General features: G+C 70.2%; 54 protein-coding genes and 10 pseudogenes. 39 read left to right on the top strand and 25 right to left on the bottom strand.

Going from position 1 to position 51,821, the window contains the following annotated elements:
- On the top strand, positions 1 to 171 hold a 171-nt coding region (locus tag IEZ01_RS29640; RefSeq protein ID WP_189204770.1), incomplete at its 5' end, for a transglycosylase SLT domain-containing protein.
- Between the two features lie 74 nt (positions 172 to 245).
- Here the strand turns inward: IEZ01_RS29640 and IEZ01_RS29635 are convergent.
- Positions 246 to 698 carry a DUF6463 family protein gene (locus IEZ01_RS29635; RefSeq protein ID WP_189204760.1) on the bottom strand — a complete coding sequence of 151 codons (453 nt, stop codon included), beginning with the start codon at positions 696 to 698 and terminating at the stop codon, positions 246 to 248.
- A 90-nt stretch (positions 699 to 788) separates the two neighbouring features.
- Between IEZ01_RS29635 and IEZ01_RS29630 the strand changes: the two genes are divergently transcribed.
- The 3 genes from IEZ01_RS29630 (at position 789) to IEZ01_RS29620 (ending at position 3,459) form a co-directional block, all read left to right on the top strand.
- Entirely contained in the window at positions 789 to 1,349 is a 561-nt protein-coding gene (locus tag IEZ01_RS29630) for a TetR/AcrR family transcriptional regulator (RefSeq protein WP_040875080.1), read from the top strand.
- 51 nt (positions 1,350 to 1,400) lie between these two features.
- A complete protein-coding gene (locus tag IEZ01_RS29625) occupies positions 1,401 to 1,790 on the top strand; it encodes a VOC family protein (RefSeq protein WP_019883894.1) in 390 nt (129 codons plus the stop codon).
- A 97-nt stretch (positions 1,791 to 1,887) separates the two neighbouring features.
- The gene (locus IEZ01_RS29620; protein ID WP_189204758.1) at positions 1,888 to 3,459 is read left to right on the top strand and encodes an SDR family oxidoreductase; all 1,572 of its coding nucleotides are present in this window, start codon (positions 1,888 to 1,890) and stop codon (positions 3,457 to 3,459) included.
- Between the two features lie 45 nt (positions 3,460 to 3,504).
- Here IEZ01_RS29620 and IEZ01_RS29615 read toward each other — a convergent pair whose 3' ends face one another.
- Together IEZ01_RS29615 and IEZ01_RS35935 are read right to left on the bottom strand one after the other, a co-directional pair.
- Complete coding sequence (locus tag IEZ01_RS29615) at positions 3,505 to 3,891, bottom strand: VOC family protein (protein WP_189204757.1); 387 nt, start codon at positions 3,889 to 3,891, stop codon at positions 3,505 to 3,507.
- A pseudogene (locus IEZ01_RS35935) lies at positions 3,888 to 3,965 on the bottom strand (transcriptional regulator); the annotation flags it as partial. The gene IEZ01_RS29615 and the pseudogene IEZ01_RS35935, both read right to left, overlap by 4 nt.
- Before the next feature lie 109 nt (positions 3,966 to 4,074).
- Here IEZ01_RS35935 and IEZ01_RS29610 point away from each other — a divergent pair.
- The gene (locus tag IEZ01_RS29610) at positions 4,075 to 4,953 is read left to right on the top strand and encodes an MOSC domain-containing protein (protein WP_189204755.1); all 879 of its coding nucleotides are present in this window, start codon (positions 4,075 to 4,077) and stop codon (positions 4,951 to 4,953) included.
- 56 nt (positions 4,954 to 5,009) lie between these two features.
- On the opposite strand, the gene IEZ01_RS29605 is transcribed toward IEZ01_RS29610, so the two are convergent.
- The 3 genes from IEZ01_RS29605 to IEZ01_RS29595 form a co-directional block, all read right to left on the bottom strand.
- Complete coding sequence (locus tag IEZ01_RS29605) at positions 5,010 to 6,263, bottom strand: hypothetical protein (RefSeq protein ID WP_189204753.1); 1,254 nt, start codon at positions 6,261 to 6,263, stop codon at positions 5,010 to 5,012.
- Positions 6,264 to 6,353: 90 nt separating this feature from the next.
- Complete coding sequence (locus IEZ01_RS29600; RefSeq protein WP_229833281.1) at positions 6,354 to 7,361, bottom strand: ATP-grasp domain-containing protein; 1,008 nt, start codon at positions 7,359 to 7,361, stop codon at positions 6,354 to 6,356.
- A gap of 128 nt (positions 7,362 to 7,489) precedes the next feature.
- Positions 7,490 to 8,635, bottom strand: a complete 1,146-nt coding sequence (locus IEZ01_RS29595; protein WP_189204751.1) for a sulfite oxidase — start codon at positions 8,633 to 8,635, stop codon at positions 7,490 to 7,492.
- Positions 8,636 to 8,680: 45 nt separating this feature from the next.
- Here IEZ01_RS29595 and IEZ01_RS29590 point away from each other — a divergent pair, with 45 nt between their 5' ends.
- From IEZ01_RS29590 to IEZ01_RS29580, 3 genes are all read left to right on the top strand, one after another.
- A complete protein-coding gene (locus IEZ01_RS29590) occupies positions 8,681 to 8,941 on the top strand; it encodes a hypothetical protein (protein ID WP_229833280.1) in 261 nt (86 codons plus the stop codon).
- Positions 8,942 to 9,004: 63 nt separating this feature from the next.
- A complete protein-coding gene (locus tag IEZ01_RS29585; protein WP_189204749.1) occupies positions 9,005 to 9,454 on the top strand; it encodes a GNAT family N-acetyltransferase in 450 nt (149 codons plus the stop codon).
- A 171-nt stretch (positions 9,455 to 9,625) separates the two neighbouring features.
- The gene (locus IEZ01_RS29580; RefSeq protein ID WP_211231188.1) at positions 9,626 to 10,003 is read left to right on the top strand and encodes a VOC family protein; all 378 of its coding nucleotides are present in this window, start codon (positions 9,626 to 9,628) and stop codon (positions 10,001 to 10,003) included.
- A 137-nt stretch (positions 10,004 to 10,140) separates the two neighbouring features.
- Here the strand turns inward: IEZ01_RS29580 and IEZ01_RS29575 are convergent, their stop codons facing one another.
- Positions 10,141 to 11,331, bottom strand: a complete 1,191-nt coding sequence (locus tag IEZ01_RS29575) for a cytochrome P450 (RefSeq protein ID WP_019883882.1) — start codon at positions 11,329 to 11,331, stop codon at positions 10,141 to 10,143.
- A 183-nt stretch (positions 11,332 to 11,514) separates the two neighbouring features.
- Here IEZ01_RS29575 and IEZ01_RS29570 point away from each other — a divergent pair, with 183 nt between their 5' ends.
- From IEZ01_RS29570 to IEZ01_RS29545, 6 genes and pseudogenes are all read left to right on the top strand, one after another.
- Positions 11,515 to 12,189 (top strand): MarR family transcriptional regulator, encoded by a 675-nt coding sequence (locus IEZ01_RS29570; protein ID WP_189204747.1) that lies wholly within the window; start codon positions 11,515 to 11,517, stop codon positions 12,187 to 12,189.
- Between the two features lie 269 nt (positions 12,190 to 12,458).
- Positions 12,459 to 12,650 (top strand): hypothetical protein, encoded by a 192-nt coding sequence (locus IEZ01_RS29565; RefSeq protein ID WP_158685632.1) that lies wholly within the window; start codon positions 12,459 to 12,461, stop codon positions 12,648 to 12,650.
- Positions 12,647 to 13,237 carry a hypothetical protein gene (locus IEZ01_RS29560; protein ID WP_189204745.1) on the top strand — a complete coding sequence of 197 codons (591 nt, stop codon included), beginning with the start codon at positions 12,647 to 12,649 and terminating at the stop codon, positions 13,235 to 13,237. Before IEZ01_RS29565 ends, IEZ01_RS29560 begins: the two co-directional genes overlap by 4 nt.
- Before the next feature lie 33 nt (positions 13,238 to 13,270).
- A pseudogene (locus IEZ01_RS29555) lies at positions 13,271 to 13,444 on the top strand (TetR family transcriptional regulator); the annotation flags it as partial.
- The gene (locus IEZ01_RS29550; RefSeq protein WP_189204743.1) at positions 13,441 to 13,848 is read left to right on the top strand and encodes a DUF6069 family protein; all 408 of its coding nucleotides are present in this window, start codon (positions 13,441 to 13,443) and stop codon (positions 13,846 to 13,848) included. The pseudogene IEZ01_RS29555 and the gene IEZ01_RS29550, both read left to right, overlap by 4 nt.
- Before the next feature lie 200 nt (positions 13,849 to 14,048).
- On the top strand, positions 14,049 to 15,287 hold the full coding sequence (locus IEZ01_RS29545) for a serine hydrolase domain-containing protein (RefSeq protein WP_189204741.1): 1,239 nt from the start codon (positions 14,049 to 14,051) through the stop codon (positions 15,285 to 15,287).
- Between the two features lie 36 nt (positions 15,288 to 15,323).
- Here IEZ01_RS29545 and IEZ01_RS29540 read toward each other — a convergent pair whose 3' ends face one another.
- Positions 15,324 to 16,082, bottom strand: coding sequence for a hypothetical protein (locus tag IEZ01_RS29540; protein WP_019883875.1), 759 nt, complete (start codon positions 16,080 to 16,082; stop codon positions 15,324 to 15,326).
- A gap of 151 nt (positions 16,083 to 16,233) precedes the next feature.
- Here IEZ01_RS29540 and IEZ01_RS29535 point away from each other — a divergent pair, with 151 nt between their 5' ends.
- The 3 genes from IEZ01_RS29535 (at position 16,234) to IEZ01_RS29525 (ending at position 18,891) form a co-directional block, all read left to right on the top strand.
- Positions 16,234 to 17,004, top strand: coding sequence for a VanZ family protein (locus IEZ01_RS29535; RefSeq protein ID WP_189204739.1), 771 nt, complete (start codon positions 16,234 to 16,236; stop codon positions 17,002 to 17,004).
- A 68-nt stretch (positions 17,005 to 17,072) separates the two neighbouring features.
- Complete coding sequence (locus IEZ01_RS29530; protein ID WP_189204737.1) at positions 17,073 to 17,789, top strand: response regulator transcription factor; 717 nt, start codon at positions 17,073 to 17,075, stop codon at positions 17,787 to 17,789.
- On the top strand, positions 17,782 to 18,891 hold the full coding sequence (locus IEZ01_RS29525) for a sensor histidine kinase (RefSeq protein WP_189204735.1): 1,110 nt from the start codon (positions 17,782 to 17,784) through the stop codon (positions 18,889 to 18,891). Before IEZ01_RS29530 ends, IEZ01_RS29525 begins: the two co-directional genes overlap by 8 nt.
- Here the strand turns inward: IEZ01_RS29525 and IEZ01_RS29520 are convergent.
- Entirely contained in the window at positions 18,855 to 19,235 is a 381-nt protein-coding gene (locus IEZ01_RS29520; protein ID WP_019883871.1) for a VOC family protein, read from the bottom strand. The genes IEZ01_RS29525 and IEZ01_RS29520 overlap by 37 nt on opposite strands.
- Before the next feature lie 296 nt (positions 19,236 to 19,531).
- Between IEZ01_RS29520 and IEZ01_RS29515 the strand changes: the two genes are divergently transcribed.
- From IEZ01_RS29515 to IEZ01_RS29505, 3 genes are all read left to right on the top strand, one after another.
- Positions 19,532 to 20,572 (top strand): hypothetical protein, encoded by a 1,041-nt coding sequence (locus IEZ01_RS29515; protein ID WP_229833283.1) that lies wholly within the window; start codon positions 19,532 to 19,534, stop codon positions 20,570 to 20,572.
- 63 nt (positions 20,573 to 20,635) lie between these two features.
- Positions 20,636 to 21,112, top strand: coding sequence for a GNAT family N-acetyltransferase (locus IEZ01_RS29510; protein WP_189204731.1), 477 nt, complete (start codon positions 20,636 to 20,638; stop codon positions 21,110 to 21,112).
- Positions 21,113 to 21,207: 95 nt separating this feature from the next.
- Positions 21,208 to 21,891: an RDD family protein gene (locus IEZ01_RS29505; RefSeq protein ID WP_229833279.1), complete on the top strand. Its 684-nt coding sequence runs from the start codon at positions 21,208 to 21,210 to the stop codon at positions 21,889 to 21,891.
- Positions 21,892 to 21,957: 66 nt separating this feature from the next.
- Here the strand turns inward: IEZ01_RS29505 and IEZ01_RS29500 are convergent, their stop codons facing one another.
- A complete protein-coding gene (locus IEZ01_RS29500; RefSeq protein ID WP_189204729.1) occupies positions 21,958 to 22,272 on the bottom strand; it encodes a DUF6980 family protein in 315 nt (104 codons plus the stop codon).
- Between the two features lie 1,024 nt (positions 22,273 to 23,296).
- A complete protein-coding gene (locus IEZ01_RS29495) occupies positions 23,297 to 25,042 on the bottom strand; it encodes a hypothetical protein (protein ID WP_189204727.1) in 1,746 nt (581 codons plus the stop codon).
- 215 nt (positions 25,043 to 25,257) lie between these two features.
- On the opposite strand from IEZ01_RS29495, the gene IEZ01_RS29490 reads away from it, so the two are divergent.
- Complete coding sequence (locus tag IEZ01_RS29490) at positions 25,258 to 25,983, top strand: dienelactone hydrolase family protein (protein WP_189204725.1); 726 nt, start codon at positions 25,258 to 25,260, stop codon at positions 25,981 to 25,983.
- Positions 25,984 to 26,085: 102 nt separating this feature from the next.
- Here the strand turns inward: IEZ01_RS29490 and IEZ01_RS29485 are convergent, their stop codons facing one another.
- Positions 26,086 to 27,288, bottom strand: coding sequence for an erythromycin esterase family protein (locus IEZ01_RS29485; RefSeq protein ID WP_189204723.1), 1,203 nt, complete (start codon positions 27,286 to 27,288; stop codon positions 26,086 to 26,088).
- Positions 27,289 to 27,357: 69 nt separating this feature from the next.
- On the opposite strand from IEZ01_RS29485, the gene IEZ01_RS29480 reads away from it, so the two are divergent.
- From IEZ01_RS29480 to IEZ01_RS29465, 4 genes are all read left to right on the top strand, one after another.
- Positions 27,358 to 28,107: a TioE family transcriptional regulator gene (locus IEZ01_RS29480; RefSeq protein ID WP_019883860.1), complete on the top strand. Its 750-nt coding sequence runs from the start codon at positions 27,358 to 27,360 to the stop codon at positions 28,105 to 28,107.
- Between the two features lie 271 nt (positions 28,108 to 28,378).
- The gene (locus tag IEZ01_RS29475; RefSeq protein WP_028797169.1) at positions 28,379 to 29,041 is read left to right on the top strand and encodes a LysE family translocator; all 663 of its coding nucleotides are present in this window, start codon (positions 28,379 to 28,381) and stop codon (positions 29,039 to 29,041) included.
- Between the two features lie 94 nt (positions 29,042 to 29,135).
- The gene (locus IEZ01_RS29470) at positions 29,136 to 29,798 is read left to right on the top strand and encodes an HAD family hydrolase (RefSeq protein WP_189204721.1); all 663 of its coding nucleotides are present in this window, start codon (positions 29,136 to 29,138) and stop codon (positions 29,796 to 29,798) included.
- A gap of 246 nt (positions 29,799 to 30,044) precedes the next feature.
- Positions 30,045 to 31,328 carry an NAD(P)/FAD-dependent oxidoreductase gene (locus IEZ01_RS29465; RefSeq protein WP_189204719.1) on the top strand — a complete coding sequence of 428 codons (1,284 nt, stop codon included), beginning with the start codon at positions 30,045 to 30,047 and terminating at the stop codon, positions 31,326 to 31,328.
- A 121-nt stretch (positions 31,329 to 31,449) separates the two neighbouring features.
- Here IEZ01_RS29465 and IEZ01_RS35315 read toward each other — a convergent pair.
- Positions 31,450 to 31,712: pseudogene (locus IEZ01_RS35315) on the bottom strand (enolase C-terminal domain-like protein); the annotation flags it as partial.
- Positions 31,713 to 31,762: 50 nt separating this feature from the next.
- Positions 31,763 to 32,059: pseudogene (locus IEZ01_RS29460) on the bottom strand (M20 family peptidase); the annotation flags it as partial.
- A 135-nt stretch (positions 32,060 to 32,194) separates the two neighbouring features.
- Between IEZ01_RS29460 and IEZ01_RS29455 the strand changes: the two are divergent.
- Positions 32,195 to 32,854 (top strand): hypothetical protein, encoded by a 660-nt coding sequence (locus IEZ01_RS29455; RefSeq protein ID WP_189204717.1) that lies wholly within the window; start codon positions 32,195 to 32,197, stop codon positions 32,852 to 32,854.
- A 22-nt stretch (positions 32,855 to 32,876) separates the two neighbouring features.
- On the opposite strand, the pseudogene IEZ01_RS29450 reads toward IEZ01_RS29455, so the two are convergent.
- Positions 32,877 to 33,002, bottom strand: a pseudogene (locus IEZ01_RS29450) (IS5/IS1182 family transposase); the annotation flags it as partial.
- A 452-nt stretch (positions 33,003 to 33,454) separates the two neighbouring features.
- On the opposite strand from IEZ01_RS29450, the gene IEZ01_RS29445 reads away from it, so the two are divergent.
- Positions 33,455 to 34,717 carry an IS110 family RNA-guided transposase gene (locus IEZ01_RS29445; RefSeq protein ID WP_189204715.1) on the top strand — a complete coding sequence of 421 codons (1,263 nt, stop codon included), beginning with the start codon at positions 33,455 to 33,457 and terminating at the stop codon, positions 34,715 to 34,717.
- A 143-nt stretch (positions 34,718 to 34,860) separates the two neighbouring features.
- Here IEZ01_RS29445 and IEZ01_RS29440 read toward each other — a convergent pair.
- Positions 34,861 to 36,523, bottom strand: a pseudogene (locus tag IEZ01_RS29440) (TROVE domain-containing protein).
- 290 nt (positions 36,524 to 36,813) lie between these two features.
- Here IEZ01_RS29440 and IEZ01_RS29435 point away from each other — a divergent pair.
- The gene (locus IEZ01_RS29435; RefSeq protein WP_189204713.1) at positions 36,814 to 37,464 is read left to right on the top strand and encodes an HAD family hydrolase; all 651 of its coding nucleotides are present in this window, start codon (positions 36,814 to 36,816) and stop codon (positions 37,462 to 37,464) included.
- A gap of 30 nt (positions 37,465 to 37,494) precedes the next feature.
- Here the strand turns inward: IEZ01_RS29435 and IEZ01_RS36135 are convergent, their stop codons facing one another.
- From IEZ01_RS36135 to IEZ01_RS29425, 3 genes and pseudogenes are all read right to left on the bottom strand, one after another.
- Positions 37,495 to 37,992 (bottom strand): DUF3471 domain-containing protein, encoded by a 498-nt coding sequence (locus IEZ01_RS36135; RefSeq protein WP_373287679.1) that lies wholly within the window; start codon positions 37,990 to 37,992, stop codon positions 37,495 to 37,497.
- Between the two features lie 3 nt (positions 37,993 to 37,995).
- Positions 37,996 to 38,586: pseudogene (locus IEZ01_RS36130) on the bottom strand (dihydrofolate reductase family protein); the annotation flags it as partial.
- 106 nt (positions 38,587 to 38,692) lie between these two features.
- Entirely contained in the window at positions 38,693 to 39,256 is a 564-nt protein-coding gene (locus IEZ01_RS29425) for a dihydrofolate reductase family protein (RefSeq protein WP_019883852.1), read from the bottom strand.
- Positions 39,257 to 39,644: 388 nt separating this feature from the next.
- On the opposite strand from IEZ01_RS29425, the gene IEZ01_RS29420 reads away from it, so the two are divergent.
- Entirely contained in the window at positions 39,645 to 40,079 is a 435-nt protein-coding gene (locus IEZ01_RS29420; RefSeq protein ID WP_229833278.1) for a hypothetical protein, read from the top strand.
- A 151-nt stretch (positions 40,080 to 40,230) separates the two neighbouring features.
- Here the strand turns inward: IEZ01_RS29420 and IEZ01_RS36125 are convergent, their stop codons facing one another.
- From IEZ01_RS36125 to IEZ01_RS29405, 4 genes and pseudogenes are all read right to left on the bottom strand, one after another.
- Positions 40,231 to 40,635, bottom strand: coding sequence for a Clp protease N-terminal domain-containing protein (locus tag IEZ01_RS36125; RefSeq protein ID WP_425315100.1), 405 nt, complete (start codon positions 40,633 to 40,635; stop codon positions 40,231 to 40,233).
- Positions 40,633 to 40,776, bottom strand: a pseudogene (locus IEZ01_RS36215) (Clp protease N-terminal domain-containing protein); the annotation flags it as partial. The pseudogene IEZ01_RS36215 and the gene IEZ01_RS36125, both read right to left, overlap by 3 nt.
- Position 40,777: 1 nt before the next feature.
- Complete coding sequence (locus IEZ01_RS29410; protein WP_019883847.1) at positions 40,778 to 41,020, bottom strand: hypothetical protein; 243 nt, start codon at positions 41,018 to 41,020, stop codon at positions 40,778 to 40,780.
- Between the two features lie 155 nt (positions 41,021 to 41,175).
- A complete protein-coding gene (locus IEZ01_RS29405) occupies positions 41,176 to 41,880 on the bottom strand; it encodes an MmyB family transcriptional regulator (protein WP_189204709.1) in 705 nt (234 codons plus the stop codon).
- Between the two features lie 596 nt (positions 41,881 to 42,476).
- Here IEZ01_RS29405 and IEZ01_RS29400 point away from each other — a divergent pair.
- From IEZ01_RS29400 to IEZ01_RS29375, 6 genes are all read left to right on the top strand, one after another.
- Entirely contained in the window at positions 42,477 to 42,719 is a 243-nt protein-coding gene (locus IEZ01_RS29400) for a vWA domain-containing protein (RefSeq protein ID WP_189204707.1), read from the top strand.
- A gap of 72 nt (positions 42,720 to 42,791) precedes the next feature.
- Positions 42,792 to 43,058 carry a vWA domain-containing protein gene (locus IEZ01_RS29395; protein WP_189204705.1) on the top strand — a complete coding sequence of 89 codons (267 nt, stop codon included), beginning with the start codon at positions 42,792 to 42,794 and terminating at the stop codon, positions 43,056 to 43,058.
- 249 nt (positions 43,059 to 43,307) lie between these two features.
- Positions 43,308 to 43,760, top strand: a complete 453-nt coding sequence (locus tag IEZ01_RS29390) for a hypothetical protein (protein ID WP_189204703.1) — start codon at positions 43,308 to 43,310, stop codon at positions 43,758 to 43,760.
- Between the two features lie 14 nt (positions 43,761 to 43,774).
- On the top strand, positions 43,775 to 44,320 hold the full coding sequence (locus IEZ01_RS29385; RefSeq protein WP_189204701.1) for a hypothetical protein: 546 nt from the start codon (positions 43,775 to 43,777) through the stop codon (positions 44,318 to 44,320).
- A gap of 549 nt (positions 44,321 to 44,869) precedes the next feature.
- Positions 44,870 to 45,961 carry a PP2C family protein-serine/threonine phosphatase gene (locus IEZ01_RS29380; protein ID WP_052185603.1) on the top strand — a complete coding sequence of 364 codons (1,092 nt, stop codon included), beginning with the start codon at positions 44,870 to 44,872 and terminating at the stop codon, positions 45,959 to 45,961.
- Between the two features lie 84 nt (positions 45,962 to 46,045).
- A complete protein-coding gene (locus IEZ01_RS29375; protein WP_229833277.1) occupies positions 46,046 to 46,657 on the top strand; it encodes a DUF4241 domain-containing protein in 612 nt (203 codons plus the stop codon).
- 141 nt (positions 46,658 to 46,798) lie between these two features.
- Here the strand turns inward: IEZ01_RS29375 and IEZ01_RS29370 are convergent, their stop codons facing one another.
- Positions 46,799 to 46,960, bottom strand: coding sequence for a DUF3592 domain-containing protein (locus tag IEZ01_RS29370; RefSeq protein WP_189204699.1), 162 nt, complete (start codon positions 46,958 to 46,960; stop codon positions 46,799 to 46,801).
- Between the two features lie 190 nt (positions 46,961 to 47,150).
- Between IEZ01_RS29370 and IEZ01_RS35300 the strand changes: the two are divergent.
- The 4 genes and pseudogenes from IEZ01_RS35300 to IEZ01_RS29355 all read left to right on the top strand — a co-directional run.
- Positions 47,151 to 47,522: pseudogene (locus IEZ01_RS35300) on the top strand (hypothetical protein); the annotation flags it as partial.
- A 158-nt stretch (positions 47,523 to 47,680) separates the two neighbouring features.
- Positions 47,681 to 49,240 (top strand): beta-ketoacyl synthase N-terminal-like domain-containing protein, encoded by a 1,560-nt coding sequence (locus IEZ01_RS29365; RefSeq protein ID WP_189204697.1) that lies wholly within the window; start codon positions 47,681 to 47,683, stop codon positions 49,238 to 49,240.
- A 125-nt stretch (positions 49,241 to 49,365) separates the two neighbouring features.
- The gene (locus IEZ01_RS29360) at positions 49,366 to 50,748 is read left to right on the top strand and encodes a beta-ketoacyl reductase (protein WP_189204695.1); all 1,383 of its coding nucleotides are present in this window, start codon (positions 49,366 to 49,368) and stop codon (positions 50,746 to 50,748) included.
- The gene (locus tag IEZ01_RS29355) at positions 50,745 to 51,374 is read left to right on the top strand and encodes a carboxymuconolactone decarboxylase family protein (RefSeq protein WP_229833275.1); all 630 of its coding nucleotides are present in this window, start codon (positions 50,745 to 50,747) and stop codon (positions 51,372 to 51,374) included. The genes IEZ01_RS29360 and IEZ01_RS29355 overlap by 4 nt, the downstream gene beginning before the upstream one ends.
- 378 nt (positions 51,375 to 51,752) lie before the next feature.
- On the opposite strand, the pseudogene IEZ01_RS35295 reads toward IEZ01_RS29355, so the two are convergent.
- Positions 51,753 to 51,821 (bottom strand): annotated as a pseudogene (locus IEZ01_RS35295) (DUF3291 domain-containing protein); the annotation flags it as partial.

The raw sequence follows: 51,821 nt of genomic DNA, 5'->3' as shown, positions 1-51,821 counted from the left end.
AACGGCGTGCCTTCGATCGGTCTGCTCCAGGTCATCAAGCCGACCTTCGACGCCTACCACGTCCCCGGCACCAAGAATGACCAGTACGACCCGGTCGCCAACATCACCGCCGCCTGCAACTACGCGGCCGCCCGCTACGGCTCCATCGACAACGTCAACGGCCCCTACTGAGCCGACGGTCGCCCCTAGGGCGGCATGTGGCCGGCACTGCCCATCAAGGGCAATGCCGGCCGCTTTGTTTCCGCTCAGGAGACGTGTGACTCCCGCTCCTCGACGGCTGCCGGCCGGTCCCCCTTCCGTGCCGCCAGCACGATGAGCACTCCGGAGACCGCGCCCACGAAGAACGGGGACGGCACAAGAAGTACGCCGCCCAGCACGCACCACACCGCGAGGCCCCAGCCGGTCCAGGCCGGCACGCTCACCCCGCGACCGGCGAAGTGCCATATCAGGCACCCCAGCAGAACCAGCGGCACGGAGAAGCTCCCTGGGCCCGCCCAGAAGGTGACGACGTTCGTCAGGGAATCCACCGTCTCCGGCGCCCCCTCCGAGAGGTCAAGGGGCACGGCTGCCCACACCCCCCGATCGACCCAGCCGGCGATGTCGGCCGAGGCGGCGAGCGCCAGCAAGGACAGGTGCCCCACTCCCAGCACGAGCATGATCGCGCTCGCCCAACGGAGCAGTCGCTTCCGGGAGTTCATCAGGAGCTCTCCTTCTTCCGTCTGTACGGTGCCGTAAAGATCGTCTGTACGGTACCGTACAAATGAAACGCGACGAACGGAGGTGGCCCGATTCCCGCCGTGCCCCGTACCCCACGAGCCCGCTGGATCGAAGCGGGCCTCGAAGCCCTCGCCCAAGGAGGACCCGACGCGGTACGCGTGGAGACCCTCGCCGCCGAACTCGGCGTCACCAAAGGGGGGTTCTACGGATACTTCGACGGCCGCGCCGCCTTGCTCGCGGAGATGCTCGACGAGTGGGAACGCCGCTGCACCAAGGAAGTCCTGGACCGGATCGACGCCGAAGGCGGAGACCCGGCCGATGCGATCCGGCGCGCCGGGCAGAGGACGTTCACGGAGGACTTCCACCGGATCGACCTTGCGGTCCGGGCATGGGCCCACCATGACCCGTCCGTGGCGGCGCGCCTGCGGCGCGTCGACAACGAGCGCATGGAGTTCCTGCGGCGGATGTTCGGCGCCTTCCTCACCGACCCCGACGAGATCGAGGCCCGCAGCACCCTGGCCTTCGCCCTCGCGATCGGCCGGCACTTCATGGCCGTGGACCACCCCGGCCGCACCCACCGGGAAGCCGTCCACCTCGCGGGAGAGTACCTTCTGCGTTCTGGACGAGCGTGACAACGGCAGGGCACGAGAGCCCGCCGCGCCCGGGAGCGTAGGGTCGGGTGCATGGTGCATGTGCTGTCCAGCCGGATCCTGCTGACGCCCACCGATCCCCAGCGCTCCCGCGACTTCTACGGCGGCGCTCTGGGCCTCGCGGTCTACCGCGAGTTCGGCACCGGGCCCGACCGGGGGACGGTGTACTTCCTCGGCGGCGGCTTCCTGGAGGTCTCCGGCCGCTCGACCGACACCCCCGCGACGCCCGGCATCAGACTGTGGCTCCAGGTCGCCGACGTACGCGCGGCCCACGAGGAGCTCCTCGCCCGCGGCGTGGAGATCCTGCGGCCCCCGAAGGAGGAGCCGTGGGGCCTCGTCGAGATGTGGATCGCCGACCCGGACGGCGTACGCATCGCCGTGGTCGAGGTACCTGAGCAGCACCCCCTGCGCTACCGGCCCTGACGACACTTCGTTGAGCGCGGCGGCGAGTCTGCCGCGCGCGGCGGGACCCCGCGGGTTTGGATAGCTGGGTTGTCGGCCCGGCGCGTGGAGGGTGGTCGTGGATACGGACGGAGAGCAGTACGTGGAGAGGCTGCGCTGTCTCGTTACGGGCGCCTCCGGGTATGTCGGTGGGCGTCTGGTGCCGGAGTTGCTGGAGGCGGGGCATCAGGTTCGGTGTCTGGCCCGTTCGCCGGGGAAGCTTCGTGACCATCCGTGGGTCGGGGATGTCGAGACGGTCCGGGGAGATGTCACGGACGCGGAGTCGGTCGCGGCGGCGATGCGCGACATCGACGTCGCCTACTACCTGGTGCACGCTCTGGGCTCCGGCGCCGGTTTCGAGGACACCGACCGCGACGCCGCGCGCGTCTTCGCCGAGCAGGCGGAGGCTGCCGGCGTGCGGCGGATCGTCTACCTCGGAGGGCTCACGCCGCAGGGCGTGCCCGAGCAGCTGCTGTCGCCGCACTTGCGTTCCCGGTCGGAGGTCGGGCGGATCTTTCTCGAGTCCGGGGTGCCTGCCACGGTGCTGCGGGCCGCGGTCGTCATCGGCTCGGGGTCGGCGTCGTTCGAGATGCTGCGCTATCTGACCGAGCGGTTGCCGGTGATGGTGACCCCCAGTTGGGTACGTACGCGCACGCAGCCGATCGGGATCCGCGACGTACTGCGCTATCTGGCCGGCTCGGCCGGCATGCCGGACGACGTGGACCGGGCGTTCGACATCGGCGGGCCGGATGTTCTGACGTACCGGGAGATGATGCGCCGCTACGCCGTGGTCGGCGGCCTGCGGCGGCGGCTGATCGTGCCGGTGCCCGTGCTGACTCCGGGGTTGTCCAGCCTCTGGGTGGGACTTGTCACGCCGGTGCCCGCCTCGATCGCCCGGCCGTTGACGGAGTCCCTGCGCCACGAGGTCGTCTGCCACGAGCACGACATCGCCCGGTACGTGCCCGACCTGCCGGGCCGGCCGATGCCCTTCGACGAGACGCTGGCGTTGGCCTTGCGGAGGGTGCGGGAGGCGCAGGTGGTCACCCGCTGGTCCTCCGCCGCTGTTCCGGGCGCGCCCAGCGACCCGCTGCCCACCGATCCGGACTGGGCGGGTGGCAGCCTCTACCACGATGAGCGCGAGCTGCCGGTCGACGCGTCGCGGGAAGCGCTGTGGAAGGTGGTCGAGGGTATCGGCGGTGACAACGGCTGGTACTCCTTCCCGCTGGCCTGGGCGGTGCGCGGCTGGCTGGACCGTTTCGTGGGCGGCGTCGGTCTGCGCCGTGGCCGGCGGGACGCGGAGCGTCTGCGCGTGGGCGACTCGTTGGATTTCTGGCGGGTCGAGGAGATCGAGCCCGTACGCCTCCTGCGGCTGCGCGCGGAGATGCGGCTGCCGGGCCTGGCGTGGCTGGAGATGTACGTCGAGTCGGACGCCGAGGGCCGTACCCGTTACCGGCAGCGCGCCCTGTTCCACCCCCGCGGCCTTCTGGGCCACGTCTACTGGTGGGCGGTCTCGCCTTTCCACGCCGTCGTCTTCGGCGGCATGGCCCGCAACATCACGCAGGCCGCCGCCAAAGGCATGAGCGCGCGGCGGAGTGCCCCGCCCGCCGGCCGTATCCGGCGCCGCCGTGGCAGGCGAGGGCCGCGGCGATGAGGCCCGCGGCCCCAGCACGCCCCGTCCGTGCGAAGGCCGCTGACCCTATTTGCTGTGCACGATCTGGATCAGGTTGCCGCAGGTGTCGTCCAGTACGGCGGTGGTGACCGGGCCCATCTCCAGCGGCTCCTGGGTGAAGCGCACCCCGAGCTCGCGCAGCCGGCTGAACTCCGCGTGGACGTCGTCGACGGCGAAGGACGCGGCCGGGATGCCGTCCTCGACCAGCGCCTCCTTGTACGGCTTCACCGCGGGGTGGCCGTCGGGCTCCAGCAGCAGTTCGGTGCCGTCGGGGTCCTCCGGTGAGACCACGGTCAGCCATCGGTCGTCTCCCAGCGGGACCTCGGTCTTCTTCCGGAAGCCGAGCACCTCGGTGTAGAAGCGCAGGGCCTTGTCCTGGTCGTCGACGAAGACGCTGGTCAGGTGGATCCTCATGGGGTGCTCTCCGGTGTGTCGGGCCTGAGCCACTGGGTCACGATGCGCTCAAGGGGTTCGGTGTTGAGGTCGTGGAGGGTTTGACTGGCCTATCAAGTCGGGGGCGGCACGTCAGGGGGCACGCCGACCGTATTCGATGAGATCGGACGTTCTAATCTGGCCGTCGACCGAAGGAGGCGGCACATGGCCGACGTCAGGGATCTGATCTGCTACCCGATCAAGGGATGCGCGGGCACGTCGATGAGCGAAGCGCTCCTCACGCCGGCAGGTCTCGCGCACGACCGCAGTTTCATGGTCATCAGCGAGGACGGGGTCTACCGCACCCAGCGCCGCGACCCACGCCTTGCCGTGATCCGACCCCGCATCAGCACCGACGGCACGCGGCTCACGCTCGACTCGACCGACACCCCCGGCCGTTACGGCACCTTCCGTATCGACGTGACCACGTCCGCACCGCGCCGCGACGTCGATCTGTTCGGCGCCGCCTTCAAGGGGATCGACCAGGGCGACGATGCCGCCGCCTGGCTGTCGGATGTTCTCGGCACCCCCAGCCGCCTGGTCCGCGTGCCGCCGGAGCACGACCGGGTCTCCGACGGCCACACCCCCGGCCCCACCGGCTACGCCGACAGCAGCGCCGTGCACCTGCTGTCCCGCGCCTCCCTCACCCTCCTCAACCGGCGGATGGCCGAGCATGGCGCCCCGACCCTGCCGATGAATCGCTTCCGCCCGAACATCGTCATCGACAGCCACCCCGGCCCCGGCCATGACGGCGACGGCGGCGACTGGGCAGCCGTACCCCATGCCGAGGACCGCGCACGCCGTATCACCATCGGCAGTGCCGAGTTGGGCTACACCAAGCTGGCGGTGCGCTGTGCGGTGACTCTGGTCGACCAGGAGCTCGGGGCCCGCCAGGGGCCGGAGCCGCTGCGTACGCTCGCGGGCTACCGGCGAGCGCCGGGCGGGGGCGTCGTGTTCGGCACGAAGTTCTCCGTCGTACGCCCGGGGAAGCTGTCGGTCGGCGACGAGGTGACCGTCCAGGAGTGGGGCGACGCCGAAGCGTGAGAACACCGCCGATCGGTGCCCGCCCCGGCGGGCGGGCACCGGCCGGCCGTCCACGCTCAGGACGTCAAGCCGTCGCCGTCGTCGCGGTGGGACACGCTGAACTCCGACGGCCGCGGGAGCGCCCCGCCCGCGGCGATCCGCAGGAACGCGTCCAGGGTGCGGTGGTTCTTGCGGGTGCACTGGTCGTAGACGATGCGGCCCCGGGCGGTCGACGCGGCGCCGCTGCGGACCCGGTGGGTGCCGACGAGGTCGCACTGGACGTAGCGGATCTGCGGGGCGCCGGCCGCGACGTCGTACTCGTGCGCGACGAGACCGGGGGAGTGGCTCCTGAAGCCCTGGGCGGTGTCGGAGCACTGGTCGAAGGTGATGTGGCCGGCGTTCCAGCGGCTGAAGATGACCTGGGAGAGAGCGTTGCGGAGCTCGAAGCGGACGTCGCGCACGGAGAGATGCTGTACGGAGTCGGCGTGCCCGGCCACCGGTAGATGGATGAACCGGCTCATCTGCCCGTCGGGCCGCCGGCCCTTGATGATGTAGGAGCCGCCGTCGAGCCGGATGAACCCACCGCGGTCGAACCGGATGAAGTCGCCCCAGTCGTACTCCACCTTGCAGTTGGTGAACCAGAAGTTGAGGAACTGATCCTGCTGGGAGTGGGCCGGCGTCATGCCGGACCAGAGGAACGCGGTCGCGTACGAACCATTGATGTGGCAGCCGTCGAACCGCATCTCGGAGTTCGTGTTCGAGGCCGCCGGCCCGTCCAGCCCGATCCCGTACGCCCAGCTGCCTCGCCACTCGCAGGACGACCACGCCCAGTCCTGGCACGCGCCGGTCGACGACGAATAGAGGTAGGCGCCCTTGGGATTCGTGCCGCGGAAGCTGACGTGCTCCCAGCGCACGCCCATCCACCGGTCCTGGTTGGTGAGCATCGGCCCCTCGCCGGACCACACGATCTCGGTCGCGCGCTTCGCGATACCCCGGATCGTCAGTCCCTGCGCCCGCCCGGCTCTCGGCACCATCCAGGGCCGGGAGATGAGATAGGGCCCGGGACCGAGGAGGACGGTGTGGCGGGCGACCGGCACGCCGCCGCCCGCGTCCGGTCTCAGTCCAGTGTCGATGTGTTTCATCATCCGTATGAAGGCGTCCGTGCAGTCCCTCCCGGCGACGGCCCCGAAGTCTTCCGGGCGGACGACATGGTCCGGCTGCTTGAGCTTGGCCTCAAGTTCGAGGACGCGCGCGGACAGTGCCCGTACGGTCTCGGTGAGCTGGTCGTGGTCGTGGCCGTGGTCCTTGGCGGCGGGGACGGTGGTGGTCATGGTGCTCCTTCTTCGGCGAAGTCCTGGCCGAAGGCTGCCCGCGGAAGCCGCCTGACGTCGCGTCATATTCGAAGGAAGTTCGTGCGCCGCTCAGCCGCTGTCACGGCTCGGCCCCAGCGCGCGGGCGATCTGGGCGGTGATGGCCGGGATGACGTCCGTCATCTCCGGCCGCCATCCGGGAACGGCGTTGACCTCGCAGATCACGAAGGTGTCATCGGGCCCGAAGAGCAGGTCCACCCCTGCGACCGCGAGGCCCAGGGCCTGCGCGGCACGTACGGCCAGTTCCTCGGCTCGCGGATAGTGGCCCGCGCAGAGCGTGGCCTGTCCGCCCTTCGCCAGGTTGGACTTGAGAGTGTCGCCGCGTGAGGTGCGGATCTGGGCCGCCACCGGCTTGCCGTCGACCACCACCACACGCAGATCACGGCCGTGGGAGTGGTGCACATAATCCTGGAAGAGCAGAGGCACCTGCTGGGAGAGGTTGCCCTGGACGTCGTGCAGCATCCGTTTGTCGGATGCCAGGAAGACCTCCCGTCCCTTGCTGCCCCAAACGGACTTGACCACACAGGGCGCCTCGAAGTGCGGGCTGTGCAGCACGCCCTCCAGCGGGGCGTTCGCATAGGAGAGCGTGTCGGGCACCGGCAGCCCCGCCAGGGCCAGCGCCTGCAACTGCTGGAACTTGTTGCGGCACGCGAGATGTGCGTCCACCGGATTCAGCATGGTCGCCCCCATCCGCTCCAGATGACGCAGGAGGGTGACCTCACGCGCCTCATGCATCGAGCTGGGCATCTGACGCACGCACACCACCTTCGGCGCCGGCACCTCCGCACCGCCCAGCGTGTACAGGACCAGCCGCCCGTCCCGGACCCCGAGAACCAGCTCATCGGTGCGCCAGAGCGCGAACCGGGAACCGTGGGCGTCCTTCAGGGCCTGAGCCAGTCTGAGCGTCGAGGCCAAAGGCACGGTCGGGTGTTCCCGGACCAGCAGCCACACGTCAGCTTCCTGCACCGTCATGTGTTCCATCTGACTTCGTGTCTCCCTGTCTGTGGCGGCGAGCAGGCCGAACGTGAGCGCGCGCACCATATCCTCGCCGATCTCCACGCCCCGCCGGCCCCAGCGACAGGATCTTCGCGGGCAGGGGCATGCCCTGGTGGGCGGGTCGTACGACAGGGGAGGCGCACGCAGGTGAGACGCCGCGTCCCCCGATCACGACCGCGGCCCCGTAAGGGTCAGCGGTCCTGCCTCTCCCCGTCGTCCACGCAGAGGACCGGCACCGGCTGGACCTGGTTGTTGGCGAATCCGCCGCGATTCCACGGCTGCCGGACCGGCTGCCGGTTTCCCCGCGAGTCCGTCGCGCGTGCGCAGAGGAGATGCCGACCCGGTTCGGCGGACCAGCGCAAGCGCCACCGGCGCCAGGCCCAGCGCCCCGTGCCGTCGGCGGACGGGGCCTCCAACTCGGCGGCGTGCCAGGAGGCGCCGTCGTCCGTGCTCACCTCGACGCCGGTGACCGTGCCACGACCGGACCAGGCACGACCCTCAAGCTCGACGGGGCCCGGCCGGACGATGCGCGCCCGCGACATGAAATCCGGAAACCCCGGAGGAACCAGCAGGGCGCGCGGCGCGATCCGCGCGACTGGCTCGCCCTCCTCGTCAGGGTTCTGCCGCAGACGGTAGGCGACCGTCTGCTGGAACCCGGTGAAGGGCGTGTCCACGACGGTGATGGCGCGCAGCCACTTCACATGCGCCATGCCGTACCAGCCCGGCACGACGAGCCGCAGTGGATAACCGTGCTGCGGCGGCAGCGGGACACCGTTCATGGCGTACGCGACGAGCACGTCGTCGTCCTCTTCGCCCATGGCCACGTCCAAGGGCAGAGCGCGCTCGTAGTCCTGCTCCACCCCACGCTCGACCCCATGGTCCGCGCCGGTGAACACCACCTCCACCGCATCGGACGCCACACCCGCCTCGGCGAGCAGGTCGCGCAGAGGCACTCCCGTCCAGTCAGCCGTTCCGACGGCCTCCGTCAGCCACGGCTGGCTGACGGGTCGCGGCGACAGCAGGGCGCGGCCGTTGCCCGCACATTCCAAGGTCACGCGCCGGGTGGCCGGGGGGCGTGCCCGCAGCTCGCCCACACCGAGCGTGAGCGGACGACGCACCCGGCCGCCGACCGCCAGCTCCCAGCCCTCACCGTCCGCCCAGGGGATGTCGTAGTGGGTCAGGACGTAGTGCAGTCCCGGCGGCGTGACGTCGTACCGCAGCGCCTCAAGCGGCAGACCGTGATTACGTGCCGCCAGCGCCAGCTCCTCCCGGCTGATCCCTTCCTCCGGGCCGGCCAGCCTCGCGGGCGCACTGACATCACCGAGACGCTGCCCCATACGCCCAGTCTGCGCCCGTCCCGGCGTGGACGACCACCGGAGCCGGTGTCGTACGAGACCGACCGGCCCGCCCCGGTCGCGGCGACGCCGACGGCGACGTACACCTGGATCATGAGCGATGAGAAGTCGTCATGGCACCCGGGTGAGATCGTCCCGTCCAGCGGGATCTACGAGTGCGACTGCGGCGGTGAGCACCACTGGAGCACCGACGTGAAGGGCCACCGCTTCCCGCCACTGCCACCGGTCTGCATGGGCGAGTACTGGACTCTGAAGGCCCAGGCCCACCCGGAGGAGAACGTCGGCTGATCCGAGGGGTGGCCCGCTGTCCGGTTTACGTGTCCGAAACAGGTTCTCGGCAGACCCCGCGGCATGAAGATCGAACAGGTTTCCTGGCTGGACTCGGACGCCATCGTGCTGCGCGAACGGCAGCGCGCCGAGATAGCCGCCAGATACGGGACTCCGGACAGCGAACCCGGAGTGGCGCCCTCTGCGACGGACGTCGCGGTGTTCTTCGTGGCCCGCGACGATGACGGCACCGCCGTGGGATGCGGAGGCCTCCGCCCCCTCGGTGAGGGGGTGGGCGAGGTCAAGCGCATGTACGTGTCCCCGGCCCGGCGTGGCTCAGGTGTCGCCACGCTCATCCTCCGCGCGCTGGAGGACTGGGCGCGTGCGCAGGGATGGGCGAGCCTTCGGCTGGAGACGGGGGATGGCCAGCCCGATGCCGCGCGCTTCTACACGCGCTCCGGCTACGGTCGGATCCCGGATTTCGGTGCTTACGCCGGTGTGGAGGGCTCCCTGTGCTTCGAACGCCTGCTCTGACATGTCGGTGGGGTCACGTCGGCTGCACGTGCGGCTGGCCTCCTGGGTAGGCATTCGGTACCGGGTGCGAGCTGGGCGGATGCACGAGACAGCCGCCGCTCTGGCGAACGCACGGAACTGAATCGCCGTAGAGGACAAGAACTGACCTATATGGCGGGCACGCTGTCTTCCATGACGACATTCCGTGGCCTCGCCACCATCCGCTACCACGCCGACGACCTCGCCGCCGCCCGCGCCTGGTACACCGAAGTCCTGGGCCTTGAGCCGTACTTCGAGCGCGGCGAGTACATCGAGTTCCGGCTCGGCGACCACCTGCAGGAGTTCGGCATCTCGCGTACTCCCTCCGCTCCCGTCGGCGTCGTCGCGTACTGGCACGTGGACGATGTCGACGCGGAGATGGCCCGGCTGCTGACACTCGGCGCCAAGGAGTTCGAGCCGCTGCGGAATTACGGCGACTTCCGGGCCGGCGCCGTGCTCGACCCGTTCGGCAACATCCTCGGGGTGATGCACAACCCCCACTACCTGGAGGTGGTGAGCGCACGCGGCTGAACGGGGCCGGCCTCACCAGGGACTTGTGGCTCGGCGCCTTGATGGGCGGGGACCAGCCGCCGTCCCTGGTCGTGGGCTCCGATGCGCCCGCCGACGGCTGAGGCGCGGCACCCGGGGAGGGATCGATTGGCTGCCGGTCACACGTCCCAGGTGACCGGGAGGCTCTTCAGCCCGTAGATGTCCGCCGTCTCCGGGCGCAGGCCAACTTCTGCAGCCGGTACGGCCAGACGCAGCGTGGGGAAGCGGTTGATCAGCGCGGGGATCGCCACGCGCATCTCGACGCGGGCCAGCTGCTGCCCCAGACACTGGTGGATGCCGTGGCCGAAGGCCAGGTGCCCGCCGTCCTGCCTGCTGAGGTCGAGCACATGGGGATCGGCGAAGCGCTCGGGGTCGCGGTTGGCGGTGTTGTACGACAGGACGACCGTCGTCCCGGCCTCGATGGTCTGGCCGCCCACCTCGACGTCCACCAGCGCCGTCCTCATGAACGACTTGGCGACGGTCAGATACCGCAGCAGCTCCTCCACGGCCCGGTCGGCGAGCGAGGGCTCGGCGCGCAGCGCGGCCAGCTGCGCCGGGTTCTGGAGCAGTGCGAAGGTGCCGAGGGACAGCATGTTCGCGGTGGTGTCGAAGCCGGCGGCCAGCAGAATCAGGCTGATCCCGCGCAGCTCCTCATCGGTCAGATCGCTGTCGGTGAGTTCGCTGAGCACGTCGTCGGTGGGGTTCGCGCGCTTGGCTGCCACCAGCTCCGCGAGGTACTGCTGGGTCGCGGTGTACGCCGCTATCAGCCCCTCCTCGCTCGTCTCGCCCCCCATGAACGTGTCGATCTGCTCCTGGAAGGAGCCCCGGTCCTCGTACGGCACCCCCAGCAGCTCGCAGATGACGATGGTGGGGATGGGCTTGGCGAACGCGCTCACCAGGTCCGCCGACGGCCCGGCCTTCTCCATGGCGTCCAGACAGTCGGCGGTGATCCGCTCGATGCGCTCGGCGAGCAGTCGCATCCGCCGCACGGTGAACTTCCCCACCAGCGGCTTCCGGTAGCGCCCATGCTGCGGCTCGTCCATGAGGAGGAACTCGCCGGGCGGCGCCGGAGGCACCTCGAAGTCGCCCACGTTCAGCAGCTCCTTGCGCGAGCTGAACCGCGAGTCGGCCAGGACCGACCTCACCAGGTCGTACCCGGTGATCAGCCAGCCGGGCTTTCCTCCGGGGTGGGTGAATCGGCTGATGGGGCCGTGCCGGCGGGCGTCGAGCAGCTCGGCCGGCGGGTCGAAGGGGCAGCTGGCCTGACGTGCCGTCGGCAGAGTCGTGACGGTGTGGATGGATTCACCCATGGCGATTCCTCATCTCGCGGCGATGGCTGTTTAGCACATTGCGAAAGCTACGTTGCATTCATAATCCCGTCAATCTATGGAAGTGCGTTCCCCCAGGTTGTGCGCCATAAATTGATGCAATGACGCTGAGCTCGAATGCAACGCTGCATTGCAATGGGTGGCGGTGAAGGCAATACTGGCGGCATGCCAGGAGGACGACTGACCCAAGAGGACCGACGGCGCATCGCGACCGGACTCGCCGAAGGGCTTTCGTACGCGGAGATCGCCCGGCGGATCGACCGTCCGACCTCGACGATCAGCCGGGAGATCGGACGTAACGGCGGCCCCGCCGGCTACCGCCCCCAACAAGCCCACCGCGCAACGGCCCAGCGGGCGAGGCGTGGCACACCGGCACCCCCGCGCGCGGACGGATCTCCCGGCGGCCGGATCGAAGAGGAGATCATCGAGCTGGCGGTCCGGTCGGGGCTGCCCAGGATGACGGCGCGCGTGCACGTGGACCTGCTGCTGTCCGAGAACGGCCGGCGCACCGCGGCCGAGCTGACCCAGAGGCTGCAAGTCAGCCCGGCCTCCGTGTCGTTGGCCGTGAACTTCCTGGTCGAGCAGGGGTACGTCCGGCGCGAGCGCGATCCGCGGCGCCGTCGCGACATCTACGTGGTCGACGACGAGGCCTGGTACCACTCGATCGTGATCAGCACACGCCAGACACTGGAGTCGGCGCAGGCCGCGATGGCGGCGGCGGAGACGTATGGACCCGACAGCCCCGTGGGGCAGAGGCTGGCCAAGGCGGGCACGTTTCTGGAGCGGGTCGTCCACGACATGCTGACGTCGGCGGACCGCTGGCGCACCCTCCTGAAGTGACGGGTCTCAGCCGAGCCGCGGGAGCGACGGACTCCCGCGCGCCCAGGCCTCTCGAGACGGACCGCGACTACATGATCGCCCGCGTCACGGGTCGCCCCTCGCGGCGGATTCAGGACTGAGTACGCCCCCTTCTCACCGTGCCCCGTGGGGCTCTGGAGGCCCCTGGGCCAGCACAAACGTGCTCCTCGCGCGAAGGCTGGCCAAGGGACGCGGGCTGTGCAAGCCTCAGCCTCGCCTCGTCATCGTGTGGCCGACATCCGGGGGTTGACGTGTCGTTCCTGAGTGAGCCGAAGGCCATGATCATCGCCGCCGTGATCGGGGCGGCGGCCATCGTTGTCGCCGCCCTGATAGCCCTCGCGGGAGCGAGGGGCGGATCCACCAACCAATGCACGGCGGACAACAGCGCCCAGCAGCACTGCACCAACACGAACACCGGCACGGGCAAGGGCTCCGGCCGGTGAGAGGGAACGTATCCGGGGCCCTCTCCCGGGGTCGTTGGGGCGTTGCCGGCCCCTTCGCGGCGTTGGCCCTGCTGGCCGCGCCGCTGACCGCGTGCACCACCAACACCTGCGAGGGCGACCGGGGCGGCTCCACCGTCTGCGTGAACAACGGCTCCGCCCCCGACGCGGACATCAAGTACAAGCAGCAGGTGGTGACGGCCTGCGGTCAGCTGCGTGCGTCCTCGCGGTGGGTCCCGCCCGCGGACCGGGAGAGCGGTCGGCTGGCCTACAACAAGAGGAAGGTCCTCGAGGCTCTGCGCACCTCGCACGCCGAATACCGGGGCGCGCTCGACACGCTGTGGCGGCAGGAGACGCCCGGACCGTTCAAGGCGCGTCAGGCGACGGCGAAGGCGGCGGGCGATGCCTGGCTCGCGGACGTGGAGCGGTTGTTCAAGCGGGCGGAAGTGGAGCTCCCCGACCCGATACCGATCGACGGCTACTACGTGGTCTCGGACCTCAAGGAGACCGCCAGCCGACAGGCGTTCCTGCAGGCCATGACAGCGCTCGGCGAGAAGGAGTGCAGTCTTGAGGAGGTGACGGCGTCGTAGCGCCCGCCGTCGAGGGGCGCGGCGTACTTCACGGCAGCGGCGGTGGAGCCCGACAAGGTCGCCCTGCGCCGGCCGCCGGAGCAGATCGCGGCCCTCTTCTTCGGACTGCTCTTCACCCAGCCGCGTACGGAGGACGAGCCCGACCTAACCCCGCAGGAGCTGGTGGACGTCTTCCTGTACGGCGCGCTCTCGGGAGGCGCCAAGTGAGCGCGCGCAGAAGGCGCCTGGGGATTACGGGCCTGGCCGTTTCGGCCCCCGTCCTGGTGTGGCTGATCGCGGACCCACTGCTGGGGCACCGGCTGCGGATCGCCGACGGCGAGCAGACGCTCGACATCGGCGCCGTGCCCGTGGCGGTCGTCGCACTGCTCGCGTCGCTCTCCGGCTGGGGACTGCTGGCCGCCCTGGAGCGGTTTGGGACGCGGCGAGCCCGCGCCATCTGGACTGGGGCGGCCGGCGCCGTACTGGCTCTGTCCTTCCTGCCGTTCATCGGCGACGGTATGGACGGCGGCACCCGGTTCTTCCTCGCCCTGATGCACCTGGCGGCGGCGGTGCTGATCCCAGGGCTGGGCGGCAGGCCACGTGGGGCCGGAGCCGGTGCCGCCAAGGGGTGATCGCCGGCACCAGGTACGCCTCGACAGCACCAGATGGAGGCAGCCCTGCGGCCACCCGTGATCATCAGTGTGTGAAGACTGAGGATCAGGCGCCGGCCGCTGGTGCCCACACGGGACAACGCTCAACCCTGCGACCCCTGTTCGGAGTCTCGTGAGTCACAGGGAGCATCACGGCTCCCCGTGACGAACTGGAGGTCACTGTGAAGCAAGGGTCCGTACGTAGCGCCTCGCTCGCTCTGGCATTGGGACTGGTCCTGGGGGCGGTCACGCTCACTTCGTCCGCGCACGCGGCACCGTCAGAGCCCGGGCCCTGGCACGGGCGCGCGCACAGGCCCGGGCACGAGGCAACGCGGGCGGCCTTGCGGGATCTGGTGGACAAGGGCGGATTACCTGGCGCGTCCGCCCAGACGCAGGACGGCAGGAAGCGGTGGTTCGGCGCCACCGGCTACGCGGACACGGCCACCGGCCGCGAGCGTTCGGCCCGCGATCACTTCCGTGGGGCAAGCATCACCAAGACGTTCATCGCGACCGTCCTGCTCCAGCTCGAGGCGGAAGGAGCCCTGAGCCTGGACGACACGGTCGAGGACTGGCTACCCGGTCTCATTCAGGGCAACGGCTACGACGGCGGCGAGATCACCTTGCGGCAGCTCCTCAATCACACCAGCGGTATCGCCAACTACACCAACGACGAGGCGTTTCTGCACAATGCCGCGGGCCTCGGATTCCCGGAGCACCGGTACGACACCCACACGCCCGAAGAACTCGTGGCGATCGAGCTCAAGTACCCGCCGCGGCCCGACCCGCAGAAGGCGCCGTCGTACTCGAACACGAACTTTGTGATCGCCGGAATGGTCATCGAGAAGGCCACGGGCCGCTCGTACAGCGAGGAGGTCACGCGCCGCATCATCCGGCCGCTGAAGTTGCGCGAGACGTCCTTCCCCGGCACGGCACCGCACATGCCCACACCGCACCCCGTCGGCTACTCCCGGCTCCACCAGGACGCTCCTGACGCCGAGATCCACGATGCCACCGAACAGAACATGACCTGGCTGGGCGCCGCCGGCGACGTCATCTCCACCACCGGCGACCTGAACCGCTTCCACCGCGCTCTGATGCGGGACGGGTTGCTGCCGCCCGCGCAGATGAAGGCGATGCTCACCGAGGTACCGATGGCGCAGGGGCTCGGGTACGGGCTCGGCGTCGAGATCGCGACGCTGTCCTGCGGTGTGAAGGTGGTGGGCAAGAGCGGGCGTACGAACGGCTCGCTGTCGGCGATGGTCGGCACGGAGGACGGGAAGCACCAGCTGACGTTCAACGCCAACGGCGACTGGCTGCAGGACGATTCGCTGTACGTGAACGTGATCGAGGCGGAGTTCTGCGGCACGTCCCCGGCCAGTGCCGAGAAGCCGTCGGCCCTGGCGCGGCAGCTCATGCGGTGATCGGGCAGCCGCGCGCTGCCCCCGCCTCGGTTCCGGTCACCCCTCGGTGGGCGGCGCGAAGGTCTCGGCGGGGCCGAAGTCGGTGAAGGTGGCCTTGTTGACGCTCGGAATGCCGTACATGTCCATCCGCTGTTCGAAGCGGATGGTGCGGCCCTTGCTGTCGATCCACTGGTCGCAGTCAAAGCCCGTGACGCCCTTGGCCTTCATTGAACGGTGCGTACGCGGATCGACGGACGCCACCTGGTCGATCTCTAGATGCCCGGCCAGGTGGTAGGTGGGGATCCCGCCCTGGTTCTCCATGCCCTTCTTCGCCGAAGGACCGCCGGCGAGCAGGAGCTTGGCGTAAGCGCCGTAATCCGCCTGGTTGTTGCCTGCGGCACGGGGAGCCTTCACCCAGTTGGTTCCGGCCTTGCGGTTGCGGAAGTAGTTGGCGTCGGTCGTGGTCACGGTCTCCATCCAGAGGGACTGGGAGGCCGGGACCTCGGCCGAGCTACGGATCTCGCTCCGACCGGTGAAGAGCGCGTTGAAATTGCTCCGGCCGGTCATGGTCGACAGCGGCCGGCCGGCAGCCTCCGTCGTGATCTTCACGTTCGCCGCATAGGGCGTCTTCTCGGCATTCGCGAGGGCCGCCTCGGGCTCGAAGGCCCCCGCGACGGGCGCGGCGGAGGTGGCCGGGGCTGCAGCTGTCGGGGCGGCTGTCCCGCTCGGAGAGTCCTGGCAGCCCGACAGGGCGGTGAGGGCGACTGCGGCGGCGACGGTGAGAACCGCGTGGCGACGTATGGAGTTGGTGATCATCGTCCGGCAGCATGCCACACAAGCCCCGCAGCTCAGCATGAATATTCGCCCAACGTCGGAGACTCGTCTCGATCTCGCAGGATCCCGTATATCGCGGGCGTATCGAAAATCGCATACGCCACCGCAACGGCCCTGCCTCTCCAATGAGGGCATGAACCACAACGCCTCCCCGCCGCCACCGCCCCGCCGCACGCGCAGGATCGTGCTCGTCGGCCTGGCGGTCCTCGGCATCGCGAGCGCCGCGTTCGTCGTACGGCGGCCGCTGATGATGCCCGCTCCGAGGTGTATGGCCGGGCGGTGGCACGGCTGCCTCGACACGTTCAACGGTGTGGTGCTCATGACGTTGGTCACGCTGCCGTTGGCCGTGCTGGTGGCGTGGGCCCTGGCGCGCCTTCGGCGTGCCGCCGGCGTCACGTCGGCGTGGCGGATGTCGCTGGCCGAGGTGGGCATGGTCCACGGGACGGTGCCGTTCCTGTGGCTGACGATGATGCCGGGCGCCGGGGCCGGCATCGTCCCCGGCCGGGTGAGCCTGGTACCGCTGCGGGACCTGGTCACCATGGGACCCCTGGGGACCGTCGGCAACCTGCTGGTCTTCGCGGCGCTGGGGTTCTTCGCCCCGATGCGGTTCGCGGCGCTTTCGTCCGTACCGCGGATCCTCGCGCTGGGGGCGGGCTGCTCGATCCTCGTCGAAACCGCGCAGTACGTCCTGCGGCTGGACCGGGTGTCCTCCGTGGACGACGTACTGGTCAATGCCGCCGGCGCCGTGCTGGCCGCGCTGGCGTCGCGCCGGTGGTGGCGCACCGCGGCGGAAGCGCCGGCGGACCGGCCTCGTCCTGCGGTGGGAGCGCCGGCGGACCGGCCTCGTCCTGCGGCGGAAGCGCCCGCGGACCAGCCTCCCCCCGCGCCGACACCGGCAGGCTGAGCCGCGTGCCCGGTGCGCACACGTCGTCGCATACGCCGGCGATATCTCGTGCTGCTTAGGCTTCCCACATGCGCGTACTGATCGTGGAGGACGAGCCGTACCTTGCCGAAGCCGTCCGTGACGGTCTGCGGCTGGAGGCGATCGCCGCCGACATCGCCGGCGACGGCGACTCCGCCCTGGAACTGCTCAGCGTCAACTCCTACGACCTCGCGGTCCTCGACCGCGACATCCCCGGCCCCTCCGGCGACGAGGTCGCCCGGCGCATCGTCGCCTCCGGCAGCGGCACCCCGATCCTCATGCTCACCGCCGCCGACCGGATCGACGACAAAGCGTCCGGGTTCGAGCTCGGGGCCGACGACTACCTCACCAAGCCGTTCGAGCTGCGGGAGCTCGTCCTGCGCCTTCGGGCGCTCGACCGCAGGCGCGGGTACGCCCGACCCCCGGTCCGCGAGATCGCGGGGCTGCGCCTCGACCCCTTCCGCCGGGAGGTCTTCCGCGACGGACGCTACGTCGCGCTCACCCGCAAACAGTTCGCCGTGCTCGAAGTCCTCGTCGCCGCGGACGGCGGAGTCGTCAGCACCGAAGAGCTGCTGGAACGGGCCTGGGACGAGAACGCCGACCCCTTCACCAACGCCGTCCGCATCACCGTCTCCGCACTGCGCAAACGGCTCGGCGAACCCTGGATCATCGCCACGGTGCCGGGCGTCGGCTACCGGATCGACACCGGCGGTCCGCACGTCGAAACCGGCGGTCCCCGCGTCGAAACCGGCGGTCCCCATGAGTAGACGCCCAGGACTCAGCGCCCGCCTGAAACTCACCCTCAGCTATGCCGGACTCGTCCTCGTCACCGGCGCAGTCCTCCTGGCCGTGGTGTGGATGTTCCTGCTGCGCTACGTGCCCGACAGCTCCCAGGGCTTGCTCGGGATCTCACCCAACCGGTACCTCCTCTCGCGCATCTTCGGTCGCGCCGCGGCCGTAGCCCTGGCCTTGCTGCTCCTCTTCGGCCTCCTCGGAGGATGGATCCTCGCCGGCCGGATGCTCGCACCCCTCACACAGATCACGGCCGCGGCACGGAGGGCCGGGACCGGATCGCTCTCCCACCGGATCCGCATGGCAGGCCGCCAGGACGAGTTCCGCGAGCTCGCCGACGCGTTCGACACCATGCTTGAACAACTCGAGTCGCACGTCGCCGAGCAGCGTCGGTTCGCCGCGAACGCCTCCCACGAACTGCGCACCCCGCTGGCCGTGTCACAGGCGCTGCTCGACCTCGCCCGCCGGCACCCCACCCAGGACCAGGACGAACTCCTCCAACGCCTGCAGGCTGTCAACACGCGCGCCATCGACCTCACCGAGGCCCTCCTGCTGCTCAGTCGCAGCGACCGCGGGAACTTCAGCCGGGAGAGCGTCGACCTCTCCCTCGTCGCCGAAGAGGCCGCCGAAACCCTCCTCCCCCTCGCCGAACAGCGCGGGATCACGCTCGACGTCACCGGTGGAGCGACTCGGACCAGCGGCTCGGCGGAGCTCCTGCTTCAGATGGTGACGAACCTCGTCCAGAACGCCGTCGTCCACAACCTCCCCGCCGGCGGCACCGTGACGGTCCACACCGAAGCGCAGGACGGCGCGAGCGTGGTACGGGTCGAGAACACGGGCCATCCCGTGCCCACGGAACTCGTGCCGACCCTCACCGAACCCTTCCAGCGAGGGACGGAACGCGTACGCACGGACGAGCACGCCGGCGTCGGCCTCGGCCTGGCCATCGTGCACAGCGTCGTCCGCGCCCACGACGGAACCCTCGACCTCGTCCCACGCCCCACCGGCGGCCTCGTCGCCACGGTCCGGCTTCCGGGAGGTCAGGCCTCCGGGGCCTTGCGTGGGACGGTCTGCTGAACCGCCCAGCCGTTGCCGTCCGGGTCCGAGAAGTAGACGAACGACCCCCACGGCTGGTCGTCGATCTCGCTGACCTCGATGCCCCGGGCGGTCAGTTCCGTATGCGCCGCCTCGATGTCCGCGACCACGACCTGCATGTTGTCCAGCGAGCCGGGGGCCATCCGGGTGAGGCCCTTGCCGAGGGCGATCGAGCAGGCCGATCCCGGCGGGGTGAGCTGGACGAACCGGATCTCCTCGCTGACCGTCACATCGTGGTCGGTGTGGAAGCCGACCTGTTCGTAGAAGGCCTTGGCCCGGTCCACGTCCGTGACGGGGACGGCGACCAGCTCCAGCTTGATGTCCATCGTCCGCTCCTCGTCCGCTCCTCGTCCGCTCCTCACAGGGCGCCTGCCACGGCCGCTGCCGGCCAGGGCGGGTGTACCGCTGGGGCCCGACGTCGGGGTACGGGAAGACCTGACCGCGCTCGATCGCAGCGTACGCGGTGTCGGCGCCGTCGGCACTCGGCGTACCGCGTACGGTCCGCGGCGTACGTTCCGCGGTACGCGGTACGCCGAGTGAGGCCTTGCCGTGGCGAGGGCAGCGATGGCATGCTCACGCACATGATCAAGAGAATCGAGTCCAGCGTCCGCCGGTGAGCGAGATGCCCGGGACCGAGATGCCCGGATCCAGGACCACGCTGTTCGAGCACGCCCTCCGGCTGCACGAGCTGACACCCGACACCCCTCTGCCTCGTGACGGCGAGCCGTACCCCGACAAGGAGCGGCGCCTCCGTAGGCCGCAACCAGCCCATCCACGCGAACGTGATCAGGTCGGGGTCGAGGTCGCGGCCGTCCTCGATGAGCACTTCACCGACGTACGGTCCGTGCCCGGCCAACTCGTCGGCCGCTTCCACGACATCCACGTACCCATCCACCCCAACCCGCGCATCAACGCCGCTGCCCTGCGGGCAGGAGCGAGGGCCAGGGAGGCCGGGCGCTGGCTCGTCAGGCACGGAACCGAAACGGACGATGTCGTCGTAGGGCTGGCCTTGCTCGCCGCGGCGGGCACCGCCGACGACGTTCCGTACGTCCGGACCATCGGGCTCCTCTCCACCACCTTCGGCCCGCTCGCGGCCCATGCGATGGAGCGGCTTCCCGACGGCGGGGAGCCGCTCCTCTGGCTGGCGGACCGAGTAGCCGGCTGGGGGCGGGTCTATGTGGTCGAGGCGCTGTGCCGGCTGGCCGAAGGCCGTCCGAACGTCCGGCACTGGCTGCTGCGGAGGGCCGTCGACGGAGACTTCCTCAACGGATACTTCGCCGGCAAGGTGGCCCAGGCCACGGCGCTCCACCGGGCCCTCACCGAATCCGCCGCGGACCCGGAACTCGTGGACCACGCCGGCATGCTGCTGGACGCCCTGACCTACTCCCAGGGCATGGGTATGACCCTCGCAAGCTATCCGCACGCGGAGGAAGTGCTGGCCGCGCACTTGCGTCACGTTGAGCGCCTGGGGCCTACCCCGGGTCGGTCCTACACCGCCGCATCCCTTGCGAGGAGCCTCGGTGAAGGCGGCGACGGTGGCTCGATCGGACCCGTCTCGCGGTGGCAGACCTACCGGGACGGCTACGCGGCCCTTCTTGCCCGGGACGACTGGTGCGGGACGGCCAGGAACGCGCTGGCGGCAGACGACCACAGGACGGTGTAATCACGGGACGGGGGACTGGGAGGACTGTGAGGCCCCCGGTGAGGGCCAGTTAGGGTCTGGACCATGTCTGCAGTCACTGAACCCACGCCTGTTCACACTTTGCGCCCCGCGACCCGTGCCGACCTGACCGCGGTACTGGCTCTGCTCGCCGACGAGGAGCGGGTGGTGGACCCGGCGACGGTTGTGGTGACGGAGGCGTATGAACGCGCCTTCGCGGCGATCGACGCGGACCCGCGCAACGAAATGCTGGTCCTCGCCGACGACGACGGCACGGTGGTGGGGTGCCTGCAGGCGACGTACATCCCGGGCCTCGGCAAGGGCGGAGCCGAGCGCGCCCTCGTCGAGGCGGTACGGATCCGCGCGGACCGGCGCGAGGATGGGCTCGGCCGGACCCTGATGGCGCACGCGATCAGAAGGGCACGCGCGCGTGGCTGCGTGCTGGTGCAGCTGACCAGCAACAAACAGCGCGAGGACGCGCATCGCTTCTATGCCGGACTGGGCTTCGCACCCAGCCACGAAGGGTTCAAGCTCGCGCTTTAGGGGCGGGTGGTCGTCGTCACCTTGCGGAGGCCGGGCCGTCCGGCTCCGGCGGGGCATCGGCACAGCTGAGGCGGCCGATGCGGCATCATGCAGGCATGAACACGCCACGGGGGAACCAGTCCTACCCGCCCTATCAGCAGCCGCCGCAGCAGTACCCGCCGCAGGCGCCTCAGCCATACGCGCCGCAGCCCCAAACGCCGTACAGCCAGGGGCCGTACGGAAGCCCGTATCCACCCCAGGCCCCTGCGGGGCCGTACCCGCAGCAGGCCCCGTACGGAACGCAGCCCCCTCCGTACGGTCACCCGCCCGCCCCGCACGGGCAGGCGCGGGTGCGGGTTCCGCGGCCGGCGGGGGAGGGGCGACGCATCCTCGCCGTCACGGTGGACCTGTTCGCCGTGGGCTGCCCGGCCTACCTGATCATTCGCGGTGAAGACGGCCGCCCGCTCACCGGGCTCCTGCTCCTGCTCGGCCTGTCCTTCGCCAACCAGGTGCTCCTGACGTACCTGCTCCGAGCCAGCATCGGCAAGCTGGTCACGGGGATCCGGGTGATCCGCGCCGCCGACGGCGGGCGGCCCGGGCTCTGGCGGACGGTGTACCGGTGGCTGTCAGGGCTGTGCTGGCTGCCGCTCCAGCCGTACTACGGGGTACGGGCGTTCTTCCGCGGCATGGGCGGCGGCGGACCTGCGCGCGGCACGGTGGCCGACAACGACGACGGCGAGCTCTACCACGGCGACCTGGCCGGGCTCCGGTACGCCCGCCGCAGGGATCTGGCCGGCTGAACCCCACGCGCCTCGGAACGGCTTGGCGAGGCGGTCCGGACCCCCCTCGGGTGAGGTCGGCAGACATCAGCCCCGAGGGGGCGCGGCGAGCCAGCGGTCATCCTGGAACTCCGCGGGTACCTCGTCCTCCCACGGATCGATCCCGCGGCGTTCCAGTTCGTCGAACCACCTGTCTCGCTGCGACTCGGGCAGACGCTGTCCGCACCAGGGGCAGAAGCCGATGGTGATGCTCGACGTGCCGCCGTCGTGGATGATCAGCCCGTACTCCTGGAAGTTGGCGATGAATCTGATCAGCGCGTCCGGGCAGGCGAAGGCGTCGTCGTGCTGGTCGCACGACAGGTTCACGCGGCTGTTCATCGCCTCGCAGCAGTGGTTGCTCATGACCTCGGCTTCTCATTGATCGGTATCGAAGGGGGACGCAAATGGTAGGCGGGCACGCAGCATCCCTGGCCTCATCCGCCCCCGTCCCCCTGTGGACGCGCGCTCTGACCGTCGAATCGCGGCGCGCCCGGCAGCTCCTCGCCGCCGGGGGGTGGCGCCTGACTGCGGCGGACGCCGAGGCGGTGGGGGCCGTCCTCGCCCGCCTCACCGCCCCGCTCCCGGTTCGGCGGGGCACAGAGGCGCGGATCAAGGCGACCGACCGGGACAGACGGCTTCAACGCATTCTCCGTACCGCCGTCCATCACCTCGACGCCGGTGCTGTCAGCCCGCCTGCGGCGGCCCTCCTGGCCGCCGTCGCCCGTGCCCTGCTGCCGTGGCACGCCGCTCCGAACCCGCCTGCCGCCGCCGCGGCCCCGAGGTACGGAACCGTCCCAGGAACCACGCAAGGCGCGCCGCCGCCGACCGAAGCGGGCGAAGCCCTGCTCCCTGATCTGATTGCCCTGTTCACCGCGCTCGCCGCGACCGGCCCGGGCGGCGCGGATGGGCCTGGCGCTGCCCCGCTCACACCGCCGGTCGAGCCCTGGCAGGCGCGGTACGCGGGCAGATTCCGTCGCCACACCAGACCCGCGCCGGGGGTATGGACAGCCGAAACCGTCCACTGCCCCACGTGCGGAGGCAAGGACGGCCCCTGGACGGTGACGTGGGATGGGCGTCGGGCCGCATTGGGCTGCCCCTGCGGGGTGGTGAGCCGCGAGCACGGTCTCGCCCTGTCCGAGATCTGGCTCGTGCTGCCGGAGACTGGCTGATTCTTCGTGTCGGCGCATGTCACGGACCGGAGTTATGCGTTGCGTCTCGTCGTCGGTGGCGGTGGCGGTGGCGAACACGCTTTCACGGCCACCCAATTCGGCGCCAACGAGTTCTGGCCCCGAGGAACGCGCGCCGCCGCCGAGGGGCAGCCGCGGTGCCGGTGGGCTCCAACCTCCACGGCCGCGTGGAGGTTGGAGCCCAGCTGCTCCGGGCCCCGTCACAGCCCCAGCGGCGGCAGTTCGCGGGAGGAGTCCGCGGGGTCGTCGCGCAGCGACTCACGCAAGGCGGCGCGCAGGGAGCGTTTGGCGACGACCCGCGCTTTCGGGACGCCGGCCAGGATCTCGTACCCTTCGCCGTACTCCGCGGGCAGCGTCGGCAGCCCGAGCGCCGCGAGCGCGGCGTCGAGCGGGGCGCGGTCCGTGCCGGGGTCGCGCAGTGCGGCGGTGACGAGCCGCTCGTCGGCTTTGGCGAAGGCCGACGAGAGCAGGGCGGCGGTCTCGGCGGCCTCCTGCTGTGCCGGGATTCCCTCAGGTCCTTGCCAGAGGTGCGTCGCCAGCACTTTACGGTCGCGCACCAGGCTCAGTCCGTACCGGTCGACGTACCGGGACACCACGAGTACGGGCCAGGGCTCGCCGGTCGTGAACGACCGGGCGAGACGTACGAGGTCGCCCTCGCCGAGGAGGGCGCGGCGCAGGCCGCGCCGCCCGCCGCGTCCGCCGATGTCCGGTTCCTGCGACGGGGCGGTCTCGACGAGCGTGATGCCGGTGCCGGACAGCGGCGCCATGCGGTAGGCGACTCCGGTGAGCAGCACGGCCTCGGCGACCTGGGCGACCGTCGCCGGCACCAAGGCGAGCTCCCGGCGGGCGCCGCCCGCGTCAGCGGCGGTGGCGGTGACGGCGGCCTCGGGTGGGGTCACCGTGCCGCCGAAGAAGGGGGTGTTCTGGGCGACTTGGGCGCGCACCCCGTTGCGGTACTCCAGGAACGCCGGCAGTCCGCCGAGGTACGCCCACGGGAAGGCGGTGACGTGCCGTCCGACGGCACGGAAGACGTCCAGGATCTCGCCGGCGGGCCTGCCGTCACGGATCATCGCCCAGGCCAGGTGGTTGCGAACGCCGGCCACGTGCGGATCGCCGGCGGGGTGCGCCGTCGAGAGGGCGCGGGCAGCGGCTATCGCGGCGTCCACGCGGTCTTTGCCGATCGGGCCGTACTTGGTCGCCGCGTCGCCGTCCAGCTTCTCGTCCAGGATGAGTTCGGAGAGGGCCACGACCGGCAGCCCGCGCAGCCGGTGGCCTTCCGGGCTCGCGGCGGCGACGCTCTCGGCGTACGCGAACATCTCCTCGTGGGAGCCGTACCACTTGGCGGCGAGGAACTGCACGGCGCGCGCGTGGGCGACCCAGTTGTGGGGGTCGATCGACAGGGCGTTGGCGAGGTGCTCCTCGAAGTCCTCCCGGGACGCGGCGGCACCGGTGTCGTGCGCGAGGACGGCGGCCCACGGCGTGGGGTCGCCCTGGTTCAGAGCGACCGCCTCCTCCAGGACCGGCACGGCGTCGGCGAGGAGCGCGTGGAAGCCGGCGAACTGCTCGGCCGAGACCTCTGACGCCCGCGCCCCGGTCCGTACCGACCAGGCCCGGGCGACGGCCGCCTCGGCGCGTACGAGCGCCAGATCGCGGTCGCCGGGTTTCCGCGCGGACCAGTCCTCCAACTGGCCGGGGCCGGCGAGCAGGACATCCGCGAGCGCCCGTGCGGCCTCGGTCCGGTCATCCCAGTCGGCCTCCCGACGGGTGGCCGCGAGCAGCTCCTCCGCGGGGGCGTACCGCCCCTGCCGTACGGCATCGCAGGCCGCCCGCACACGCGGGTCCGGGGCGTCGAACACCATCTCGTCGTCGGCCTGAAGACCGACTGCGGTAGCGCCGTAGTGCCGCAGCAGCCGAGGCGCTGCGAGCAGACCGGGAAGACGTCCCATGGAGGGCTCCTACAAAACGGGCATGGACGAGATCGGGCCAGGGTACGAGCCCGCAGGCACCGTACGGACGGCAGGGCGGGCCCCTGCCGGGGCGGCTCCGGCCGAAGCACCGACGAGGCCCGGACAGGCCTCCTCTCCGGACGCCGGATCCGTAGCGTTCTGCCGAGGGTGAAGAGCGGCCCGGTCGGGCTCGACGATCACTACAGTCCAGACTCATGACGACGGTTACCACGCGAACGGTCGAATACCCCGCCGACGGCCTGACGATGATCGGGCACCTCGCGCTCCCCGCCGGTGTCGACCGGCGGCCCGCAGTGCTGATCGGGCCAGAGGGCACAGGGCTCAGCGACGTCGAGCGCCGCCGGGCCGACGCTCTCGCCGAGCTGGGCTATGTAGCGCTGGCCTTCGACCTGCATGGCGGGCGCTATTTGGCTGACCCCGAAGAGATGCTGGCCCGTTGCATGCCACTGCTCGCCGACCCCGGCCGGATGCGGGATATCGGTCATGCGGCCCTCGATGTGCTGCGTGCCGAACCGCGGACCGACCCCGACCGAATCGCCGCCATCGGCTACGGCACCGGGGGCGCGATCGCGCTGGAACTCGGGCGCGACGGCGTCGACCTGCGCGTCATCGGGACGGTCAACGCACTGACCACGGGCCGACCGGGGGAGGCGGCGCACATTCGCTGCCCGGTCTGGGCCGGGGTCGGCTCGGAAGACCCGATCATGCCGCCCACCCAACGGGAAGCGTTCACCGCCGAGATGCAGGCCGCAGGCGTCGACTGGCGTCTCGTGGTCTATGGCGGAGCCTTGCACGCCTTCCACCACCCCCCGGTCGACCACACCGTACGCCCGGGCGTCGGCCACCACCCACTGCACGCGCAGCGGGCCTGGCGCGACATCATCGACCTCCTCGCTGAGTGCCTGCCCATCACGGAGTGACCTGGAGCGCCAGGACTGCCATCCCGGACCGGGCAAACCGCCGGGGCACACCCTCTCCGTTCCGGGTTGGGCGCGTGGGCGGCACTGGCGCCGCCGCCGGCGCTAGCTCCGCTGGACGTCCTTGACGAACAGGAGGGCGTCGCTGTTCGCCAAGTGCGCCGGGTCTAGCGGTGCGTAACCGAACCAGGGGGATACGCGGGGCGTGGGGTGCGTGTCGCCGAGGGTGGTGGTCAGGCGTCGCGTGTCGATGAGGGAGCGGTCCTCAGGGAGCCCGTACAGGAGTCCTTCGACGGTGTCCGGCGGTGGGGTGTCGACTCCCTGGTGCCGGATCGTGCCGAGGGCCGTGGCCACGAAGGCGTACTCCTCGCCGAGTTGGGCGCTCACCACCGCGCCGGCGCTCCACCACTCCAGCTGCATCCCGCCCATCCGCATCGTGCTCTTCTCCCGTTGGAGATGGGAGTTGTGGGCGTAGACCAGGGCCGGGCCCCGCGCGGCGACAGCGAGGAGGTTGTCGGCCATCATCTGGTCCCGCACGCCCACCAGCCGGGTCATGCGGGCCGGTGAGGTGTCGGCCATCCAGCGGTGGTAGCGCAACAGGCCGCTGGCGGTACGCCCGTACAGGCGCGCCCGGTCCCAATCTTCCCGCGTGGTCGCCGCGAGCAGGTGCGGCATCTGCTCGTCGAGCAGCGCCACCAGATCGTTGGCGAGCAGCCGCAGTTCCCTGGCCTCGGCCGACTGCCCCACCGACTGGTCCGGGTCCGTCATCGCGGCGGGATTGGTCCACCGGTCGTCGGTGCCGAGCAGGTGGTTGAGTGTTTCCGCGGTGCAGGGAAGCAGGTCGGCGTCGACCCAGGCCGCGAGGTAGTCGTGGAGTGCGGTGAGGGCCTGTCGGGGGCTCGCGGCGGCGGTGATTTCCAGCGGGCCGTCGAAGCCGGCGAAGTGGAGGCGATCGGGCGCCGACCGGCCGTCGTTGTAGGCGCGCATCCAGTGCACGAGTTCGCGATTGGCGGCGGAGCCGCCCCAACCGTGACTGAATCCGTGCCTCATGACCTCGTCGAGGGTGCCCGTGCCCGAGGTGATGTGGTCGTCCACGAGCAGGCCCATCACGCAGTCGCTCTCGATCGCGATCGTCCGGTAGCCCTCCTGCTCCACGAGCTGCCGGAAGAGCTCGTTGCGCAGGGCGAGCAGAGTGTCCTCGCCGTGGGTGGGCTCACCCAGAGCGAGCAGCCGGGGCCGGGCCGGGAGCAGCCTCATGACGGAGGCAGCGTCGACGGCATGGGCGGTGTCCTTGATGTCAGTCGCCATGCCTTCAACGCTATCGTTGAACCTTCGATATGAACTTTTACGCAATGGCCCCCCGGTAGGGTCAGCGGCATGGGGCAGAACCTTCAAACCAGCGAGCGGCTCAGGCCGGTTGATCTCGCGCGTGAGCACGGTCTGTCCACGCAGGCGATCAGGAACTACGAGGCGTCCGGCATCCTTCCGCCCGCAGGCCGCACACCCCACGGATACCGCACCTACACCTCGCTGCACGCGGCGGCCCTGCGCGCGTTCCTCGCTCTGCTGCCCGGCCACGGCCACCGGACGGCAACGTCGATCATGCAAGCCGTGAATCGGGGCCAGGTCGACGAGGCGTTCCGCCTCATCGACGAGAGCCACGCCCAGCTTCTCGACGACCGGCGTACGCTCCAGGCCGTGGAGGGTGCCCTCCGCGACCTGAACGTCACCACGGCGACCGAGCCACGCCTCGGCCCCGCGCCGGCCGAGGCGTACGGGTCCGGCGACACGTTCATCGGGCCGCTGGCCGGGAAGCTCGGAATCCGGCCCGCGACGCTCCGCAAATGGGAGCGTGCCGGGCTGGTGCGCCCGCGCCGCGACCCGCGGACCGGGTACCGCGTCTACGACGAGGCCGACGTACGGGACGCCCGCCTGGCCCACCAGCTGCGGCGGGGCGGCTACTTGTTGGAGCAGATCGCCCCGCTGATCGCCCAGGTGCGGGCGGCCGGCGGCCTGGAGCTGCTGGAGGCCGCGCTGTCCGACTGGCACGCTCGGCTGTCCGCCCGCGGGCGGACGATGCTGACCGGGGCCGCAGAACTGGAGGCGTACCTCCGCCGGCGCGGATGACCTCGGTTCGCCAGCCGTACAGAACCCGCCGCGCTGAACCCGCCCCGCCCGTGCCCGTGGCACGGCCACCAATCGTCCTCCCCAGTCCCCGGTCCCCGGTCACGGCGGCGGTACAGGCCCGCGTTCACCCGGCCTGAGCACGAGGCTGCCGAGACGGCCAGGCGCGTCGCCTGAAGCGTGATGCGCAAAACGAGGGGGAGATGCCATATTCCTGCCCGATTCCGGGCAGGAATATGGACGTTACGCGGTCTCATGCCTAGGGTGATCGCTCATGATCACCCTAGACGCGATAGGGACTTTCACCCTGATAGTGGGACTCCTCACGCTCACCCCCGGACTGGACACCGCCCTCGTCCTGCGTACCGCCGCGCTCGGGCACCGCCGCCGCGCCTGGGGCGTGGTCCTCGGCATCCAGAGCGGCACGCTGGTCTGGGGCGTGCTCACCTCGCTCGGGGTGACCGCGCTGCTGACCGCGTCCCACCTCGCGTACGAGACCCTTCGCTGGGTCGGAGCCGCATACCTGGTGTGGATGGGTGGCAGGCTGCTGTGGGCCACCTGGCGCCGCTCATCGAGCCCGAGCCGGGGCGAGTCCGCGACCGGGGGCGGGGCCGAGACCAAGGTGAGGGAGGGCGACGACACCCTGGTCGGCGGCTGGCGGCAGGGGTTCGTCACCAATCTCCTCAACCCGAAGATGGGTGCCTTCTATGTCGCGGTGCTCCCGCAGTTCCTTCCTGACGGCGCCTCGCATCTCGCTCCAGGGGTACTGCTGGCCGGCGTGCACATTCTCCTGGCCGTCATCTGGGCCTGTGCGCTGATCGCCTTCGCGCACACGCTCCGAGACCGCCTGCAACGCCCCTCGGCCCGCCGCTACCTCGACCGGATCACCGGCACGGTCATCGCGGCCTTCGGTATCCGGCTCGCACTCGGACAGTAGAGGACCGGTGGCCGCGACGCCGACGCAACCGCACTCCGTCCGACAGCCGCCCAACCGACAACCCGCACACCACTCGAAGTGAGAGGACATCCGCATGGGCACGCTCGCCACCGGCATCGAGGCCGTGGTCTTCGACTGCGACGGCCTGCTGGTCGACACCGAAACCTGCTGGACCGTTGCGGAATCGGCCATCTTCGCCGCGCACGGCCATCCCTTCGGTCCCGAACAGAAAGCCCTGGTCATCGGCCACACCGTGGAGGCCGCCGCACAGGTCATGGCCGAATACTTCGGGCGCCCCGACGCCGGGGCCGACATCGCCGCCGAACTCCTCGAAAGAATCCGCGGGGAACTCTCCCGAGGTGCCGCGGCCCTCCCCGGGGCGGCGGAACTGGTACGTGCCTGCCGGGCGGCCGTACCCATCGCCGTAGCCAGCAACAGCCCCCGGGAACTGCTGGACGCGGCACTGTGGTCGGCCGGTCTCGCGGAATACTTCACCCACTCGTTCGCCGCCGACGAGGTACGTTCCCCCAAGCCCGCACCGGATCTTTACCTCACCGCGTGCGAGACACTCGGCGTGGCCCCGAAGCGTGCCGTCGCCTTCGAGGACTCGGCGACGGGCATCGCCTCGGCGCGTGCCGCCGGGCTCTACGTCGCGGTCGTACCCACCCTTCCGGGAGCCGACCTCGATCACGACTGGCTCGGCACCAGCCTGGACGAACCCGAAGTGCGGGACTGGGCCAGGCGGCTGGGCGCATGACGTAACTGCTGACCCCACCCTCTGTGAGCGTACGGGGGGCCCAGCGAGTTGAGGAAATGCCGCTTCTGCGTGTGGCCTGGCGTTGACCGGCACCCTGATGGCCAGTCAAAGTCGGTGCCACAGACGGCTGATGGTGCTGGCGATGACACAAGGGGTGTCTGCCGGCACGTGCGCCAATCTGGAAAGCGGGGGCCCTGCACCACGTCCGCGAACGGCACCACACAGCCCGAAGGGGGCGATCAGTGCATGACCAAGCCTGAGAGCGCGCGATACGACTACGACGTCGTCATCAGCGGCGCCAGCCTCGCCGGCAGCGCCGCGGCGACCTTGCTCGCTCGACGCGGTGTCCGCGTCGCACTGCTGGAACGCCGCACGGACCCCGAAGCGTACAAGGTGCTGTGCACCCACTCCATCACGGCCTGCGCCTACCCGGTGCTGGACGAACTCGGCCTCATACCCGCCCTGGAGAAGGCCGGAGCCGTACGCAACGAAGCCCGCTTTCACACCCGCTGGGGATGGATAGAGCCGAGGGCCGCGCCGGAGGGGCCCGAGCTGCCGTACGGGTACAACATCCGGCGGAGCACGCTCGACCCGCTGATCAGGTCCCATGCGGCGGAGACTCCCGGCGTCGATCTGCTCCTTGGCCATCATGTGACCGGGCTGGTCCGGGAAGCCGGGCGGACCGTGGGGGTGCGCGCGTCGACACCCCAGGGCGAGCGGGAGTTCCGGGCCCGGCTGGTGGTCGGTGCCGATGGCAAGGACTCGGCCGTGGCGAGGCTCGCCGGGGTGCGTGCTCGGCAGTACGAGAACGCGCGGTTCGGCTATTTCGCGCACTTCCGCAACCTTCCGCTGCACCGCGGGATCGCACACACGTGGTTCCTTGAGCCCGACATGGCGTACGCGTTTCCCAACGACGACGGGGTCACGGTCATCGCGGTGCTCCCGGCCAAGAAGAGGCTGCCGGCCTTCCGAGAAGACCTGGAGGGCAGCTTCGCCGCGTTCGTCCGCGCCCTGCCCGAGGCGCCGCCCGTCGACTCCGCCGAGCGCATCACGAAGATCACCGGCTTGGTCAACTACCCACTGCACAGCCGCAAGCCGACCGCACCGGGCGTCGCGCTCATCGGCGACGCCGCGCTGACCAGCGATCCCCTGTGGGGAGTGGGATGCGGGTGGGCCCTGCAGACCGCGCAATGGCTGACGGAGGCGGTCGCCTCGGCCGCCACCGGTCGGGGCGACCTCGACAAGTCCCTTCGGACGTACGCACGCAACCACCAGCGCCGACTGCTGGGTCACCACAACCTGGCCGTCGACTTCGCCAAGGCGCGCCCGTTCAATCCCATGGAGCGACTGATGTTCTCGGCGGCAGCGCGCGACGCGGCATTGGCGCGGCACATGCATATGTTCGCGTCCCGCCTGATCGGTCCGCTGCGATTCCTGAGCCCCGTGGCAGTGGCCAGGGCTGCGGCCGTCAACCTCAAGCACCGTGGGGCGACTGTGCCGCCCCCGCACCTCTCTCACACAGGCTCATGACCGAGTCCTATCGGGCAGGCGGTGACGTGCACAAAGCTCGGCTCCGCGCCCACGGCGAGGCTCCCGGGGGCCATGAGCCGGGGAGCCTCGCATACTGTGGCGGCGCCCTGAGCGCAGGCTGGAGAGCTATCCATTCGCTGGCGGTGGTGATCTCGTCCAGCACGTCGGGCAGGGGCTCGACGCCGAGGCCCGGCCCGGTGGGGACGTTCAGATGGCCCTCGCTGAGGACGAACGGGTCGGTGATGTCCGTGGCGAAGTAGCGGTGGGAGCCAGAGGTGTCCCCGGGGAGGGTGAAGCCGGGCAGCGCGCGAGGGCGACGTTGGCGGCGCGGCCGATGCCGGTTTCGAGCATGCCGCCGCACCAGACAGGGATGCCGTGGATGCGGCGTGCTTCCAGGTCCTCCATGGTGTGGAGTTCGCGGAGTTCGAGTCGGCTCATCGCAGCGCTCCGACGAGGTGGGCCAGGAGACGGGCGCGGACCGGCATTGTGGCGGTGACGACGTGTTCGTGGTCGGCGTTTGCGCCGTCGCCGACGGCACCGAGGCCGTCGAGGGTGGGGCAGCCGACGCCGGCGGTGCAGTTGCCGTCGGATGCGCCGCCGACCGCCGCCTGGGTCAAGGGGGCGATCGGCTGGTCGACGGCCGTCTGCGCCGCGGCGGTAGGGACGCGGACATCCACGTTGAGTGCGGCCCGCGCGGGCACGGTGTTGCTCGCGGTCCCCGCGGACATCATGAGGAGGTCCGCTGGGCCCCCGCCGGGGGCGCCGCGCGGACGGTCGCCGTCTGCGCCGCCGATGCCGTACGCCTGGCGGAGGGACGGCCGCCGATCGAGAGCGGCCTGCGGGAGCGGACACCGGACCCGCGGCCCGTGCCCCGGACGAAGGGACGCCCCGGCCGCGGATCGGCCGAGACGGCCCCGACGCTCCCCCCGCCCAACTCCGCGGATCCGTACGGGACATGGCCCGCACACACGGGAACGCGGCAGCGCCGGGAGAACCGTGGCGACACGGGGGTCCAGCTGAGCCGTACCGACCCGCGCGAGCCCGCGCTGCTCGTGGTCCACCTGGAGCGGGCAGCCGACTCGTGGGTCGAGCTGACCAGCCCGCGCGGCGACGACAAGCTGCCCCGGCAGATCCTCACGCACAGCTCCTCGCTGACGCGGGCGGTCGTCCCGGTCCCCGCCGACGGCCAGGACACGATCCACCTGGAGATGCACACCCGGCGGGGGTGGCGGATCTGGCTCCACCCGCCGGAGAAGATCCCGCTCCTGATGCGGGAGGTGGGCTCGACCGGCTCGTACGTCCTGCGGCATCCCGGCGGCCGGGAGCCGCTGCGAGTCAGCCAGCACGACGGGTCCGCCTTCTCGCTGCACGCCCTCCGGGCGGACTTCCGACCTGGGGAGCTCCTGTGCGAGGGGTCCGGGGCGTTCACGGCGGCGGCCGTCACGCCGAAGAAGCCCTGCCTGCTGTACATCCGGTCGCGCGGCTCGTGGACGCTCACCCCGACAGGGGACCCGAAGCGGCCCTAGGCACTGTCTGACAAAGGATCTTCGCCGGCGGTCTGCCGCCGGCCTGTCCGCGCCGCAGGCGGTTGGCCTTCTGGTCAGCCCGCTCCGGGATCACCAAGCGGATGCCCCACCTGCGCAGGACCCGGCGGATCGCGCGCGACGAGTACGCCTAATGGGAAGCGAAGGCTGGCGGGAGTTGGCCTAATGGGAAGCGAAGGCTGGCGGGAGTTGGCCTTCGTGGGCGTGAGCCGAGCCTTTGAGTATGCCCGGGCCTGAGAGCCCTGTTGACAAGACGAGGCTGACTCGCGCCCAGCAGTCCGGTCAGGAGTGTTCGGAATCAGGTGCGGTTCGTTCTGCTTGGGCCTCGAAGAGATCCTGTTACCGCGGGATGGCCCGCCCTCGGCTCTGGGGCGCTTGGCTGTTCGTAGTCCGAGCCGGTTGTGCGGATCACTTCTCAGCTCTGCCTTGAGCTTTCAGCTCTGACGCAGACCGAGGGCCGTGCGACTCGCTGGGGTTGCGAACGGCTGGTGGGATGACGTGCCTTGAGCACTTCCATTAGGGAGCACGCGCACCCTGCACAGGCTCTGACCTGGGAAGAGAGACGTCACGAAGGAGGGCCGGATGGAGATCACCGGGTTACCGACGCCAGTGTTCTGCGGGGTGGACTGGGCCGAAGACCATCACGACATCGCACTGGTCGATGCGGGTGGGCAGCAGCTCGCAAAGATGCGGATCAGCGACGATGCCGAAGGGTATGCCCAGCTCATGGCTGTGCTGGGCGAGCACGGTGATAACGAAGCCACCCCGATTCCGGTGGCGATCGAGACGTCACGCGGACTGCTCGTCGCTTGTCTGCGGGCCACCGGCCGACCGGTCTTCGCGATCAATCCGCTGGCGGTCGCCCGTTACCGGGACCGCCACTCCGTCGCCCGCAAGAAGTCGGACGCTGTCGACGCAGCGGCCCTCGCCAACATTCTGAGAACCGATATGGCGGCCCACCGTCCGCTGCCGGCGGACTCCGAGCTCGTCCAGGCCATCGCCGTACTCGCTCGGGCTCAGCAGGACGCCGTCTGGGCACGCGGCCAAGCCCACAACAAGCTTCGCTCCCAGCTCAGAGAGTTCTACCCGGCGATCATCGACGCCTTCGCGAGTCACAAGCACGGCCTGTGTTCGAGGGAAGCCCGAAGCATCCTGGCCGCAGCACCGACCCCGACATCGGCTGCGAAGCTGACACGGCGGCGCCTGCAGTCGCTACTCAAGCAGGCCGGCCGCATCCGCGGTATCCAGGCCGAAGCCGAACGGCTCCACGACGTCTTCAAACGCGACTACCTCCACCAGCTCCCGCAGGTCGAGGCGGCTCTCGGGCATCAGACATCCGCTCTGCTCAGGCAGCTGAACACCGCCTGCGACAACGCGGGCCAGCTCGAGGAAGCCGCTACGCAGGCCTTCGAGAAGCATCCGGATGCACCGGTCATCCGGAGCTTTCCGGGTCTCGCCGCACTGACCGGCGCCCGGGTCCTGGCGGAGATCGGCGATGACCGGACCCGGTTCGCCAACGCCGGATCGTTGAAGGCCTACGCGGGAAGCGCCCCGGTCACCAGAGCCAGCGGCAAGAGCTGCAAGGTCATGAGCCGGAAGGTCAAGAACCAGAGGCTGGCCGCCGTCGGCTACGTCTGGGCCTTCGTCTCTCTCACCCGGTCACCAGGCGCCAGAGCCCACTACGACCGCCGCAGGGCAGCCGGCGACCGCCATGTCGCAGCACAGCGGAACCTCTTCAACCGTTTCATGGGCATGCTGTTCCACTGCCTCCAGAACGGTCACACCTACGACGAAGCAATCGCCTTCCCGCAGACCTCAGCCAGTCGTACCTCAGCAGCAGCTTGACGCTTATCCGCGTGGGATGTCTTGTCCACGATGACCGCGTCGGGCTTGCAGCGAGGCCGTCCGGCGCCGGTCCGGGGCACCCTCAGCTCCCCTCATCCGTCAGCTCGCCACGACCCGCCACAAGATCAATTATCAGACAGGACCTAGCTCCTCGGCTCGCTCGCGGCCAGGTCCCGTTCCGGGAGCGCCAGGCCGTGTCCGACGGCTCGGTCCAGATCGGCGGTCCACGGCCAAGCGGCCACGCGACCGGCCTCGATCAGGCCGACCATCCGGAACGCGGCGTCCGTGAGGCCGCCGAAGGTGTGCCGGTGAGGGCCCGTGGGACCGTGGGCGGGCCGGTACCCCGCCAAGTTCCAGGTGTAGACCGGGATCTCCGCCGGGACCAGCTCGGCCGGCGGGAGCGGCTCGTAGGGGGCGGCCTGCTCGTCGGTGACGATCAGGACCCGGTCGTGCCCCCGGTAATGCTTCCGCACCGCCTTCGCGGTGTAGGTGCCGCCGAGGCTGCGGAAGCGTTTCAGCACCTCAAGTACCGGCTCGCCCGGCGCGAACGGCACCTCTGCGCTGCCCCAGCCGAACTCCACCAGATCCGCCTGCTCGGCACGCATGGCCAGCGCGGTGCCGAACACGGCCGCCGCGTCCGCCCGGGTCAGCTTCGACCGCTCGGAGACCGTCCCAGAACATCGAATCGGACCGGTCCACCAGAATCAGCGTCCGGCCGGGCAGGGGAGGCACGTTGGCCAGGGAGAGGCTCAGGGCCCGTTCCAGCGCGGACGCCCAGCGCTGCGACGGCGCGTGCTGGTAGGCCGCCAGGTAGCGGAAGGGAAACTGCCGGGACCGAGCGACCTCGGAGGCGTCCGAGAGCCGCGCGGCGACCCGCGCCGCGACGTCGTCCGACACGCCCGCCTCGTCGAAGTTCCGCAGGTTCCGCAGGAGCGCCATCGGCGCCATCGTGGGAATCACGGCTTCCCAGACGGCGGCGTCCATCGGTCCGCCGAGCCAGCCTGCCAGGGCCTCCCACGTCAGGCCCGCCGCGGCCAGCCGCTCGGAGCCGCCCGGCCCGGTCACCACCGCCCGCCGCTCGCCCGCAGCCGTCTCCATCAGCGCCCGGTGGGCGGTCAGCAGATGGTCGGAGGCCGGCGGGGCGGCCCGCTCCGGATGGTGGCGGCGGTCCAGGGCGTACCGGAAGAGCGCGCCCTGCCAGGGCTTGTCCGGGTCGGGGGAGGCGTGCACCAGGTTGAGCACATCGCCGAAGCGGAAGTCCTTGGACGCGGTGTCGTACTTGAGCAGGGAGCGGGACGTGTACAGCCGGCGTACGCCGTCGGCGATGCCCCGCTTCACGGGCTGCGGCACGTTCCGCCCGTACGACGAGATCCAGTGGGCGAGCAGTTCGCCGGGCTCGTCGGCGCGCTGGAGCACCGAGTCGATCACGGACCGGCTGGACGGGCCACCGGACGCGCCCGTCTCAAGCCGGGCGCGCACATACGCGGCGGCGCCCACCAGAGACGCCGTGCGCAGGTTGCCCTCGCTGCGAAGCCAGCGCAACAGGCCGGCCGTCCACACGGGGTCCTGGACGGCGAGTTCACCGACGAGACGGGCGTACCGTTCGTCCCGCTCCTCACCGCTCTCGTAGAACGTCTGCTGGGAGACGAAGTTGCCGACCGCGAGGAGGAAAAGCTCCTCGCGGGGCTCCCGGACGAAGGCCGAGCCGCCCGCGTACGTGCGGAAGTCCGGCTGGGCAGGCCCGTGCTGGAGCCGTGGTGGGGGAAGGGAGCGGGCGCCCGCCGAGACGTGCGGGGCCACGAGCATCTGGGACCAGACCTTGGAGACGCGTGGGGTGTAACGAGGCAGCGAATCCCCCGTGATTCGAAGAGTTGGACGGCCCCGGCCGAAGGGGCGACGGGGCGAAGACGCCCGCGCCTGCCGAGATCAAAGAGGGCGGCGGCGTCACTTGGTTGTCATAAGGAAGTAGCCGCAGCCGAGCGCATCGGAAGGCGCGGTCGCGACGCCAACCTACAAGGGCCCCGGTCGCGCGCACCAGCGATTAACCGGGCGCCTGCCGCAGCGCCGACGGCCGTGCCACCTGGCATGATCATGGCGTGATCAGTGAGTTTGCGCAGCCCCGCCCCGGTAGGTACGTCCTCTTCGATGTCGACGGCACGTTGATCGACGCGGTCGCCAACCAGCGCCGGGTCTGGGAGATGTGGGCGGGGCGGTACCGGCTGGACGCGGATGAGGTCCATCGCGTGGCGCTGCGGACACGGCCGGCGGAGACCTTCGCGCAGGTGGCTCCGGATCGGGATCCGGCGGAGTGTCTCGCTGTGCTGCACGAGCTGGAGGACGAGGATGTGCGCTCCGGCGTCTACGGCGCCTTCGACGGTGCGTCGGAGCTGCTGGGCACCCTGCCGGTGGCGTCGTGGGCACTGGTGACATCGAACTACGAGCATCGGGTGCGCGGGCGTTTCGCCCGGACGAACCTGCCGCTCCCGCGCGTGATCGTCGACGCCGCCGCGGTGCAGGAGGGGAAACCGTCGCCCGTGCCGTACCTGCTGGCCGCCGAGCAGCTTGGTGCCCGACCCGAGGACTGCCTGGTCATCGAGGACGCCCCCTCCGGAGTGGAGGCGGGGCTGCGGGCCGGTATGACGGTGTGGGGGGTCAACACCGAGGTCCCGGCGGCCGGTGTGCACCGCCACTTCGGAAGCCTGCGCGAAGCAGTCCCCGACATCCTCGCCTTCGCTTTCCTTCCGTGAGGCGATCCGCGACGGGGTGGCGGGGCGCCGTTACCTGGACGGTCCGCTGCGGGTGAAGGTGCCGAGGCCCTGGGTGTTCAGGTACTCGACCGTGAAGGACTTATGGTCCGGGGTGAACGTGACGCCCGTGCGGCCGACGGCGTTCTCCCCGGCGGTTTCGAAGCTGAAGGTGTCGGCGTCGAAGTGCGTGAGCGGGTACGACTGAGGTTCTGGCCCCAGACGGAGTGTCAGGGTCCCGTCCGAGCCGGCGACGACCTCCGCCTGCCCGTAGTAGTCGCTGCCGTACGTGCCCGTGTAGGTGTCGGCGGCCTTCGCGGGGGTGACATCGGCCGGCGGGCGGGCGTAATCGGCCTTCGACCGGCCTTCGTCCGCCTCCTGCTGGTACAGGGCGTCGACGATCGGGATCCAGTCGCGACTGATTTCGCCGGTCTGCGCGATGTCGAAGAAGTCGAGGGCGACGGCATCGGCCACGCCGACGGGTGCGGTGTTGGTGAGGACGACGATGCCGAGCCGCTCGCCCGGCAGCATCGTCACGTTGGTGTGCGCGCCCTGGGCGAACGCTCCCGTGTGGGAGAGCCTGAGCCGGCCCCCGTCGTCGTAGCTCACGTTCCACCCCAGACCGTAGAAGCCGGTCCGGCCAGCGGGGGCGCTGGGTGGGTTGGCCACCGATTCGGGCCAGTGGGTACGTTCCAGGGCCTCGGCGTCGTCGAGGTCTTTGCCGCCGGCCGACGACGCCGCCTCGGCTCGCTCGCGCGCGGCGGCGACGGCGTCGTGGAGACCGGTGGTGACGAAGGTCCAGTCGAGGTCGGTTGTCCGCACCGACTCCGGCGGCGAGCTCGTCACGACGACGAACGCGGGCTTGGCGACCTCACCGGCGCCGTAGCCGCGCGTGTCGTCCCAGCCGTTCGGCCCGTCGACCACGTCGAAGAGGCGGCGGCCGAGGACGACGGCGCCCGAGCGGGCGGTCCCCTCGCGCAGCACCCGGCGGTCGTCGGGGTCGTCGGAGAACGCCCACGTGTGCAGGGTTTCTCCGCCGGTGCCCAGACCGTTGTCCGGGCCGGGATCGGGTCCGGTGACGAAGCCGTCGAGGGAGACAGAGATGTCAGCGATGATTCGAGTCATACCAGGGCAGACCCGATACGCCGCCGAAACTCATCGCTCACGCATGAAGCGCGAAGCGTGTGGCGGATGGGAAATCGGGAGAACGACGCGCGGGGCGGCATGTCGGCTAACGCGCCACGCGGTGGTGGAGGTAGACGACTTTCGAGCTGAAGGTGCGGGTCTCGACGAGTTCGAGATCCACCCGGCGCTCGTTTCGGGGGAAGTACGGGATGCCGCCGCCCACCAGCACCGGGTAGACCATGGTCCGGTACTCGTCGATCAGCCCCAACGCGGCCGCCTCGGCGGCGAGAGTCGCGCCGCCGATCGCGATCTCGCCCTCTCCCGGCTCGGCTCGCAACCGCCCGATCTCCTCCGCCAGGCCGCCGGAGGCCAGCCGGGCATTGCCCTGCACCGCCGACAGCGTGGTGGAGAACACGACTTTCGGCAGCGGCTTCCAGAGCGCGGTCCACTCGCGCATCGAGTCGTCGAGCGTCGGATCCTGGTCGGCGGTCTCCCAGTACAGCATCGTCTCGTAAAGCCGTCGCCCCAGCAGGTGGACGTCGACCTGTCGAATCTCGTCGATCCAGAAGCGAAAGACCTCCTCGACGGGCGCCGTCCAGTTGAAGTTGCCGTCCGGCCCGACGATGTAGCCGTCGAGTGAGACGCTCATCGAATAGGTCACGCTGCGCATCAGACGCCCTCCTCGGGAACGGGTTCGACAGTATGACCGCCGGACACCGCAGGACTCATCGCGGCTCGCGGGATCCCGTAAGTCGAGTCACCTCTCCGGCAGTGCGACCCCGGGATCTTCCATAATGCCGCGATGACAAAACCCGTTCGCCCATGGACGTCGGCGGGGGAGGAGTTCGTGCTCCGGCACACGCAGCGGATTCCGCGCCGCCGCAGGGAAGCACGGTTCATCATGGAGGCTTACGTGCCCTGTCCGACGGTCAGGTGCAGTGGTGGTCAGGCCGCCAGGCGAGCGCTCGAGCCCGTGGTCGTCCGGCTTGACGGTGGTGCTCTTTGCGTGCGGACAACGCGGAATTCAAGGCAGTTGATGGCGGGGGTGGGCTATGGGAATGGTCGAGGGACTCTGGAAGGCCGGGGAGATGCCGCTCCGTGACGGGCTGTACCGGCCCGACGACACGGGCTTGGAGTTGCATGTCGACGGTCCGGGGGCGTACCACCCCGATGCTGGGCAGCCCATTCCCTTCCGTATCGGAGGACCGTTCGATGTGGCCCAGGCGCTTGAGGAGCACAACACCGATGAGGTGACCACCTCCTTTGAGGACCCGCTACCGGACGGATCAGGATGGATCTCCGGCGGGGGCGGCGGAATGGGCAACATCGGCTACCTCGCCCGTCTCGACGTCGACTCCTCGTTGCGGTGGGTCGCCGTCATGTTTCACTCCAACCCGTTCGTCGGCGTGCGGTACGACAGGATGCGCGCAACGTTCACCAATGACTGGGGGAACCTGCTGACCCTTGATCTCATAACCCCTACTCTTCGCTGACCTGCCCACGGCTCCGGCCCTTGTAGGGCCAACCCGAAGACAGATTCGGGGGAGAGCCCTGGTGATCTCGGGCTCGAAGAGCCCACCCGTCTCATCCGGGCGTGGGGCGTCCGGCCTTCCCGTCAGGCAGCGCCCGCATCCGTAACCGTCGCTACGAGGCGTCCCCCGTCACGCGAGCCAGCACCGCCTCGCGCAGCGCATCAGCGTCGACCTCCAGCGCCGCCAGGACATCGAGGCCGCGGCCTTCTCCCGCGGCCAGCATGCCCAGCAGGATGTGCTCGGTGCCGAACCTGTCCTTGCCGAGTGCTTGCGCCTCGCTCAGCGTTTGTTCGAGTGCCTTCTTGGCATCCGGGGTGTAGGCGGGCCTGGGGTACTGGAAGGCGCCGGGGCCGAAGTTGTTGTCGGCCTGGCGCTGGATCTCCTCCACGTCGATGCCGAGGGACGACAGCGCGTCCTTCGCGGGTTGGCCGCCGGTGGCGGCGATTCCGGCGGCCTCCAGGATGCGTACCGTCTCCTCCCTGGCTCGCGTGAGCTCGACGCCCTGCTCGCGCAACACGTCCCCCGCGGTGCTCTGATCGGTGCCGACCAGGCCGAGCAGCAGGTGCTCCGTACCGATGAAGTCATGGCCGAGAGCGATCGCCTCGTCCTGGGACTGCACCACGGCGTGCCTCGCGCGGTCGGTGAAGAATTCGAACACGTTACTTCTCCTTGCCTTCGGCCTTGCGCCTACTCGCATGCTTCTCGTGCACCGACTGCCGACTGACGTTCAGGGACGTGGCGATGCTCTGCCACGACCAGTTCTGGTCGCGGGCGTTGTCGACGTGGACCCGCTCGAGTTCCTCCAGGAGACGCCGCAGGGCGACGACGGCCTGTAGTCCCACCGCGGGGTCCTTGTTGGTGACCTGTCCGGCCAGCGAGGCCGGTGTGTCCTCAGCTCCCATGCCTGTCAGGGTTCCCTGACACTGAAGCAATGTCAAGTAACCCTGACAAGGCGGGGAAACTGGAGCCCTGAACCGAGAGGCAAGCGGGCAGCCGCGCTGGTTGCGAATGGCCGGCGAGGAGGTGAGGCGAGGCGAGGTCAGGCCAGAGGGGGCTGCTATTGGTCAGTTCGTGGCAGCTCGGGGAGGACGAACGCTCCGGGCGTGTAGAAGCTGAGATTGATGCGGGCTCCCGGCGCGGTGACGGGTTCGGCGAGGCAGGTCGTGAGCCGGCCGGCTCCGTGAACGGCGTGGCGTACGGGCAGCTCGGAACCGTCGAAATAGGGGATGGGGGCCGCCGCATGCTCGAGATAGAGCGGTCCGGCCACGGGGTCGTTGAGAACGTCGTACGCGAGACGACCGAGCGCCCGGTTCTCCGGGCATAGCTCCACGCTGTGCTTCAGGTGAGGCGTTATGGCCGGCACCCAGTGGGTCTCCCACTGCATCAGGACGTCGGTGCGGGCCTCGGGGTCCAGAAGTATCCAGCGCATGACGTTGGCGGGGGCCTGGCCGCGGGGGAAGAGGCGCCGGAAGGCCTCGTTGTGTACGACGATGTTCCATTCGGCGTCGTCGACGTACGCCAACGCACCGTGGATGTGGTCGGTGACCCGCTGCCACGCTCCGGCGATGGACGTCCCCGAGCTGCCGTGCAGGGCATGGGGTGGGCTCTCCTTGCGGGTGATCATCCACAGGAACGCCCACTCCTGCTCGTCCAATCGCAGCGTCCTCGCGACCGAGGTGAGGAGGTCGGCCCCGGGGGCGGCGAGTTGACCGTTCTCGAACCGATTGTACGTACCCGGGGTGCGCGTGAGCAGGACGTCCATCTGCCCCTGACTCAGACCGGCTGCTCGCCGACCGGGACCAGGCCGTCGCTCGGGGAATCCCAAGCTCACGGGGTCGATCGCGGCTCGGCGCGCCTGAAGTATCCCCTTGAGGCGGCCTCGGTCACTGGCCGTCAGCTTCATTCGGCACCTTCCACTCGGGCTGCGCCCGGGCGGCAGCCGGGGCGGCCCGATTATCTGCACTCACAGACCCTGGAAAGGATGATCACACCGCGCGAGACTCACCTCCGGGTCACCCGCTGCCCCTGCCGCGGGAGTGCTGGGGGTGTCGGCGGCCGTCGACGTCAGTCGACAAATCCATCCCGCTCGAGGGGTCCCGGCGGCGGAGTCGCACGACATCGGCGTTCGGCGATCCACACCGCCGATCGGCGGCCGGATCGGCAACCGTAAGGTGTGCGGGCTTGTCGGGCAGGAGTTGAGCCGGCGGAGGTCATCGCACGACGTCCGCTCCGCCGGTGCCCGGTCCCAGAACACGTTCCACCTCCCTGGCGCCGTTCCTGACAGGTGCGTGCCAAGGGGCCGACAGACAAGACTTCCTGGAGATCACCTTCATGTATCCGAGGCCACGCCGACGACGCGTGCTCGCTGCAGTTCCCGTGCTGATGGTCGGCGCGCTCCTGTCGCCGGCGGCGACCGCGAGCGCCACCCCCGCGGCACCCGAGGTTCCGGAGCCTGCCCGCATCGACTTGGTTCTCGACCTGTCCGGTTCGATGAACGAGAACGACGCCGGCGGCCAGACTCGCCTCGCCGCCGCAAAGCAGGCGGTCAGCCGCATCATCGACACCGCCCCCGAACAGGCCCCGCTGGGCCTGCGCGTCTAAGGCGCCACGTATGCCGGAGAGGACAAGAAGCAAGGCTGCGCCGACACACAGCAGGTCCTGCCGGTCACGCCGATGGACCGGGCTGCGCGGGCCGACGCCAAGAAGCTGGTCGCGGGCTTCAAAGCGGTCGGGTTCACACCGATCGGCGTCTCGCTCCGCGAAGCCGCCAAGGACCTCGGCACGAGCGGCAAACGCCGCATCGTCCTGGTCTCGGACGGCGACGACACCTGCGCCCCGCCGCCTCCGTGCGACGTGGCACGCGAGCTCAAGAAGCAGGGCATCGACCTGGCCGTGGACGTGATCGGGTTCCGGACGCCCTCTCGGCACGTGCGCAGCTGAAGTGCATCGCCGACGTGACCGACGGGTCGTACGCGGACGCCGAGGACGCCGACTCGCTGACCGACAATCTGAGCACCCTGTTCCGCAAGGCGTGGCGGACGTACCACGCCACCGGAAAGCCGGTCCAAGGCTCCCTCAACGGCTGCCAGGACGCGCCGCTGGTCACGCCCGGCCAGTACCTGGACCAAGTTCACCGGGGGACGCGACCTCTACTACAAGGTCAAGAAGCGGCCGGACCAGCGGCTCCAGGTGAGCGCCACCGCCGTCGCCGAGGAGGGGTACTCGCGCGGTTCCATCATCACCGTTGCCGCCGGCCCTGCGGGCGACGGCAAACCCCGTGACTGGCTGCGGGAGTTCGAACAGTCGATGGGGTGGGCGAACATCATCTCCACCGGAGGTCGCAGCAAGCCCGGAGCAGGCAACGAGAAGCCCGCGCCGGACGACACCGGCTGCATCGTGGTCGAGAACCAGGTCACTCGGTCCGGCGACAGGCCGATGCCCGTCGAGCTTCTCGTCGGCATCGCGGACAAGACGACCCAGGGGGCCGGCGAGCGGACTCCGAAGCCCCGTACCGGAGCCGACGCCGAAGGCGGCTTCTCCTTCAACAGCGCCACCCCGATCGGACCGGGCACCCACCGCCAGTCCATCGCCGTCGGCGAGGCACCCTTCTGGCGGGTGGAGGTGAAGGCGGCCAGAAACTGACGGTCAAGGCCGGCGTGGACATCCCGAACGACTTCCCCAACTCGGCCACCAGCGGGTGGAGCGTCACCGTCTACAACGCCCAGCGCGAGTCGACGCAGTGCAACGAGGACCTCCGCACCGCCGAGCTCTTCACGGGCAGGACCGGGCACTTCGAGCGGGTCTGCGGGCCCTGGGACGTCACCGAGCAGGACGACGCGAAGAGCCCCGACTTCAAGGGATACGACGTGCCCGGCACGTACTACATCCAGGCGCAGGTCGCCGAGCCGCACGCCAAGGCGAAGGGCATCGTCGTACCGATCTCGCTGACCGTGGACATCTCCGGGACACCGCGCTCCGGAAAGAGCCCGGTGTTCTTCTTCGGCGACGACGCCGCCCACGTCCCCTCGCGGTCCGGCGCGACCGGCACCGGCGAACAGGCCGGGACCGGCGGCACAACGGCTGCCGCGAAGGCCGACGACTCACCCCTCGGCAAGCGCGCGCTGCCGGCCGGTATCGGCGCCGGCGTCCTCCTGCTCGGCGGCATCACCTTCTACGCCCTCAGGCGCCGCAGGGCAGCCTGACCCCCGGCGCTTGGCCAGGTGGAAGGACCTGGCCAAGCGCTCCGGTAGGCGTAGGGCGTCCCCGGTGCGGGCCGGCCCGGTCGCCGCCCGCGGTCCAAGACTCCTTCGTCCGCCCCGCCAGGCCCCCAGCAGCTCCCGGGGCACCGCTGACCGTCGGCCCAGAGCGGCCGCGCAGGACCCGTTCCGTAGCGAGTCGTACGCTGCCCACCCCCCGTCGGCACCTCCACCTGCTGGCCCGACGTACGACAACGTGGGCATGCCTCGCGCGAGTGCGGGCTGCGTACCGATGGTGGGCGGGCCGCGGCGGGCTGGCCGCCTCGTCGCCGTCGCCGTCGCCGTCGGGCGCGGTGCCGACGGCAGGCCGCGCATGCGACTCCGATGCATGGGCGCGCGCCGCTCAACGGCTTGACTGAGGTCGTGACTCTCAGTGACGGGTTAGTTCGAGTGGCGCAGGCCGCAGGGGCGCTCGCTGCGGAGGACGGGAAGGGCCGGCAGTCGACTCCTCCCGTCAGAGTGCTATGCCCGTATTGCGTAGATATTCTGGTGGATGTGATCGAGTCTGGACGGCCGCGGCTTCGTCGGCGCTACGGCCGGGGGAGGCTCGTGCGGCTGTCGCCCGTCTTTTTGACCGTCGTGATCGCCAGCCTGGCCTACGCCACTCCGCCGGAGATGGCCTTCAGCCGCCTCCTGCCCGCGGCGCCGGCCCTGGCGGCCGCCATGTGGCCGGTCCTCCCCACCGTCCTGCTCGGGACGGTCTGCCTCTTTCTGATGATCGGCCTCAGCCTCGTCTTCCCCGATCTGGGAACGTGGTGGACGGCCGCGGGGATCGTCGCGGTCACCGTCGCCGCCGCGTACGGAAGCCACCTCCGGCTCCAGCGGGAGCGCACCCTCTTCCAGGTACGGCTCGTCGCCGACGCGGCGCAGCAGGTGGTGCTGAGCCCTATGCCGCGCCGCTTCGGGAACGTGGAGATCGAGTCGCTGTACATCGCGGCCGCGGCGGAGGCCCGCATCGGCGGGGACTTCTACGAGGTGGTCGACACGCCGTACGGAGTCAGGCTGCTCATCGGTGACGTGCGGGGCAAGGGCCTGCCGGCCGTGGGGGCGGCCGCGGCGATCGTCAACGCCTTCCGAGAGGCTGCGTACGGCGAGAGGGACATGGTCGACATCGCACGCAGGCTCGACGCCAGCAGCACCCGATACAACGCCGCATTTCCCCCCGACGGGCCGATGGAGCGCTTCGCCACCGCCCTTCTCGCCGAGATCCCGCACGAGGGCAGACGCATCGACATCCTCAACTGCGGACACCCCCCGCCGCTGCTGTGGAACAGCAGCAAACTCCGTGTCCTCGAGTCCGCCACGCCCTCGCCCCTGCTCAGCCTCGCGGAGCTGATCGGCGACCATTACAACGTCGACACCTTCGACTTCGCTCCCGGCGACCTGCTGCTCCTCTACACCGACGGGATCGCCGAGGCCCGTGCCCGCGACGGCGAGTTCTTCCCGCTGGCAGCTTGGATGCGTCGACAGCCCCCGACACCGCCCCGCGAACTGCTTTCGGCTCTTCACCACGACCTCCTCCGCTACAGCAGGGGACGCCTCGACGACGACATCGCTGCCCTCGCCGTACGCCTCAGTGAGCGCTGAGGCGGGCGTCCCAGGGGGCGGCCGTCCGAACAGCCAACACGGTGACGTGATGACGTCGGTGCACTTAGCAGAGGGCCTTGGGCCATGGCCACCGCGACCCTGAATGTGCCGAGCGGGCTGCTGGCCATATCCGGACCGGACAACGACTTCGACGAAGGGCCCGCCGTCACGGTGGCTGTCCCGCCGGGGGAGTACGTGCTCGAAGAAGCGCTGGTCCGCGTCGGGTACGACTGTGAGTGGAGCCAGGGCTGGGTGACCCGTACGGACACCACTGCGGTCCGGCTGCGTGTCGGCGAGACCCTCGCCACGTCGTGGGAGATGGCCCTCGGGCCGGATGACGACCCCCGGCTGCTCGGGGAGAACGAGATCTTCGGCTTCAGTACCGACGGTGCGACCGGCTGCTTCGCCGATGCCGGCGCCTGGGAGCCGCTCCACCGTCTCTTCGAGCGACACCTTGTCCACGGGGAGCCGGGAGCCGGGGAGGACATCTCCGACTCCATGTACCTGCTGCGTACGCGGGACGAGGCGTCGGGCGGCGAGCTGGTCGCCTTCGCGACGACCGGCGACGGTACCTACCCCGTATGGGTGGGGCGTTCCGCAGACGGGAACGTGGCCGAGGTGGTGGTGCTGGTGGAAGGGATGCCGACGGTGCTGCAGAACGGCAGTGCCGACGGTGCGGAGGCGTCGCCGGCTTGAGACCAGGTCTGAGGCCGGGTGTGAGACTGAGCTGGGTCACGGTCAGAAAAGGGACCCTGCGCAGCACTCGGCCTCTCTCCGGCCGCACCTCAAGCCCTACCGATACTGCTTTCTGTACTCTTCGCCCACCGGGCCGAGGTCTCAGAACGGGGTGCCGAAGAACCCGGCGAGGGTGCTCAGGCCGAGGAAACCCACGATCAAGAGGATGATCAGCGGCGCCCATCGCCCTGTGCCGTCGGCGCGGACCGCCTTGCTGGGGTCACGCGGGTCGTAGCTGACCTCGAGACTGTGGCGGCCGCTCATGTCGTGTAGAACTTCAGCGTGTTCCCGCCCAGGTCCGAGTACAGGTACAGGCTCGGCTGGGCGGCGTCGTGGGCGTGGTCCGCGGTCACGGTGATGCCATGCCGGGGCAGCCTCCAGGGTCTGATGGCCGCCGGGACCGCCATCGCGGCCGCGATCGTGACGGGTCGGCGGCCGCACCCTCACCTCGGAGACATCGGTGCACGGCCGGGCCCTGGGGGCTGGGGTCGTCACCGCCCGGCTCGGAGACTCCGTCCACGTCCTCGCTGCTCTCCTGCCCGTCCCGACCGATCCCGGCAGAGTCCGGGTTCGCGTCCTCACGATGGTCGCGATCCGCCCGCCCCTGCGTCCCGGCGGCCGGGCGACTCGCGTACCGCTGAAAGTCCTGGCAAGGGCAATGAACCGGGGAGCCCTGTGGAGCACTGCCAAGGACGTTGCGAAAGACGGCCCCGTCTGGCATTACGGCCGGTACGAGCCGCGCCCCCGACTGGCCAAGGGTGACGGCCCCATCGGACCCCTGCGCCGCTGGGCAAGCCAGTTCTACCCGGACCCGGGGGCGGCGTAGACCGCACCGGTCGGATCGAGTACCCGGCGGCGGGTTCCAAGGCTCCGGGGGGTGACACGAAGTGGCGGTGGGGCGGCGTGTCCCGCTCTCCCGGTTCGTCCACAGCACGCACAGCACAGCACAGCACAGCACAGCGATCGCGGAGCAGGGAGCTGAGCATGGCAGTGTCGAGGCAGGTACCGGTCGCGGTCATCGGGATCGGGTGCCGCTTCCCGGGCGGGGTGGAGTCGGCTGCGGGGCTGTGGAACCTTCTGCTGGAGGGCAGGGACACGGTCAGCCGGGTCCCTGCGGACCGGTGGGACGCCCGGCGCCTGAAAGCGTTTCAGCACCCGGATGACGCCGAGCGCTACGACCGCGGCTGCTTCCTCGACGGGGACATCTGGGCCTGGGAGCCGGAGGCCCTGTCAGTGGCGATGCTGGAAGCGGCCACGGTGGATCCGCAGCACCGGCTGCTGCTGGAGACCGCGTGGGAGGCGACGGAGCACGCCGGGGTCCCGGCCGCCCGGCTGCGGGGGTCGCGCCCAGGGGTGTACCTGGGCATGTACGCGGCCGACAACCTGCTGCGGGACGCCCGGCCGGTGGAGGACTGTCCGGACGTCGTCTACGCCTTCGGGAACTTCCCCGCCAACGCGGCCGGGAGGGTGGCCTTCGCCATGGACCTGCGCGGGCCGGCGATGGTGGTGGAGACGATGTGCTCCTCCGGACTGGTCTCGGTGCATGTGGCGTGCAGTGCCCTGGCAGCAGGTGACTGCGATGCCGCGCTGGCCGGGGCGGCGTTGCTGATGCCATCGCCGGAGTGGTTGCACTACGAGGCCGAATGGCTGCTGTCGCGCAAGGGCCGGTGCTACGCCTTTGACGAGCGTGCGGACGGATACGTGCGCGGTGAGGGCGCTGGTGTGGTGCTGCTCAAACGGCTGCAGGACGCGGTCCGCGACGGTGACCGGGTGCTGGCGGTGATCCGGGGCTCGGCGGTCAACGCGGACGGGCAGTCCGAGCGGATGACTGCTCCGTCCACGCTGGTCCAGCAGGACGTGTTCCGTGCCGCGGTGGCCCGTGCCGGGATCGACCCGGGCACGGTGGGTCGGGTGGAGGCACACGGGCCCGGCACCTACGTCGGCGACCCGATCGAGTACACGTCGATCAACACGGTCTACGGGCGGGGTCAGGGGCGGTGTGCGCTGGGGTCGGTCAAGACACACATCGGGCATTCCGAGCCGGCCTCGGGCCTGGCTGGGCTGATCAAGGCGGTGCAGTGTCTGCGCCACGGGCAGATCCCACCCAATCAGAACTTCGCGGCCTGGCATCCCTCCATCCCCACCGGCTCCGGTTCACGGCTGTTCGTGCCGACCGATCTGGTCGACGCGTGGCCGGTGCCGGATGCGGTCCGTCCGGCGGCGGTGTGCTCGTACGGAATCTCCGGGACCAATGCCCACGTGCTCCTGGAAGAGGCGTCGAAGCCCGCGCGGCGACCCACCTCGGGCCCGCGGTACACCATCCCCGACCGGCGCTTGACGGGCGACAAGGCTCAGCAGCGCGTGTTCGTTCTGTCCGCGGCCTCCCCGCCGGCGCTGCGGATCGCGGCGACACGGCTGGCTGACTGGCTGGACGGTCCGGGCGGGCAGGTGCCGCTCAGGGACGTCGCCCACACCCTGGCACTTCGCCGCTCGCCGGCCGGCGAGCGGCTGGGTGTGGTCGCCTCGTCCCGTGCGAGCTCGTAACGGTGCCACTCGGACAGAGCCTCACCCCCGAGCACCTCCAATCTGCTGATCCGGCCGGCGTGGTGCTCGTAGTCGATCAGGATGACAACCGCCCCCTGGATCCGCGGACGGCCGCGGACCGCGCGATGCGTACCCTCGAGGCGATCCGGCTGCTCGACGAGCTGCCGCAGGCGTGCAGGCTGTGGGTGGCCCGGCCCGGTGAGCACGTGGACCCGACGGTCGACGCCCTGCGCGGGGTACTGCGCACTGCCGCCTACGAATGCCCGAAGGTGGCCGCCAGCCTGGTGGAGTTCTCCGACTCCACACAGCCCGCCGCGCTCGCCCGCACGCTCCTTCACGACGGGCCGCCCATCGAGTGCGCGTGGCAGGGCACCGGGTTCTCCGTCCTTCGACTGGTTCCCGGGGCCCCGGAAACCACCGTCACCTCCCCTCCGGAAGCCCTGGTACGCCCCGACGGCTCCTACCTGATCAGCGGGGGGCTGGGCGGTCTGGGGCTGCTGACCGCGGCCTGGCTGGTCGGGAAGGGGGCGGGACGCATCCTGCTGCTGGGCAGGTCCCTGCCCTCCGCCGAGGCTCGCGCGAAGGTGGAAGAACTACGCAAGGCAGGAGCGGACGTCGAAGTCATTCAGGGCGACATCGGTGTGGCCGGGATCGCGGAGAAAGCGGTGCGGAAGGCGATGTCAGCCCGATTGCCGCTGCGGGGTGTCTTCCACTGCGCCGGCCAACTCCACGACGCGACCATCGCCCGCATCGAACGCCCGATTCTCGACACCACGTGGCGAGGCAAGGCAGAAGGGGCCTGGGCGCTACACCGAGCCACCACCGGACACGAACTGGATCATTGGGTGCTGTTCTCCTCCGTTGCCTCCCTGCTGGGCTCGCCGGGGCAGGCGGTGCACGCTGCCGCGAACGCGTGGCTGGACGGGCTCGCCGCGTGGCGGCGGGCGCAGGGCCTGCCCGCGACCTCGGTCCAGTGGGGCGCATGGAGTCAGGTGGGCGCCGGGCAGGGCATGGCCGAGCGGGGCGTTGCGATGATCTCGCCCACCGAGGGCGTCGACGCACTGGAGCGCATTTTGGGTGCCGGGTACCCTCTTGTCGCCTACTCTCCGATCGACCTGGCCCAGTGGACCGCCCCGTACCCCGGCGCGGCCCGCTCGGCGCTGTTTGCCCGGCAGTTGGGGGACCGTCAGGGGAAGGACAGCGGCTCCAGTCTGCCGCGCGCGTTGCGGGAGTCAGCAAGCGACGCTGAACGCCAGGTTCTGCTGGAAGACCACATCACGGACTGCGTACGCGAGATCCTCGGCGGCACCAGCCTGCGCATCACTCCCCGCACTTCTTTGGTCACACTCGGCCTGGACTCGCTCAACGCGGTCCGGCTCAGGGTGATGCTGGAGAACTCGCTAGGGATGAGCATCGACGGCGGCATCCTCTGGACGAAACCAACCGCTGCGGGCCTCACAGACTGGATCATGCACCGCATGGGCTACCGGGAGGAGCAGCCGGCATGAGCAACGGGGCACTGAACGTCGCTGCCGGATGGGGCTTCGGCAATACAGTGATTGCCCCGCTCGCCGGCGTAGTAGCGGCGGTACTGGGCGTGTGGGCAGTGCGCGAGGCACGGCAGGGCAGGACGGCACTGGCTGTGCTGATGGGCGCCGGCGTGGCGTCGACCTTCACGGATTCCGCAGTGCGTCTGCTGAGCGGACTGACCTTCACCCCGTCCGAGGAACACCCTGCGCTCTATCGGGCGTTCGGCATCGACACCCTGCAGCTGCGCGCCAGCCAGATCAACGGCTGCGGTTTCTGCGTCGACGTCCACACCAAGGACGCCGCGGCCGCCGGTGAGACGTCGGCCCGGCTGAACCTGGTCGCCGCCTGGCGCCACTCCACCGTGTTCACCGAGGCCGAGCGGGCCGCGCTGGCCCTCGCGGAGGAGGGCACGCGCATCATCGACGGCTACGAGGGTGTCTCCGACGAGACCTGGGCCCAGGTGCGCAGGCACTACGACGACGACCAGGTCATCGCGCTGGTCTCCCTGATCGCCGTGATCAACGCGACCAACCGGCTCGGCGTGATCCTCAACAACCGGGGCGGCGACTACGAGTCCGGCAATCTCGCCACCCTCGCCGTCTGATCACCATCGATGCCGCTGAGCCGGCCCTCGGTCGTTCGATCAGGGCCGGCTTGGGGCTCGCTGACATTTCAGGGTGAGACATACGGTCGGCGTCCACGGCCGGGCGGACAACGCGGCTGTGTGGGCGAACTGGCGGATCGCGTGGTGGGGGGCGAGGCAGGCCCCGCAGTTCCTGCCCGCCACGCCGGCGGTGTGCGGGATCTGATCGGGCCGCGGGGGTCGAGGTGGTTCTTGATCTTGTCGAAGGCATCGACGTACTGGACCGCCTCGCGTACACGAACCGCGGAGACAAACCAGGCCGACGGACGCGATCCAGTGAGACTCGCCGTCATTCAGTCGAGGCGTCCGACAGCGAACCCAGTCGTTCAGGCTTCCTTGTCAGCGAACCTGGTCGCTCTTCGGCCCGATGCCTTTGGTCCTGGTCGGAGTTCCGTCGGGGGCGAACGT

This window comes from Streptomyces purpureus (assembly GCF_014648195.1).
Classification (GTDB): Bacteria; Actinomycetota; Actinomycetes; order Streptomycetales; family Streptomycetaceae; genus Streptomyces; species Streptomyces purpureus.
Note: the sequence above shows the minus strand (reverse complement) of the source record. Positions and strands in the feature narration are given on the sequence as shown.

Coding starts and splice junctions, on each gene's coding strand:
- IEZ01_RS29635 (WP_189204760.1), bottom strand. CDS start 698: ATGAACTCCCGGAAGCGACTGCTCCGTTGGGCGAGCGCGATCATGCTC.
- IEZ01_RS29625 (WP_019883894.1), top strand. CDS start 1,401: ATGGTGCATGTGCTGTCCAGCCGGATCCTGCTGACGCCCACCGATCCC.
- IEZ01_RS29615 (WP_189204757.1), bottom strand. CDS start 3,891: ATGAGGATCCACCTGACCAGCGTCTTCGTCGACGACCAGGACAAGGCC.
- IEZ01_RS29610 (WP_189204755.1), top strand. CDS start 4,075: ATGGCCGACGTCAGGGATCTGATCTGCTACCCGATCAAGGGATGCGCG.
- IEZ01_RS29605 (WP_189204753.1), bottom strand. CDS start 6,263: ATGACCACCACCGTCCCCGCCGCCAAGGACCACGGCCACGACCACGAC.
- IEZ01_RS29595 (WP_189204751.1), bottom strand. CDS start 8,635: ATGGGGCAGCGTCTCGGTGATGTCAGTGCGCCCGCGAGGCTGGCCGGC.
- IEZ01_RS29585 (WP_189204749.1), top strand. CDS start 9,005: ATGAAGATCGAACAGGTTTCCTGGCTGGACTCGGACGCCATCGTGCTG.
- IEZ01_RS29580 (WP_211231188.1), top strand. CDS start 9,626: ATGACGACATTCCGTGGCCTCGCCACCATCCGCTACCACGCCGACGAC.
- IEZ01_RS29575 (WP_019883882.1), bottom strand. CDS start 11,331: ATGGGTGAATCCATCCACACCGTCACGACTCTGCCGACGGCACGTCAG.
- IEZ01_RS29570 (WP_189204747.1), top strand. CDS start 11,515: ATGCCAGGAGGACGACTGACCCAAGAGGACCGACGGCGCATCGCGACC.
- IEZ01_RS29540 (WP_019883875.1), bottom strand. CDS start 16,082: ATGATCACCAACTCCATACGTCGCCACGCGGTTCTCACCGTCGCCGCC.
- IEZ01_RS29535 (WP_189204739.1), top strand. CDS start 16,234: ATGAACCACAACGCCTCCCCGCCGCCACCGCCCCGCCGCACGCGCAGG.
- IEZ01_RS29530 (WP_189204737.1), top strand. CDS start 17,073: ATGCGCGTACTGATCGTGGAGGACGAGCCGTACCTTGCCGAAGCCGTC.
- IEZ01_RS29525 (WP_189204735.1), top strand. CDS start 17,782: ATGAGTAGACGCCCAGGACTCAGCGCCCGCCTGAAACTCACCCTCAGC.
- IEZ01_RS29520 (WP_019883871.1), bottom strand. CDS start 19,235: ATGGACATCAAGCTGGAGCTGGTCGCCGTCCCCGTCACGGACGTGGAC.
- IEZ01_RS29515 (WP_229833283.1), top strand. CDS start 19,532: ATGCCCGGGACCGAGATGCCCGGATCCAGGACCACGCTGTTCGAGCAC.
- IEZ01_RS29510 (WP_189204731.1), top strand. CDS start 20,636: ATGTCTGCAGTCACTGAACCCACGCCTGTTCACACTTTGCGCCCCGCG.
- IEZ01_RS29505 (WP_229833279.1), top strand. CDS start 21,208: ATGAACACGCCACGGGGGAACCAGTCCTACCCGCCCTATCAGCAGCCG.
- IEZ01_RS29500 (WP_189204729.1), bottom strand. CDS start 22,272: ATGAGCAACCACTGCTGCGAGGCGATGAACAGCCGCGTGAACCTGTCG.
- IEZ01_RS29495 (WP_189204727.1), bottom strand. CDS start 25,042: ATGGGACGTCTTCCCGGTCTGCTCGCAGCGCCTCGGCTGCTGCGGCAC.
- IEZ01_RS29490 (WP_189204725.1), top strand. CDS start 25,258: ATGACGACGGTTACCACGCGAACGGTCGAATACCCCGCCGACGGCCTG.
- IEZ01_RS29485 (WP_189204723.1), bottom strand. CDS start 27,288: ATGGCGACTGACATCAAGGACACCGCCCATGCCGTCGACGCTGCCTCC.
- IEZ01_RS29480 (WP_019883860.1), top strand. CDS start 27,358: ATGGGGCAGAACCTTCAAACCAGCGAGCGGCTCAGGCCGGTTGATCTC.
- IEZ01_RS29475 (WP_028797169.1), top strand. CDS start 28,379: ATGATCACCCTAGACGCGATAGGGACTTTCACCCTGATAGTGGGACTC.
- IEZ01_RS29470 (WP_189204721.1), top strand. CDS start 29,136: ATGGGCACGCTCGCCACCGGCATCGAGGCCGTGGTCTTCGACTGCGAC.
- IEZ01_RS29465 (WP_189204719.1), top strand. CDS start 30,045: ATGACCAAGCCTGAGAGCGCGCGATACGACTACGACGTCGTCATCAGC.
- IEZ01_RS29445 (WP_189204715.1), top strand. CDS start 33,455: ATGGAGATCACCGGGTTACCGACGCCAGTGTTCTGCGGGGTGGACTGG.
- IEZ01_RS36135 (WP_373287679.1), bottom strand. CDS start 37,992: ATGCTGCCGGGCGAGCGGCTCGGCATCGTCGTCCTCACCAACACCGCA.
- IEZ01_RS29425 (WP_019883852.1), bottom strand. CDS start 39,256: ATGCGCAGCGTGACCTATTCGATGAGCGTCTCACTCGACGGCTACATC.
- IEZ01_RS29420 (WP_229833278.1), top strand. CDS start 39,645: ATGGTCGAGGGACTCTGGAAGGCCGGGGAGATGCCGCTCCGTGACGGG.
- IEZ01_RS29410 (WP_019883847.1), bottom strand. CDS start 41,020: ATGGGAGCTGAGGACACACCGGCCTCGCTGGCCGGACAGGTCACCAAC.
- IEZ01_RS29405 (WP_189204709.1), bottom strand. CDS start 41,880: ATGGACGTCCTGCTCACGCGCACCCCGGGTACGTACAATCGGTTCGAG.
- IEZ01_RS29395 (WP_189204705.1), top strand. CDS start 42,792: ATGGACCGGGCTGCGCGGGCCGACGCCAAGAAGCTGGTCGCGGGCTTC.
- IEZ01_RS29375 (WP_229833277.1), top strand. CDS start 46,046: ATGGCCACCGCGACCCTGAATGTGCCGAGCGGGCTGCTGGCCATATCC.
- IEZ01_RS29370 (WP_189204699.1), bottom strand. CDS start 46,960: ATGAGCGGCCGCCACAGTCTCGAGGTCAGCTACGACCCGCGTGACCCC.
- IEZ01_RS29365 (WP_189204697.1), top strand. CDS start 47,681: ATGGCAGTGTCGAGGCAGGTACCGGTCGCGGTCATCGGGATCGGGTGC.
- IEZ01_RS29360 (WP_189204695.1), top strand. CDS start 49,366: ATGCGTACCCTCGAGGCGATCCGGCTGCTCGACGAGCTGCCGCAGGCG.
- IEZ01_RS29355 (WP_229833275.1), top strand. CDS start 50,745: ATGAGCAACGGGGCACTGAACGTCGCTGCCGGATGGGGCTTCGGCAAT.